Raw genomic sequence first — 56,339 nt, 5'->3', positions numbered from 1 at the left:
GCACCGGCGCTCGTAGCGGATGCGCCCGCCGTCGGCGTCGTGGACCTGGTGCAGGGACACGTCGTGGCTCTGCGTGGCGGAGTACACCTTGACCGGTACGTGGACCAGCCCGAAGCTGATCGCTCCCTTCCAGATGGCTCGCATCTGGCCAGTATCGGCCCTCAGCGCCGCCAGCGCGACCGCTTCTGCGGCGCCCCGGCGGGCGGGCGGAGGGAGACGAGGCCGGGCTCGTAGGGCTCCAGGTCGGGGACGCGCTCCTCGAGCTGGTCGAGCGCGCGCGGCAGGTCGTCGAACTGCACGCCGGCCAGCTGGTTGGGCGAGAAGCGCCACCACGCGAGGTCGAGCAGGCGCTCGCGCGTGGCCGGATCGACGCGGTCGCGGATCGGCCGCGCCGGGATGCCGCCGACGATCGAGTACGGCGCGACGTCCTCGGTGACGACCGCGCCGGCCGCCACGACGGCGCCGTCGCCGATCGTGACGCCGCGCAGGATGACGACCTTCGCGCCGATCCAGACGTCGTGGCCCACCACCGAGGGCTCACCGCGGAAGGAGGCGCGTCCACCGGCCTCGGGATCGATGACCTCGGACCGGTCGGCCGACGGGTGCCAGCCCCACGTCGCCTTCTTGTACTGGAACGAGTTGACGCCCAGCCACGTCAGCGGGTGTCCCGTGGCGCCGACCAGCACGCCCGGCGCGAACTCGCAGTAGCGGCCGATCGTGGCGGACTGGGACTCGCAGCCGTCGGCGAGGCTCGTGAACGCCCCGACCTGTGTGCGGCCGCCGCGCACCACGAAACTGCCCAGCATCCGGATCGGCGGCTCGGCCATCAGCTCGGACGACCCCACCAGCCGCAGTCCCTCGGTCCCGCGCGCGTGCTCCACGCACGCCAGCCTAGAGGCCGGTGGGACGTGCGCTGTGTCACGGTGTGGCCCACGTAACACCGCGGCAACCGGAACGAGGAACAATGGGGGTCATGGCGTTTCTGCTGCGCGTGGAGCTCCCGGACGTGCCGGGCTCCCTCGGCGCACTCGCGACCGCACTCGGTGAGGCCGGGGCCGACATCGAGGCCATCGAGATCGTCGAGCACCGCTCCGACGGCGTCGCCGTCGACGACGTCCTGCTCGAGCTGCCCCAGACGGTCATGCCCGATGCCCTCATCACGGCGTGCCACGCGCTCGAGGGCGTGTACGTCCACTGGATCAGCCGCTACACCGCCGGCGCGAACCTGAGCATGGACCTCGAGGCCGTCGAGGCGTTCACGGGCGAGCCGGCCCAGGCGATCGCGCGGCTGGTCGAGGTCATCCCCGCGACGTTCCGCACGGACTGGGCGCTGGCCGTCCGCCGGGGCGAGGACGGCGCGACCGTGCTGGCCGAGACCTCGGCCGCGCCCAAGCTGGTTCCCGACTGCGACGAGTGGCTCTCGGTCGAGGAGGCCGGCCTGCTGCCCGAGGTCGAGGCCTGGGACTCCACGGTCCTGGCCGGGTCCCCCGCCAAGACCCGCGGCGGCACGACGTTCTTCATCGCCGTCGGCCGCCACGGCGGACCCGAGTTCCTCCCGTCCGAGATCGCCCGCCTGGGCCACATGGTGTCGCTGGCCGCCTCGGTCCAGACCGACGGGCTCTGACCGGGTGGGTCCGCTGCACCGTGACGAGCTGGTGCTCGACACGGCACGCGTACGACGCCTCGTCGACGCGACGTTCCCGCAGTACGCCGGCCTCCCCCTGGCGCCGCTCGGCGACTCCGGCTCGACGAACGCGCTGTTCCGGCTGGGCGACGACCTGCTGGTCCGGCTGCCGCGCCAGCCCGGCGGAGGCGCGTCGGTGGCGAAGGAGGCCCGCTGGCTCCCGTTCGTCGACGCCCGGACCACCGCGGCGGTCCCCTCGATCGTCGGCGTCGGCGAGCCGGGTCCGGACGACCCGGAGCGGTGGGCCGTCACGCGCTGGCTGGACGGCGTCCGGCCGCGCGCCGGCCACGGCTCGGTGGCACTCGCGCGCGACCTCGCGCGCTTCCTGACCGAGCTGCGGGCGATGGAGGTCCCCGCTGGCGCGGCCGACGACGAGGAGCTGCGCTGGTACCGCGGCGGGCCGCTCGCCGCCCAGGACGCCGAGCTGCGCGAGTCCGTCACGCAGTGCCGGCGACTCGGCCTCCCGCTCGACCTCGACGAGGCGCTCCGCGTCTGGGACCTCGCCCTCGAGGCGTCCGCGACGACCCGCGCGACCGCCGGCTGGTACCACGGCGACCTGCTCGCCGAGAACCTCCTCGTCGACGAGGACGGGCACCTGTCGGCCGTCCTCGACTTCGGCACGCTCGGGATCGGCGACCCCGCCGTGGACCTCGTCGTGGCGTGGGAGGTGCTCGGCGCCGAGGGTCGCCGCGAGCTGCGCGCCCGCCTCGACGTGGACGACGCGACCTGGACGGTGTCCCGGGGCTGGGCGCTGCTCATCGCCCTCATCACGTTCCCGTACTACGGCGCGACGATGCCCCGCCGCTGCGCCGACCGCCTCACGATGGCGCGGGCGGCGCTCGGCCCGGACGCCTAGGGCTTGTCGGTGATGGGCGTATGCGCGTGGTGGAAGCGGCCCAGCGCCGCGACCTCCTGCTCGAGCGAGGGCACGGTCTTTCGCGTCAGCCGTCGGACGTAGGGCCACGTGGCGGGCGAGTTCACGAGCGCCTTGGTCCAGTTCGCCAGCAGCACGCCCTTCGGCACGTAGACGCGGCTCCTGCGCTTCGCCAGCCCGGCGAGGATCGCCGCGGCGCACGTCTCGACGTCCGTCGTGGTGTTGGCCGGGTACGGCAGCCGCTGCCGGATGGCCTTGAACGTCGGCAGGTCGGCCTCGGCGTTGCGGACGATGTCGGTGTCGATCCACGAGGGGTGGCACAGGCCGACGCTGATGCCCAGGTGCGCGACCTCCTGCTTGATCGCGATGCCGAGCGCCTCGGCGCCCGCCTTGCTCGCCGCGTACGCGCTGAGGCCGGCGATGTTCGAGAACGCGGCCAGCGACGACACGACCAGCAGGTGCCCGCGCGTGCGCTCGAGGTGCGGCACGGCGTGCTTGGCGGTGCGGAACACACCGTTGAGGTTGACGTCCACGACGCGCTCGAACGCGGAGTCCTCGATCTGGCGGACCGTGCCGTACGACGCGATGCCGGCGTTGGCGACGACGTGGTCGAGCCGGCCGAAGTGGGCCGCCGCGGCGTCGATCGCCGCCTTCAGCCCGTCGCTGTCGCGGACGTCGGCCTGCCACCAGGCCGCCGCCTCGCCGAGCTCGTCGCCCAGCGCCGCGAGCAGGTCGGGCTCGAGGCCGACGAGGGCGACGCGGCCACCGTGGGCGACGTAGGCGCGGGCGACGTGAGCGCCGATGCCGCGGGCGGCGCCGGTGACGAGGGCGACCTGGCCGCTGAACTGTCGGGACGGGAGAGAGGACATGGGCGCCAAGATACCGTCGGTATGTGACATGCGCCACGACCAATGTCAGATTCGTGCGTGGCCGACTCCCCCGCCTGTCCACGTTGCGTGGGTCACAGACCGGACCCCCTGAGCGTTGGCTATCCTCTGCGGGATGAGCACCCCTCAGACCGAACTCGGTTCCATGCGAATCGGCGTGGTGAAGGAGTCCGCCCCCGGCGAGACCCGTGTCGCCGCGACCCCGGCCACGGTGAAGCAGCTGATCGCGCTGGGCTACGACGTGACCGTCGAGCGCGGCGCCGGTGAGGCCTCGAGCTTCAGCGACGCGGCGTACGTCGAGGCGGGCGCCACGATCGGCGACAAGCCCGACACGTGGGCCAGCGACGTCATCTTCAAGGTGAACGCGCCCAACGACATCGAGATCGCGCTCATGCTGGACGGCGCGACGCTCATCAGCATGATCAGCCCGGCGCTCAACCCCGAGCTGGTCGAGAAGCTCGCGGCGCGTCCCATCACCGTGATGGCGATGGACGCGGTGCCGCGCATCTCGCGCGCCCAGTCGATGGACGTGCTGTCGTCGATGGCCAACATCGCCGGCTACCGCGCCGTCGTGGAGGCCGCCCACGAGTTCGGCCGGTTCTTCACCGGCCAGGTCACCGCAGCCGGCAAGGTGCCGCCGGCCAAGGTGCTCGTCGCGGGCGCCGGCGTGGCGGGCCTCGCGGCGATCGGTGCCGCCTCCAGCCTGGGCGCGATCGTCCGTGCCACCGACCCGCGTCCCGAGGTCGCCGACCAGGTCAAGTCGATCGGTGGCGAGTACCTCGAGGTGGTCGTGCCCGAGGAGGCCAAGGAGGTCTCCTCCGACGGCTACGCCAAGGCGACCAGCGAGGCCTACGACAAGCGCGCCGCCGAGATCTACTCCGAGCAGGCCGCCGACGTCGACATCATCATCACGACGGCGCTCATCCCGGGCCGCGCCGCGCCGCGCCTCATCACCGCCGCGGACGTGGCCTCGATGAAGCCCGGCAGCGTCATCGTCGACATGGCCGCCGCGCAGGGCGGCAACGTCGAGGGCTCGGTCCCGGGCCAGAAGGTCGTGACCGCGAACGGCGTGACGATCCTGGGCTACACCGACCTCGCCGGCCGCCTGCCCACGCAGGCCTCGCAGCTGTACGGCACCAACCTGGTGAACCTCATGAAGCTGCTGACGCCGGGCAAGGACGGCCAGGTCGTCCTGGACTTCGACGACGTCGTCCAGCGCGGTGTCACCGTCGTACGCGACGGCGAGAAGACGTGGCCGCCGCCGCCGGTGCAGGTCTCGGCCGCCCCGGCGCCCGCCGCCGCAGCGCCCAAGGAGCCGGCTCCGGCTCCCGAGCCGAAGAAGCCGGTCAACCCGGCCGTCAAGCTCGGCGCCCTGGCCGTCGGCGTGCTCGTGTTCCTGTGGGTCCTGGCCACCGCGCCGGGCGAGCTGCCGCAGCACTTCACCGTGCTCGCGCTCGCGATCGTGATCGGCTACTACGTGATCGGCCACGTGCACCACGCGCTGCACACGCCGCTCATGAGCGTGACCAATGCGATCAGCGGCATCATCGTGGTCGGCGCCATGCTCCAGATCGGCGCGGACGACACCGCGATCCGCGCGCTCGCGTTCGTGGCCGTCCTCGTCGCCAGCATCAACGTCTTCGGCGGCTTCGCCGTGACCCGACGCATGCTCAGCATGTTCTCGAAGTGAAGGGCTGACCTGTGACTGCCTACTCCCTGGCCAATGCCGCGTACCTCGTCGCGGCACTGCTGTTCATCCTCAGCCTCGCCGGCCTGAGCAAGCACGAGACCGCCCGCCGCGGCGTCGTCTTCGGCATCGCCGGCATGACGATCGCGCTCGCCGCGACCTACGTCCTGGTCATCGACTCCGAGCCGGGCATCGGCCTGGTGCTGCTCGTCGTCGCGATGGCGATCGGCGCCGCGATCGGCCTGTGGCGCGCCCGCATCGTCGAGATGACCGGCATGCCCGAGCTCATCGCCCTGCTGCACTCGTTCGTCGGCCTGGCCGCCGTGCTGGTCGGCTGGAACGGCTACCTCGCGCACGGCGACTTCCCGACCCAGTCGCTCGAGGACATCCACAACGCCGAGATCTTCATCGGCGTGTTCATCGGCGCCGTCACCCTGACCGGCTCGATCGTGGCGTACCTCAAGCTCTCGGCGAAGATGAAGTCCGCGCCGCTCATGCTGCCGGGCAAGAACTGGATCAACGTCGGCGCGCTCGTGCTGTTCGTCGCGCTGACGATCTGGTTCGTCATCGACCCCGCCCTGTGGCTGCTGGTCCTGGTCACGATCGTCGCGCTGGCGCTGGGCTGGCACCTGGTCGCCTCGATCGGCGGCGGCGACATGCCCGTCGTCGTGTCGATGCTCAACAGCTACTCGGGCTGGGCCGCGGCCGCCTCGGGCTTCCTGCTGGGCAACGACCTGCTCATCATCACCGGCGCGCTCGTCGGCTCCTCCGGTGCCTACCTGTCGTACATCATGTGCAAGGCGATGAACCGCTCGTTCATCTCCGTCATCGCCGGCGGCTTCGGCATCGAGGCCGGCCCGAGCGACGACACCGACTACGGCGACCACCGCGAGATCAACGCCGACGGCGTCGCGGAGCTGCTCAAGGACGCCAAGAGCGTCGTCATCACCCCCGGCTACGGCATGGCGGTGGCGCAGGCGCAGTACCCCGTCGCCGACCTGACCGCGCGCCTGCGCGAGAAGGGGGTCGAGGTCCGCTTCGGCATCCACCCCGTCGCCGGTCGCCTGCCCGGGCACATGAACGTGCTGCTGGCCGAGGCCAAGGTGCCGTACGACGTCGTCCTCGAGATGGACGAGATCAACGACGACTTCCCCGAGACCGACGTCGTCCTGGTCATCGGCGCCAACGACACGGTCAACCCGGCCGCCGCCGAGGACCCGGGCAGCCCGATCGCCGGCATGCCCGTCCTGCACGTGTGGGAGGCCAAGAACGTCATCGTGTTCAAGCGCTCCATGGCCGCCGGCTATGCGGGCGTCCAGAACCCGCTGTTCTTCCGCGAGAACACCCAGATGCTGTTCGGCGACGCGAAGGACCGCGTGGAGGACATCATCAAGGCCCTCTGAGGCCCTCGGAGCGAGATCACGGCGCTCCCCACCCGATCCGGCTCTGCGGCCGGTGCGGGTGGGGGGCGCTACTCGTTCCGGGCCTCGGCCTGCCGGTGCGAGCGCACCGCGACGGCCAGCGCGAGCGCCAAGACGGTGGACGAGGTCAGCAGGGCGACCCGCAGTGCCGCGTCGCCGTCGGCCGCCGACGCCGTGAGGCCGTAGACCGTCATGAGCGCCGCGGTGCCGAGTGCCGAGCCGATGCGCTGGCCCGTCTGCAGCGCCCCGCCCGCAGCCCCGCCGACGGCCGGCGGGACGTCCTCCAGCGTGAGCGTCTGGTTCGGCGAGACCACGCCACCGCCACCGAGCCCCGCGACGAACAGCAGGGGCGCGAACGTCCACCACAGCGCCGTCGTGCCCTGCCCCGGCACCACGAGGGCGATCGCCGCGAAGCCGAGGATGATGACCGCGAGCGCGGCGATCGTCACCTTGCGACCGGCGCGACTGACGAGGCGGCCCGCCGGCGTCGAGGTGATCGCCGCGCCGATCGCGAACGGCGTCAGCAGCATCCCGCTCTCCAGCGCACTGAGGTCGCGCACCTCCTGCAGCCACACCGACGAGGTCAGGAAGACCCCGGTGAACCCCGCGAAGTAGAGGGTGCCGATGACGATGCCGCTGCCGTAGGTGGGCAGCTCGGACAGCATCCCGACGTCGAGCAGCGGCGACCGGTCACGCTGCTTCACCGCTCGCTCCCAGCGGACGAACCACCAGGCCAGGGGCGGCACCGCGAGGACCAGCAGCAGTGGCAGCCGCTCACCGGACTCGGCCGCGATGAGCGGATAGAGCAGGCACAGCACGGTCAGGCCGAGGATGGCCGCGCCGGCGACGTCGACGTGCTCGCGGTCGGTGTCGCCGCGCGGCACGGGCACGAGCCGGCGGATCGCCACCAGCGCGACCAGGCCCACGGGCACGTTGATGAGGAAGATCAGCCGCCAGCCCAGGTCGCTGCCCGCCAGCGCGATGATCCCTCCGCCGAGGACCGGCCCGATGCCCGAGGCCACCGAGACGGTGAGGCCGAAGTAGCCGAAGGCGCGCCCGCGCTCCGGCCCGGTGAACAGCTCCTGGATCAGCCCGGCGTTCTGCGGGGTGAGCAGGCCCGCGGCCGCGCCCTGGGCCAGCCGGGCCGCGATCATCCACCCCGCGCTGGGCGCCAGGCCGACGGCGGCACTGGAGACGATGAACGCGATGAGGCCGATCGTCATGATCCGGCGCCGGCCGTACGCGTCACCGAGGTGCCCGCCGGCCACCAGCACGAGTCCGAAGGTCAGTGCGTAGCCCGAGACGACCCACTGCACGGTCCCGGCCGATGCGTCGAGGCCCTCGCGGATCGACGGGACGGCGACGTTGACGACCGTGACGTCGAGCAGCGTCATGAAGCCGACGACCAGCGTGACGGTCAGGATCCGCCAGCGCCGGGGATCGGGCTCGTCGACCGCGATGGGCTCGGGTGCACCGCTCGTCGTCTCGTCCGTCACCAGACCACTGTGCAGCCGCTCGCCGCGCCTGTCCTGTCGAGCGGCTCATGCCCTCCCGCCGGCGCGAGAACTCAGGCGCGAGCGATCTCGGCGTGCAGCGCGGACTTCACCTCGGCGGGCGCGAAGCTGGCGTCGACGGCCGCCGCGGCGAGGGACTTGAGGCCGGCCTCGTCGAGGCCCAGCAGCTCGGCGGCGATCTCGTACTCGCGGTTCAGCGTGGTGCCGAACATCGGCGGGTCGTCGGAGTTGATCGTCACGGTCACGCCGGCCTCGACGAGCGTCGGCAGCGGGTGCTCCTCCAGTGAGGGCACCGAGCGGGTCCTCACGTTCGAGGTGGGGCAGACCTCGAGCGCGATGCCGTCGGCCGCGAGCCGGGCCATGAGCTGGGGGTCCTGCGCCGCGGCGATGCCGTGGCCGATCCGCTCGGCGCCGAGGTGCTCGAGGCTGTCCCAGATCGTCTCGGGGCCGGTGGACTCCCCCGCGTGCGGGATGCTGTGCAGCCCGGCCGCGCGGGCCTGCGCGAAGTGCGGCGCGAACTGCGGCCGGGGCACGCCGATCTCGGGGCCGCCGAGGCCGAAGCCGACCAGCGCGTCGGGCTGCAGCCGCAGCGCCGTGTCGAGCGTGACGTCGGCGGCCGGGATGCCCGATTCACCGGGGATGTCGAAGATCCACTGCAGGCGCAGGCCGAAGTCGCGCTCGGCGGCGTGCCGGGCGTCCTCGATCGCCTCGACGTACGCCTCGGCGGCGATGCCCCGCGCGATCGACGTGTACGGCGTCATCGTCAGCTCGGCGTACCGAACGTTCTGGGCAGCGAGGTCGCGGCCGACCTCGTGCGTCAGCGTCCAGATGTCCTCGGGCGTGCGCAGCAGGTCGACGACGGACAGGTAGACCTCGATGAAGTGCGCGAAGTCCGTGAAGGTGAAGTACTCGGCGAGCGCCTCGGGATCCGCGGGCACGGGCGAGTCCGGGTGGCGGGCGGCGAGCCGCGCGACGGTGTCCGGCGCCGCCGAGCCGACGTGGTGGACGTGCAGCTCGGCCTTGGGCAGGCCCGCGATGAACGCGCTCATCCCACGACGCCGTAGAGCCGGTCGCCGGCGTCGCCCAGGCCCGGCACGATGTAGCCGTTCTCGTCGAGGCGCTCGTCGAGTCCGGCGCTGAACAGGTTGATCGGGGCGTCGATGTGCGCCGTGTCGCGCTCGAGTCGCTCGATGCCCTCGGGCGCCGACAGCAGGGTGATCGCGGTGATCTCGCGGGCGCCGCGCTTGACGAGGAAGTCGATCGCCATCGCGAGTGTGCCGCCCGTGGCCAGCATGGGGTCCAGGACGTAGCACTGGCGGCCGTCGAGCCGGTCGGGCAGGCGCTCGGCGTAGGTCTCGGCCTCGAAGGTCTCGTCGTTGCGGATCATGCCGAGGAAGCCGACCTCGGCGGTGGGCAGCAGGCGCTGCATGCCCTCGAGCATGCCCAGCCCGGCGCGCAGGATCGGGACGACGAGCGGCCCGGGACTGGTGAGGCGCACGCCCTGCGTGGTGGTCAGCGGCGTGGTCACCTCGACCTGCTCCACGCTGACCTCGCGGGTGGCCTCGTAGGCCAGCAGCGTCACCAGCTCCTCGGTCAGCCGGCGGAAGGTCGGCGAGTCGGTGCCCGCGTCGCGCAGGACCGAGAGCTTGTGGGAGATGAGCGGGTGATCGGCGACGTGAACACGCATGGGTCGAGGGTAGCGGCCGTGCGAGCGCGTCTGTCACCATCGCAGGGTGGCCGAGGACGATGTGGACTTCGTGGTCGCGGCGTACCGCGACGAGGGTGCCTGGACGGTGGTCGAGCTGCCTCCTCGCCTCGGTGAGGACTTCGAGGGATTCACGGCCGCCCTGGCCCGTTTCCCCTCCGACGTCGGCGTGCTGGGACTGGCCTCGGTCAACGACGACTTCTTCGTGATCGTGCGCCGCAGCGGCGAGCACGTGCGGGCCCTGCTGTCGGACTCGACGGCCGCGTGGGACTGGCCGATCGCGGCCGACGTGGCCGACCTCGTCGACGCCCCGGAGGCGGACGAGGACGCCGTCCCCGTGGGCGACCTCGACATCGTGAGCGACCTCGGCCTGGCGTCGGTCGAGCTGGGCCTGCTGTGCGACGACGACGACCTGTTCCCCGATGAGGCGCTCGCCGACCTGGCCGACCGGCTGGGGTTCGGCGACGAGTTCGAGGCGATCGTCGGGTGATCTGGGACCCGTTCATGCGGCGGGCCCTCGAGCTGGCGGCGGAGGCCGCCGCGGAGGGCGACGTGCCCGTCGGTGCCGTCGTGGTGCACGAGGGCGCGATCGTCGGCGAGGGCCGCAACACGCGCGAGCGCGACGCCGACCCGACCGGTCACGCCGAGATCGTCGCGCTGCGCAAGGCCGCCGCCGCCCTCGGTCGCTGGCGGCTCGACGGCTGCACCCTCGTCGTGACGCTGGAGCCGTGCACGATGTGCGCCGGGGCCGTCGTGTCCTCGCGCGTCGACCGGCTGGTGTTCGGCGCCTGGGACGAGAAGGCCGGCGCCGTCGGCTCGCTGTGGGACGTCGTGCGCGACCGCCGCCTCAACCATCGCCCCGAGGTCCTTGCCGACGTGCTGCCGGCCGAGTCCTCGCAGCTGCTGCGCTCGTTCTTCGGCCGCTGACGGTTTCCCCGGTTAAGTAGGTTCTCCCTCACTCAACGTGGGTTGCGATCCCCGTTAAGTGCGGGAAAACCACGCTCAGTGCGTCCGAGCTGCCAGAAAACCTAGTTAACCGGGGAATCCGTCACGGGAATACCTGGGGCATGCCCGCGTTCTACTAGTTGAATCTTCAACCAAACTCTGGAAGAGTGAACGTCATGAGCAGCATGCAGATCGGCATCTTCACCGTCGGCGACGTCACGACGGACCCCACGAACGGCACCACGCCGAGCGAGCACGAGCGCATCAAGGCCACGGTCGAGATCGCCAAGAAGGCCGAGGAGGTCGGCCTCGACGTCTTCGCGACGGGCGAGCACCACAACCCGCCGTTCGTGCCCTCGAGCCCCACGACGACGCTGGCCTACATCGGCGCGCAGACCGAGAAGATCATCCTGTCGACCTCGACGACGCTCATCACCACGAACGACCCGGTGAAGATCGCCGAGGACTACGCGACGCTGCAGCACCTCGTCGACGGCCGCATGGACCTCATGCTGGGCCGCGGCAACACGGCCCCGGTCTACCCGTGGTTCGGCAAGGACATCAGCAAGGCCGTCGAGCTGACGATCGAGAACTACCAGCTGCTGCGCAAGCTCTGGTCCGAGCCGGTCGTCAACTGGGAGGGCAAGTTCCGCACGCCGCTGCAGGGCTACACCTCGACGCCCGCGCCCCTCGACGGCGTCGCGCCGTTCGTGTGGCACGGCTCGATCCGCACGCCCGAGGTGGCCGAGCTGGCCGCGTTCTACGGCGACGGCTACTTCGCGAACAACATCTTCTGGCCGAAGGAGCACTACATCCGGCTGATCAACTTCTACCGCCAGCGCTACGCCCACTACGGGCACGGCACGGCGGAGCAGGCGATCGTCGGCCTGGGCGGTCAGTTCTTCATGCGCAAGAACAGCCAGGACGCGGTCAACGAGTTCCGGCCGTACTTCGACAACGCGCCGGTCTACGGCCACGGCCCGAGCCTGGAGGACTTCAGCTCCCAGACGCCGCTCACGGTCGGCAGCCCGCAGCAGGTGCTCGAGCGCACGCTCGAGTTCGCCGACTACTTCGGCGACTACCAGCGCCAGCTGTTCCTCGTCGACCACGCGGGCCTGCCGCTCAAGACGGTCCTCGAGCAGCTCGACCTGCTCGGCGAGATCCTGCCCACGATGCGCGCCGAGTTCGACGCGCGCCGCCCGGCGAACGTGCCGGACGCCCCCACCCACGCCGCCCGGGTCGCCGCCCGCGACGCGGCCCTCTCCGAGGAGGTCTCCGCATGACCCGGATCGTCGCCCTGTCCGCGGGCGTCGGCGAGCCGTCGACCACGCGCATGCTGGCCGATCGGCTCGCCGCGGCCTCCGGTGCCGCGCTCGGCGGCGCGAGCGTCGAGGTGGTCAACCTGCGCGACTTCGCGCACGAGATCACCGACGCCGCGCTGACCGGCTTCGCGGCGCCGCGACTGCAGCACGTGTACGACCAGGTGGGCGAGGCCGACGCGCTGGTCGTCGTCGTGCCGACGTTCAAGGCGTCGTACCCGGGCCTGTTCAAGTCGTTCATGGACGCGCTCGACAACGAGGCGCTCATCGGCAAGGTCGTGCTGCTCGGCGCGACGGGCGGCACGGCGCGGCACTCGCTCGTGATCGACTTCGCGCTGCGACCGCTGTTCGCGTACCTGCAGTCGGTCATCGTGCCGACCGGCGTGTTCGCCAGCCCCCACGACTGGGGCACGGCGGGTGACGGTGCGCTGCAGAGCCGCATCGAGCGGGCCGCCGCCGAGCTGGCCAGCCTGCTGGCCGGCGCCGGCTCGGGCCGATCGAAGGACGACGAGATCGACCTGTTCAGCCCGACCATGCTGTCGATCAGCCAGCCCGACTGAGTCGAGCGCTCCGCCGCCCTCCAGTGCCGACTTGTGGAACGGGATGCACGTTCACCCCGCTGGGAGGCGTGCAAACCGCTCCAGAAGTCGAGCGCAGGGGGCGGGCGGGCCGGCGTCAGGCCCAGGAGACGACCGCGCGCCCGAGGAGCAGCGCCATCGGGACGCAGGAGATCCCGAGCAGGACGAGGTTGAGCCGGCGGTGCTCCCACAGGATCGCGGCGAACTCGCGCAGGATCGCGCTCGGCCAGAAGTAGCGCGCGGTCGGCGCGCCCAGCCCGTAGCCCGCCATGCCGAGGTGTCGCAGCAGCAGCGCGGCCCGCAGCACGTGGTAGTCGTTCGTGACGACGGCGAAGCGGCCGTCCTCGAGGCCGTGCTCGGCGGCGGCCCGGGCACTGAACCGCAGGTTCTCCTCGGTCGAGGTGGACGCGTCCTCCAGCCAGAGCAGCTCGCGGTCCACCCCGGCCTCCGCCAGGTGGTTCGCCATGGCGACGGCCTCCGGCACGACCTCGTCAGGACCCTGGCCGCCCGAGCAGATCAGCCGGGTGTCCGCCCCGCGCGATCGCGACCGCTCGAGCGCCTCGCGGCCCCGGTCGAGGCGGGCGGCCAGCAGGGGCGTCGGGCGGTCACCGCGCAGGCCGGCCCCCAGCACGATGACCGCGTCGACCGGTCGTGCCCAGCGCCGCGCCGCCCAGTTGTAGAGGACGCCGTAGCCGACGAACGCCACAAAGACGTAGGCCAGGTACGCGAGCGGCACCCCGACCGCGACGAGCCAGAGGAAGATCTCGAACGCCACGTCGGTGTGCCGTTGGTCGACCCACCACAGGACGAGGATCAGGGCGCAGTACCCCAGCACGACGAGTCCGAAGAGGAGCGACAGCAGGTGCGCGGGCGTGCGCCGCTCACGCCGCAGCATGACGATCCCGTTCACGACGCTGGCCACGCCCAGGGCCACCAGGGCCGCGAGCGCCAGCGCGATGCACGCGAGCAGCGCCCACGCGAACCGCAGCGGATCGTCAGCGGCGTCGAGCCACACCGCGACCCGGCCGAGCAGCCCCACCACGGTCAGGCCGAGCGCCAGGGTGAGGATCAGCGCGATGCTCAGCCGGCGAGGATCCCGCCGGATGAGGACCCCCGCGGCGAGCGTCAGTAGCGCCACGAGTGCCCAAGCCACGCCCCGAACCCTAGGGCAACACCCGTCGCCGCCGCCCCGATTGGGACGTGCGGGGGTGCCTGCCGTAAACTCCTCGGCGGTGGCGTGTCCGAGCGGCCTAAGGAGCACGCCTCGAAAGCGTGTGTGGGTTCACGCCCACCGTGGGTTCAAATCCCACCGCCACCGCCAGTTAGATCCGGACCCCCGTCGAGCCTCGCTCGGCGGGGGTTCGCGCTTGCACCGGCGAGCGTCGGCGCACCGGCGATCGGGGCGCCGTGGGAGTACCGTCGTGCCATGGTCGACGGAGCCTGGTGGGAGCCCCCGATCGCCGCCTCGGAGGTCGAGCACCTCCTGGGCGCCCTCGACCGCCAGCGCGCCACCTTCCGCTGGAAGGTCGACGGCCTCGACACCGAGGCGCTGCACTCCACGTTCGAGTCGTCGGTCCTGACGCTGGCGGGGCTGCTGTCCCACCTGGCCTTCGTGGAGGACTTCACGTCCGCCACCAAGCTCGCGGGAGCCTCACCGGGAGACCTCTGGGCGGAACTCGACTGGGACGGCCCCGACGATCCCTCCTTCGGGGTCGCGGGGTCCGCGCAGGACCTCTATGCCCTGTACGACGACGCCGTCGCCCGCGCCCGTTCGCGCTACGCCGCGGCCCTGGCGGACGGAGGCCTGGACCAGCTCGCCGCGGTGAGCGACGACGACGGCGCCCGGGCGAGCCTTCGTCGGCTGCTGTTCGACCTCCTCGAGGAGTACGCCCGGCACACGGGCCACGCCGACCTGCTGCGCGAGGCCGTCGACGGGCGCGTGGGCGAGGACCCTCCCGCCGGCTGGACGCCCTCACCGCATCGCTGAGGCGGGCCCGGCGCCTCGCCGGGCGAACGGACGGCGAACGGACCCCGAACGCACCGAGTGCTCACGCATCGTGCTCCAAGCGCTCACCCGGCGTTCACCGGAAGGAATCTCGCGCCGAGAGTCTCGGGGCGTCCTGATGGCCTCCCCGTAGGAGCACACCTCACATGCGATCCCTTCGCACGACCTCCGGCCTCGCGCTCGCCGCGGTGGTCGGGCTCGGCACCCTCTCCGCCGCCCCCGCCCTAGCCACGCCCCGACTGGCCGATGCGGCGGTGAGCCAGCTCGCGACCGTCGCACCGCCGGCCGCCGCGACCGCACTGCGCCAGGCGGTGGACCTGCCCACCGCGGACGTCCTCGACGTCGACTTCCGTGACGGCAAGCCGACCGAGCACGCGCAGGGCCTCGAGCCCACCGTCCACGGCGAGCCGACCCCGGGAGCCGACCTCGGCACCGGCCGCTCGGTCCTGGGCTTCGACGGCACCGACGACGCCATCGGCTACCCGATCCGCGACCAGTTCGCGAAGCTCGAGCAGGGGATGTCGCTGGAGTGCTCGTTCCGGTTCGACGGACCTCGCACGTCCGCAAGCACGGAGGCGGCGCTGTGCTCCTCGAAGGAGTCCGGCGGCTTCGCCACGGTCATGTCCGGCAACGACGTCAACTTCATGATCCACGTCGGCGGCGGCTACAAGAGCGTCCGCGTGCCGATCACCACCGGCACCTGGCACCACACCGTCGCGACGTGGGACGGCACGCGGCTGAAGCTCTACCTGGACGGCGAGCTCGTCCGCGACGTCGCCGCCGCGGGCGCGTTCAAGCACTCGACCGCGGGCGCCGACTCGATGATGCTCGGGGCGGACGTCAGCAACGCGAACAAGCCCCAGTTCTTCGCCCCGGCGACGATGCGCACGACGCGCCTCTACAGCGACCCCCTCACGGCGGAGCAGGTGTCGGCGCTCGCCGAGGCCGACCGCCAGGGGCCGGCGGCCCCGAAGGCCGACGTCCTCGACCTCGACTTCTCGTCCGGCGCACCGGTCGACGGCGCGCAGGGCCTGACGCCACGTACGTTCGGATCGCCCGAGGTGCGCGACGACGCCCCCATGGGCACCAAGGTCGCCCAGTTCGACGGCGCGGGGTCGGCCTACCTCTACCCCTTCGAGGCGCAGTTCCCCAAGCTGGCGAACCAGATGACCGTCGAGTGCGTCTTCAAGTACGACGACGACTTCCAGGCCAGTGGCGTCGAGACGCGCGGCAACCTGTGCGGTGCCAAGGAGGCCGGCGGCTTCGGCGTCGTCATGTACGGCGACAAGCTCTCGTTCAACCCCCACATCGGCGGCGCGTACCGCAACACCGGCACGCAGATCGAGAGCGGCCGCTGGTACCACGCGGTCGGCACGTACGACGGCCAGATGGTCCGGCTCTACGTGAACGGCGTCCTCGCCGCCAGCACCCCAGCGACCGGCGCCCTCAGCTCGCCGAGCGCCGGCGCGCGCAACCTCGTGATCGGCGGCGACGCGAGCGGCCGCGACCGCCCGGCCTTCTTCTCGCCGTCGACGATCAGCCGCGTGCGGGTGTTCAGCGAGGCCGTGGACGCCGAGGGCGTGCTCGCGCTCGGTCGCGACGCCTTCGCGGGCCGCCCGGCGAACTACCGGGTCCAGGTCGGCTCCACGACGCCGGCCGAGGGAGAGCGCCTCACCCGGCGCACCCGCTTCGGCGTCGAGTTCACCAACCCCGAGGGCGTCGGCCGCGACGTCCGGTACGAGCTCGACGGCGACCCGATCGAGCCCGGAGACGAGATCGGCGCCGGCCTCAAGGCCGGAGAGCACGAGATCACGGTGAAGGGTCACGACGTGTTCGGCACGCCGATCGACCACACGACGACCTTCGCGACTGCCAACGTGCCCTCGGCCGGCGGCACCGAGACCGAGCAGGGCGGCGGGTCCGTGCGCCTCTCGGCCAACGCCACGAACCCGTCGGGCGACCGCGTGCGCACCACCTTCCGCGAGGCGGACGTCGTCGTCGCGAAGCAGGGCCGCCAGGGCGTCCTGACCGGCATCCCGAAGGAGCGCGACTTCACGGGCACCGAGGAGAAGGCGATCTCGGACGCGGCGGCCCCCGGCGACGAGACATTCCTCGACTCGCCGTCGACCGCCGAGCTGCCGTTCCAGCAGTTCGACGTCCCGGTCACCTCGAACTCCGACCAGCAGGTGATCTGGAGCGGCCGCGTCGACCCCGCGCGCGAGGTCGTCCTGCGCGTCTGGGACGGGAAGGCCTGGGAGGAGCTCGCCCGCTCGCGCGGCAACGCGGAGGGACAGGTCCAGCTGACCGGAGACCTGCGCAGCCGCCACCGTCACGACGGCACCGTCCCGGTCCTCGTGACAGGCGAGGACCCGTTCGCCGACGACCTGCCGAACGAGGTGAAGAACGCGTTCGAGAAGCCCGGCGACTACGACTTCTCGATCGCGCACGTCACCGACACGCAGTACCTCTCCGAGGGCGCGGTCGAGCAGGAGACCGAGCAGGAGCGCGAGGTCTGGCGCAGCGCCTACCGCGGCATCACCGAGTGGATCGCGGCGAACGCCGACGAGCGCAAGATCGCGTTCACCGCCCACACGGGCGACATCATCGAGAACTGGCACAACGTCGGCTCGGACGAGCCGAACGCGCGCGCCGAGTTCGAGGTCGCCTCGAAGGCGCAGAAGGTCCTCGACGACGCCGGCATGGTCAACACGGTCCTGCCCGGCAACCACGACAACCTCTACGGCACCGACACCGGACCGGACGCGCTCTACAACGACTACTTCGGTCCCGACCGCTACGCCGCGCTCGAGCAGAGCCAGGCGTGGCAGGACGCCAAGGCCGAGTTCACGCCGTGGAAGCCGGGCGACAACAGCAACAACTACGTGCTGTTCAGCGAGGGCGACCTGGACTTCGTCGTCGTGTCGCTCGGGTTCGGCGTCGACGCCGAGGAGACCGCCTGGGCCGACAGCGTGCTCAAGCAGTTCCCGGACCGCAACGCGATCCTGCTGACCCACGCCTACCTCACCCCGAGCGTCAACCCCGACGGTCGCGGCAGCGGCTTCTCGTACGACGGCCGCCAGGTGCTGGACGCCGTCATCAAGAAGAACCCGAACGTCGCCCTCGTCCTGTCCGGACACGAGCACGGCGTCAGCATCGAGCTGCGCCGCGACGTTGCCCGCAAGGGCCACCACGTCGTCGAGCTGCTCGCGGACTACCAGTTCTACAAGGTGAGCTCGGACGAGCTGGGCCTGACGGGCGTCGGCTACGACAGCAACACGCCGCTGCAGTTCGGCTCGTCGTTCTTCCGGCTGCTGCAGTTCGACGTCGACGCCGGCGAGGTCGCCGTCGACACGTACTCGCCACTGCTGGAGAACTTCGGCGCCACCGAGTACGACGACCGCTTCCGCTACAACGGCACCGAGGACGACACGCGCCTGCCGATCAACCTCACGACGCGCAAGACCAGCTTCAGCTCGGACGGCCTCGTCGTGGTCGACCCGACCGACCGCGTGATCGGCGAGCAGACGGTCCGCTCCGGCTGGCCCGCCACGGTGACGTGGGACGGGCTCGAGGAGGGCCGGACCTACGCGTGGCACGCCACGAGCGTCGACGCGGCCTCGGGTGAGGAGCTGCCCGGCGAGGTCAGCCAGATCTCGCTGTTCACGGCGGGCTCCAGCGGCACCGACACGACGGCGCCGACGCTGACCGTCCCGAAGAACGGCTCGGTCGAGCTGAACGCGGCGTTCGACCCGATGGCCGGCGTCTCGGCCGAGGACGCGGTGGACGGCGACGTCACCGAGAAGGTTCAGGTCCTCGGCGAGGTCGACACCGCGAAGCCGGGCACCTACGCGCTGACGTACTCGGTCGCCGACGCGAACGGCAACCAGTCGATGGTGACCCGGATCGTCGAGGTCAAGGGCGCGAAGGCCCCGGTCAACACGGTCCGCCCGAAGGTGAGCGGCTCGCTGCGGGTCGGCTCGATCCTGCGTGCCAGCATCGGCACCTGGTCGAACGTCGAGGCCGCCACGCTCGAGGCGCAGTGGCTGCGGGACGGCCAGCCGATCCGCGGCGCCACGGGCGGCGACTACCGCGTGACCGCGGCCGACATCGGCCGGTCCATCAGCGTGCGCGTGACCGCCACGACGGTGGGCCACCAGCCGGTGACCGCGACCTCGTCGGCCTCCCGCGTCGCGAAGGCCACGGCCACGGTCCGCGCCTCCCTGGCGAAGAAGCGGGTCACGACGAGGCAGCGCGCCGCCGTGCGGGTCCGCGTCGCCGCGCCGGCCAACGCCAACGGCCGGGTCCTCGTGAAGGTGAAGGGCCGCGTCGTCGCCGACGGCGTCGTGCGCAACGGCAAGGTCACGGTCCGGCTGCCGAAGCTGAAGGCGGGCAAGCACCGCCTCGTGATCAGCTACCTCGGCAACGACCGGGTGGGCGCTCGCAGCACCGCCACCACGCTGCGCGTCGTCAAGCGCTGAGGCCGACACGCAGGAGGCCCCGGGGACGCCGTCCCCGGGGCCTTCGCCGTCCCGCCGTCCGCCCCGCGCGCCGCCGTCCGCCCCGCGCGACTTTTGGAACGGGATGCACGCTTTCGTCCGCGCGGACGGTGCAACGCGTTCCAAAAGTCGCCCGCCTGGGCTCAGCGCCCGGGCTCAGCCGCCGATCTCGGCCAGCCGAGGCGCGGTCTTCTCGGCGAACTCGCTGACCCAGCCGACCGGATCCGGCCCGTGCGGCGAGACCGAGACGGACTGGATGCCCAACTCGGCGTAGGCCGCGACGTCCTCGAGGAACTTGTCGGGGTCCTTCACCGCGTCGCCGGGCGACTGCAGCGTGCGCAGGATGTCGGCCGGGTCGCGGCCGACGTCGGCGCAGTGCTGGTCGAGCACCTCGAGCTTGTGCCGGATGACGTCGATGCCGGCCGGGAAGAGGTTGCAGGCGTCGCCGTACTGGGCCACGAAGCGCAGGGTCTTCTTCTCGCCCATGCCGCCGAGCAGGATCGGCGGGTGCGGCTGCTGGATCGGCCGGGGCTGGCAGATCGTCTCGGCCAGCCGGTAGTGCCTGCCCTCGTACGGGCCGTCGTTGTCGCTCCACATCTGGTGGACGATCTGCAGCGTCTCCTCGAGGCGCTCGAACCGCTCCTTCATGTCCGGGTACGGCACGCCGAGGCCGTGGTGCTCGCGCTCGTACCAGGCGGCGCCGAGGCCGAGGATCGCGCGACCGCCCGACAGGACGTCGAGCGTCGTGGCGATCTTGGCCAGCAGGCCGGGATGGCGGTAGGTGACGCCCGTGACGAGCAGGCCCAGCTTGACCCGCTCGGTGATGCCGGCGAGGTAGCCCAGCGAGGTGTAGCCCTCGAGCATGGGGTCCTCGGACTTCCCGACGGTCTCCATCTGGAAGTAGTGGTCCATCAGCGTGACGGCGTCGGCGCCGGCCTGCTCGGCCCGGCGCGCCGTCTCGGCGAGGGTCGGGGCGAGCGACTGCGGCTCGCCCGGGATCGTGAAGTTGTAGACGTGGACACTGAAGCGCATTCCTCAGCGTAGGCACGTCTCCAGCACGGGCGCTATCGCTGCGCGGTCGGTGAGGTCGACGCGGACGGGCTCGAGGACGTCGAGCATCGCCTGGTCCTCGGCGGTGCGATCCCGCTTGGCCGCAAGGGCCGTGCGGATCCCCGCCATCATCGACCGCTCGACGAACGTGAGCCGGTCGCGGTCCATCGCGCCGCGCAGGTGCACCACCTCGAGCCGCTCGCGCAGCGGAGCGTCGAGCTTCGCCGCGACGAGCTCGTCGCGCTTGGTGGTCAGCGCCGGGTCGCTCAGGCCCACCGTCACGAGGACGAACCGGGTCGCCGTCCCCTGCCGCATCGCGTCGCGCAGCAGGTCGCTGCCGCGCAACTGCGGCCCGTAGATCGCCGCGCACAGGACGACGAGGTCCTCGGCCGCCAGCCGGTCGGCGCGGACCCCGTCCGCCGCCACGACGGGCGCCGCGAGTCCCTCGCCGATCCACTCGGCGTACCGGCGGGCGGATCCGTACTTCGAGGCGTGGACGACCAGGCTCATGCCTCGAGGCTAGGACCGCGCCGGGGTCATGTGGGGCGAGAATCCACGGAACGTGAGGCACGTCCCCCGGCGGCTCCCCGCCAGCGCCGGAGCCCGCGAGGGTGGCGAACGCGAGGCCTCCGGAGCGAGGTCGCGCTCAGGGTCGCTTCCGCTCCTTCGAGCCCAGGAAGCGGGCATCGCGATGCTAGTGAGGCTCGCACGGTGCGAGGCAAGAGCCGCGACGCGGGTAGGTTGACCGCGTGACCACGCCCCGCCTGCTGCTCGTGAACGGCCCCAACCTCAACCTGCTCGGCACGCGCGAGCCCGACATCTACGGCTCCGAGACCCTCGCCGACGTCGAGGCGCTCGTGACCGAGGTCGCGACGGCGCACGGCTACGAGGTGCGGGCGGTCCAGAGCAACCACGAGGGGGTGCTGATCGACGCGATCCACGAGGCGCGCCATGACTGCGCCGGCATCGTGATCAACCCCGGCGGCCTGACCCACACCTCGGTCGTGCTGCGCGACGCGCTGTCGGGCGTGGCGCTACCGGTGGCCGAGGTCCACATCAGCGACGTCATCGCGCGCGAGTCGTTCCGCCACCACTCGTACGTCGCGGACGTCGCCGTGGTGCACGTGATCGGGCAGGGCGTGCCCGGCTACCGCACCGCGACCGAGCAGCTCATCGCCCACCTGGGGCGCTGAGGCTCAGGGCAGCTCGATCGTCGGCACGCAGACCTTCACGGCGCGGTTGGCGCGCAGCTGCGTGCCGGCCTTCTTCAAGCCCTGGTAGTTCGAGCCGACGAGGACCGAGACGCCGTCCTCGACCGGGAAGTCGGCCTTGATGCGCTGGACCTTGCCCTTGAACTGGGCCGCCACGAGCCGCACGCGCGGGTCCTGCGGATCGTCCGTGAGCACGGCGACGTTCTTGGGCGTGAGCCTGCCGGGGTTGTTCTGGGCGACGCCGCCGAGGAAGCCGCGGCGCTCGAGGTTGATCTTGACCCGGTTGGCCAGGCCGGCGCGCTTGCTGCCGTTGTAGACGTGCACCATCACGAGGTTGCTGCTGAGCGCCTGGCCCTGCGCGATCGTGCGCACCTCACACGTCGCCTCCTCGGCGACGGGCTCGGGCTCGGCCATGACGAGGTTGGCGCCCAGGAGGGTGCCGGCGACGAAGACGCCGACGGCGCCGGCCACGACGAGACGCTCGGTGGACTTGCTCATGAGTGCTTCCCGATCGTGTGAACGCGCGCGTGCATCATGGTCCGCTGCTGCAGCGCGGCACGCAGGGCGCGGTGCAGGCCGTCCTCGAGGAAGAGCTCGCCGTTCCAGCCGACGACGTGGGCGAACAGGTCGCCGAAGTACGTCGAGTCGTCGTCGAGCAGCGTCGCCAGGTCGAGGGTGGTCTTGGTGGTGGTGAGATCGTCGAGCCGGACCTGGGTGGGCGCGATGGCAGCCCACTGACTCTGGGTCAGTCCATGGTCGGGGTACGGCCGCCCGTCCCCCACGCGGCGAAAGATCACCCGGACAGTCTAAGGGGCGCACCTCGCCCGCGAGGGACCTCGCGCCCGCGCGGGAGTCGCCCCAACGTCCGTCGTCGCGATTAGCCTGAGTCCATGACCCAGCCGGCAGCCGACCCGTCCGCGCACGTCGAGCAGATCCGCGCGGGCTACGCGTTCGACGAGCCCGCCCTCGAGATCGGCGCCCTGGTCGTCGACGGGGCGCCGCGCGCCGACGTCCCGGTCCGGATCCCGTTCCGCATGCTCAACCGGCACGGCCTCGTCGCGGGCGCCACCGGCACGGGCAAGACCAAGACCCTGCAGGTGCTCGCCGAGCAGATCGCCGCCGGCGGCGTGCCCGTGTTCGCGGCGGACATCAAGGGCGACCTGTCGGGGATCGCCTCGCCGGGGACCTCCAGCGAGGCGCTCGTCGAGCGGACGCAGGCGATCGGGCAGGACTGGCGGCCCGCGGCCTCGGCCACCGAGCTGTTCACGCTGGGCGGCCGCGGCACCGGTGTCCCGATCCGCGCCACGGTCGAGGCGTTCGGGCCCGTCCTGCTGGCCAAGGTCCTCGACCTCAACGCCACGCAGGAGTCCTCGCTCGCCCTCGTCTTCCACCACGCCCGCCAGGCCGGGCTGCGGCTGGTCACCCTCGAGGACCTGCGTGCCGTCGTGGCGTACCTCGACAGCGACGACGGCAAGCCCGAGCTCAAGGCGATCGGCGGCCTGTCGAGCGCCACGGTCGGGGTGATCCTGCGCGAGCTGGTGACCTTCGCCGACACCGGCGCCGACGCGTTCTTCGGCGAGCCCTCGTTCGACGTGAGCGACGTCCTGCGCACCACCGAGGACGGGCGCGGCGTCGTCTCGCTGCTCGAGGTCCCCGGCGTGCAGGACCAGCCGCGGCTGTTCTCGACGTTCCTCATGTACCTGCTGCGCGAGCTGTTCGCGACGCTGCCCGAGGTCGGCGACACCGACCGCCCGAAGCTCGTGTTCTTCTTCGACGAGGCGCACCTGCTGTTCAAGGACGCCTCCAAGGACTTCCTCGAGATCGTCGTGCAGACCGTGCGGCTCATCCGCTCCAAGGGCGTCGGGGTGTTCTTCGTGACCCAGACGCCCAAGGACGTCCCCGACGACGTGCTCGCCCAGCTGGGCTCGCGCGTGCAGCACCAGCTGCGCGCCCACACGCCCCAGGACGCGAAGGCGCTCAAGGCCACCGTCTCGACGTATCCGACCTCGGACTACGACCTCGCCGAGGTGCTGACGCAGCTCGCCACGGGCGAGGCGGTCGTGACCGTCATGAACGAGAAGGGCGCGCCGTCGCCCGTCGCGTGGACGCGGGTGCGGGCGCCGCAGGGGTCGATGGACCCCACGCCGGCCGACCGGCTCGCGGCGATCGTCGCCGCCTCGCCGCTGACGGCGAAGTACGCCGCCACGCCCACCGCCGACGGGGCCGCCTCGGTCCTGCGGCAGCGCACGCAGGCCGCAGCCGACGCGGCCGCCGCCGCGGAGGCCGCCGAGGCCGAGCGCAAGCGCGCCGCCGAGGAGTCCGAGCGCCTCGAGAAGGAGCTGGGCCGCGGCACCACGCGCTCGGCGCCCCGGCGACGCTCCACCCGGATGTCCCCCATGGAGAAGGCGATCGGCGAGGCCAGCCGCACCGCCGCCCGCGAGATCGTCAAGGCGATCTTCAGGAAGAGGAGGTGAGTCCCATGGGCTCGACACTGCGGGGAGTCGTCGGCGGCGTCGTCCTGACGACCGGTCTGGTCGCCCCGGTCCTCACGGCGCCCGCCCAGGCGGCCGAGTCGACCTACGTCAAGAAGCGCATCGTCGTCGGCACCACGTCCAAGGGCCGCGAGATCGTCGCGTACTACCGCGGCGACGCCCAGCCGCGGCGCGTCCTGCTCGTCCTCGGCCAGATGCACGGCGACGAGCCGGCGGGGCGCGACACCGCCTTCCAGGTCGCCCGCAAGATGCGACCGCGCGCCGGCACGGGCGTGTGGGTCATCCCCTCGATGAACCCCGACGGCCGGGCTCGCGGGACCCGCACCAACGCGCGCGGCGTCGACCTCAACCGCAACTGGCCCACGAGCGGCTGGATCAAGGGCACCAAGGGCTCGCGCACGTACGGCGGCCCCAAGAAGGGCAGCGAGCGCGAGACGCGCGCCATGATGCGCTTCCTCAAGCGGTACAAGCCCGACTACATCGCCTCGATCCACCAGCCGCTCAAGGGCATCGGCAAGTCCGACAAGGACGTCGCGTTCGAGAAGCGGCTCGCGAAGTACCTCGGCCTCAAGCGCAAGTACTTCGGCGTCGCGCAGGGCAAGGGGACCTCGCCCACGCTCACCGGCTGGTACAACCGCTACCTCGGGCGGCACGGCACGGCGATCACGATCGAGTACGGCGCCAGGCCCTCGAAGAAGTACCGGACGTCCACGGCCGCGCGCGGGATCATGCGGGCGGCGCGGGTCGACCGCTAGGGACGAAAGGACCCCTCGCGCACCCGACAGGGATCACTGACCCTTGCTGCATTCCTGCCCTGGGGGAGTTGGGTGATGTGCCGCCACGCGAGGGGCTGGTCCCAGCATACGGGTTCGGCTCCAGCCCCGTGACGGACCCCGGCCCGCGGACCTGCACAGGATCTTCACGATTCGTCCCCGCTTCCTGACGAGTCAGGCTCCTAGGTTGGGGGCATGGCTGCACGCATCCTGCTCGTCGAGGACGAGCCGACCATCGGGGCCGCCGTCGCGGACCGCCTGACCGCCCACGGGCACGAGGTCGTGCGGGCGTGGGACGGTCCCGGTGGCGTCGCGGCGTTCGAGGAGCACCGGCCCGACCTCGTCGTGCTCGACGTCATGCTGCCCGGCTTCGACGGCCACGAGGTCTGCCGGCGCATCCAGGCGGTCCGGCCCGTGCCGGTGCTCATGCTGACCGCGCGTGACGACGAGGCCGACGTGCTGGTCGGCCTCGCGGTCGGCGCCGACGACTACCTCACCAAGCCGTTCCGGATGCGCGAGCTCGTCGCCCGGGTCTCCGCGCTGCTGCGCCGCGTGGACCGCGCGGCCGAGCTGGCCGCCTCGACCACACCGTCCGTGCGCTCGTGGGACGGCCTGCGGATCGACACCGGCGCGCGGCGCGTGTGGGTCGACGACGCCGAGGTCCACCTGACGCCCACCGAGTTCGACCTCCTCGTGTGCCTGGCCGCCGCACCCGGCGACGTGCTGTCGCGCGAGCGGCTGCTCGCCGAGGTGTGGGGCTGGAACGACGCGTCCGGCACCCGCACCGTGGACTCCCACATCAAGGGACTGCGCGCCAAGATCGGCGGCGACCGCGTCCGCACGGTGCACGGCGTCGGCTACGCCCTCGAGGTCGGAGCCCCGCGATGAACGAGCGCCCGCTGGACGCCGTCGGATCGGTCAAGGTCAAGCTCGGGCTGCTCGTGGCCGTGAGCGTCGTCGTCGCGTCGGTCGTCGCGACCGTCGGCTCCGAGGGCGGCGTGCCGGTGTGGCTGAGCGTCCCGGTCACGATCGCGCTGGCCCTGGCTGTGACCCAGCTGCTCGCGACCGGCATGACCTCGCCCCTGCGGCAGATGACGGTCGCGGCGGCGCGGATGGCGCGCGGCGACCACCGCAGCCGGATCACGGACACTTCCCGGGATGAGATCGGCGAGCTGGCCCGCGCCTTCAACAAGATGGCCGCCGACCTCGAGCAGGTCGACCGCCAGCGCCGTGACCTCGTCGCGAACGTGAGCCACGAGCTGCGCACGCCCCTGACGGCGATGTGCGCGCTGCTGGAGAACCTCGCCGACGGCGTCAGTGAGCCCGATCCCGCCGCGCTCAGGGCGGCCCTCGCGCAGGCCGAGCGGCTGTCGGACCTCGTCGCGGACCTGCTGGACCTCTCGCGGGTCGACGCGGGCGCCGTGCCGCTGGAGCTCGAGTCCGTCGCCGTGCGCGACCTGCTCGAGTCGGCTGCGGCCGAGTTCCAGTACGGCGACCGTGACGTCACGGTCGCGGTGGACGCCGACGCCGACCTGACCGTCGAGGCGGACGCGGCCCGGCTGCACCAGCTGGTGGCGAACCTCGTCGACAACGCGACGCGCCACAGTCCCGCGGGCGGCACCGTCTCGCTGCGAGCCGAGCGCCAGGACGGCGCGTGGGTCCTGGAGGTCACCGACGAGGGTCCCGGCGTGGCCCCGTCCGACCGCGAGCAGGCGTTCGAGCGCTTCGGCACGCTCACCGAGACCGAGGGCGGCGGCGGCACGGGCCTGGGCCTGGCCATCGCGCGCTGGGTCACCGACCTGCACCACGGCTCGATCCACTTCGTCGACCCGGCCCCCGGCCGGAACGGCGCGCGCGTGCGGGTCACCCTGCCCGTCGCCCCGACCCGCACCCCCGTCCCGAAGGAGACCTCCGTGCCCGTCACCACCCCTCCCCCGCCCCCTCCCACCACGATGGCGCCCGTGCCGTCGATGACCGACTCGCTCTTCGGCCACTTCTGGCCCGACCCCGGCGTGGCCGGCCGTCCCCGGCTGCTCGCGTGGGCGATCGGCGTGGGCGTGCTGGCCGGCATCGCGCTGCCGTTCAACGACTTCGGCGTGGGCACCTTCCTCGTGCTGATGACCGCCGGGCTGCTGCTGCTGTTCGCGAGCCCGCGCCGGCGCGAGCCGTTCGTCGTCGGCTGCGCGGTGCTGTGCACGGCGCTCGCGGCGACGGCCCTGTTCCGCGAGGCCGACTGGATCGTCCTGCTGTGCCTGCTGGCCGGCGGCGCCGTCACCACGGCGGCGCTCGTGGACGCGCGACGGGTCCCGGCGTTCGTGCTCGCCACGGCGGCCTGGCCGCTCGCGGGACTGCGAGGCGTGCCGTGGCTCGGCCGCACGCTGCGGATGCTGACGGGCACGGGCGGCGGGATCGCCGTGGTGCGCACGGTCCTGTGGTCGCTGCTCGGCCTCGTGGTGTTCGCGTTCCTGTTCATGTCGGCCGACGCCCTGTTCGCCGAGTGGCTCGGGGCGCTGCTGCCCGACCTCGGCTCGACCGACTTCGTCGTGCGCATCTTCGTCGCGGTGGCGATCGGCGGCATCGCGCTGGCCGGTGCGTACCTCGCCCTGAACCCGCCTGCGGTCGACGCCGTGCAGTGGGAGAGCCGGCCCGTCGCGAAGCGCTTCGAGTGGCTCGTGCCGGTCCTCGTGGTGGACGCGGTCTTCGTGGCCTTCCTGGTGTCGCAGGCCGCCGCGATCTTCGGCGGGCGCGACTACTTCGAGCGCACGACGGGCCTGACGTACGCCGAGTACGTGCACCAGGGCTTCGGCCAGCTGACGGTCGCGACGGCCCTCACGCTGTTCGTGGTGTGGGTCGCCTCGCGCAAGGCGCCGCGCGAGACCGCGTCGGACCGGGCGTGGATCCGGGGCGCGCTGGGGGCGCTGTGCGTCATGACCCTCGTGGTGGTGGTCTCGGCCCTGCACCGGATGAGCCTGTACCAGGAGGCGTACGGCTTCACCCAGCTGCGACTGCTGGTCGACGTGTTCGAGGGCTGGCTGGGCCTGCTCGTGCTGGCGACGCTCGCGACGGGCTGGCGCCTGCGCGGCACGTGGCTGCCGCGCTTCGGCCTGGTCAGCGGCGCGGCCCTGCTGCTGGGGATCGCGGTGATCAACCCGGACGCGTGGATCGCCGACCACAACCTGGACCGCTACGAGTCCACCGGCAAGGTCGACTGGTACTTCCTGTCGCAGCTCTCGGACGACGCGGTGCCCACGCTCGACGCGCGCCTGGAGGGCGCCGACCGGGCCTGCGTGCTGAGCGCCGAGCGTCTCGACGAGGAGGGGCTCCTGGAGTGGAACCTGGGCCGGGCGCGGGCGGAGTCCGTGGGCCTGGAGACGACCACCCTGGGCCCCACGACCGAGCCCTGCGCGAGCCGGTCGCGGGACTGAGGGGCGCCGGCCCCGGCCCGATTGGCCCGGCGCGGTGGTCGCACCGTAGACTCCTCGGCGGAGGATTCGCATAGTGGCCTAGTGCGCTCGCTTGGAAAGCGGGTTGAGTGAAAGCTCTCAGGGGTTCGAATCCCCTATCCTCCGCCACCAAGGACGAAGCCAGCGGGCAGTCGCACCAACGCGACGCCGCTGGTTTCGTCTTTCTCAGCCAGGGCGGAGGCTTGCCCTTGCCAGGAAGGCTGAGGTCGAAGCCAGCCACGACCCAGCCTCCGCGCACCCCACCCGCAGCAACTTCCGGAACGCCTTCCACCCTTCCCCGCGGCAAGCCCGTGGAACCCGCTCCAGAAGTCGCCCAGGCCAGCCCCCCGGAACACCCCAGCCCCGAAAACCGTTGACCCGGACATGCGTGGTGAATACAAGGTCCTCGGAGGCAAGCTCGTCGCGGTCGACCTCGAGGTGGAGAACGGCAGGCTCGCGGACGTCAGCGTCTCGGGCGACTTCTTCCTCGAGCCGGAGGAGGCGCTGTTCGACGTGAACGCCGCCCTGACCGGCCTGTCGGTGGACGCGTCGGTCGAGCAGCTGACCTCGGCGATCGAGGCGGCGGTCGGTCGCGACACGGCGTTCATCGGGTTCTCGCCCGAGGCCGTCGGCATCGCGGTCCGTCGCGCGCTCGGCAAGGCGACCGGCTGGGACGACCACACGTTCGACGTGATCGGCCCGCGCGTCATGGACCCGGCGATGCACGTCGCCCTGGACGAGATCATCGGCCGCGAGGTCGCGGCCGGCACCCGCCCGCCGACGCTGCGGATCTGGGACTGGGACAGCCCGCTCGTGGTCATGGGCTCGTTCCAGAGCTACGTGAACGAGATCGATCCCGAGGGCGCCGCGAAGCACGGCATCAACGTCGTGCGCCGCGTCTCGGGCGGCGGCGCGATGTTCATGGAGCCGGGCAACTGCATCACGTACTCGCTGGTGGTGCCGCAGTCGCTGGTCGAGGGCCTCAGCTTCGAGCGCTCGTACTCGTTCCTGGACGACTGGATCATCGAGGCGCTCGGCGAGGTCGGCGTGAAGGCGCACTTCGTCCCGCTCAACGACATCGCCAGCGAGAAGGGCAAGATCGGCGGCGCGGCGCAGAAGCGGTTCGCGGCCGGCTCGGTGCTGCACCACGTGACGATGGCCTACGACATCGACGCGGACAAGATGACCGAGGTGCTGCGGATCGGCCGCGAGAAGATGAGCGACAAGGGCACCCGCTCGGCCAACAAGCGCGTCGACCCCATGCGCTCGCAGACCGGCATGACCCGCGACGCGATCATCGAGTCGTTCCTGCAGACGTTCCGCCGCCGCTACGCGACGCAGGAGGCGGACTACAGCGAGGCCGAGCTCACCGAGGCCAAGCGCCTCGTCGACGAGAAGTTCTCCACGCGGGAGTGGACGCACCGCGTGCCGTGAGCCTCAGGTGATCTCGATACGCCGGCTCGTTCCTCGCCGAGCTACTCGATCACCGGTGGTCGAGTGCGCCGCGAGGAACGAGCGGCGTGTATCGAGACCACTGCCGAGAAACGACGAGACCCGCCACCCCACAGGGGGTGGCGGGTCTGTCGTGTGAGCGGTGTCAGCCGATCGGGTCGAAGACGTCGTGGTCGCCGACCGTGGCCGCGAGGCGGGCCTTGTGGAACTCGCCGTCGCCGATGAGGTGCTCGATGGCGATGAGGCGGCTGGCGTAGTGGCCGACCGAGTACTCGGCGGTCATGCCGATGCCGCCGTGCAGCTGGATCGAGTCCAGGCCGATGTGGCGACCGGCCACGCTGACCTGCAGCGCAGAGTGCGATGCCGCGGTGGCCAGCTGCTCGGGCGTGGTGGCCTCGTCGGCCGCGACGATCGTGGCCCACGTGATGGTGCTGCGGGCCAGCTCGAGCGCGACGTACATGTCCGCGGCGCGGTGGTTGAGCGCCTGGAACGTGTTGAGCGTGACGCCGAACTGCTTGCGCGTCTTGAGGTAGCCGACCGTGGTGGTCAGGGCCGTCTCCATCGCACCGAGCGCCTCGTGGGCGTAGGCGATGCGAGCGCGGTCCAGCGCGACCCCGATGGCGCCGGTCTGGTCGCCGCCGGCGCCCAGCGGGACGGCCGGGGTGTCGGCGAACGTGACCGTGGCGGCGCGCGAGCCGTCGTTCGTCACGGTGGTCTCGACGGCGGTGGCGCCGTCGACCAGGAAGACGCCGGTGCCGCCCTCGGGCAGCGCCGCCGTCACGAGCAGCACGTCGGCACGCTCGGCCTGCACGACGGGCGCCTTGACGCCGTTGAGCTTGCCGTCGGCGTACGTGACGCCGGAGGCCTGCGCGGTCCAGCGACGACCGGGCTCGAGCCACGCCAGGATCGGCAGGACCTCGCCGCCGGCGATGGCGTCGACGTACTGCTTCTTCTGGTCGTCGCTGCCGAGCGCGTCGATCAGGCCGCCGGCCAGGACGATCGCCTCGACGAACGGGTCCGGCGCGATGACCTTGCCCAGCTCCTCGGCCGCCAGCGAGACCTCGACGGGCGTGGCCTCGAACGGCAGGCTCAGCACGCCCATCTCGGCGAGCTGCTCCCAGGCGGCGAAGCCGGGATCGGACTTGGTGACCTCACGACGCGTCTCGGACGAGTCGTAGACGTTGGTGATCAGGCCGCGGACGGCCTTGACGAGAGCCTTCTGCTCGGAGTCGATGGTGAAGTCCATGTCACAGTCCCAGGATCGTGCCGGCGATGATCTGGCGCTGGATCTCGTTGGATCCGCCGTAGATCGACACCTTGCGGTTGTTGAGGAAGACGCGGGTGTCGCGGCTCGTGATCGCCGCGGGACCCTCGAGGTCGACGAGCAGGTCCGAGACCGCCTGCGTCAGCTGCGAGCCCTTGATCTTCAGGACGCTGGACGCCGGGTGCGGCTTGTCGCCCGACGAGCCGGCGGCGACGCGCAGGGCCGTGAGCTCGAGCGCCGTCAGCTGGTTCTCGATGTCGGCGATGCGCGAGGCGTACTGCTCGAACACGCCGAGCTCCTTGGCCTTCTTCTTGGCCGAGGCCAGGTGCAGCTGGCTGTCGCCGACGCGGGCGATGCCGACGCGCTCGTTGCCGAGCAGGAACTTCGCGTACGTCCAGCCCTTGTTCTCCTCGCCGACGAGGTTCTCGACGGGGACGCGCACGTTGTCGAAGAAGACCTCGTTGACCTCGTGGCCGCCGTCGATGAGCTCGATCGGGCGGACCGTCAGGCCCTCGGACTTCATGTCGATCAGCAGGAAGCTGATGCCCATCTGCTTCTTCGGCGCGTTGGGATCGGTGCGCACGAGCGTGAAGATCCAGTCGCCGTACTGTCCGAGCGTGGTCCACGTCTTCTGGCCGTTGACGACGTAGTGGTCGCCGTCGCGCACGGCGGTGGTGCGCAGGCCGGCGAGGTCGGAGCCGGCGTCGGGCTCGGAGAAGCCCTGGCTCCACCAGATGTCGAGGTTGGCGGTGGCGGGCAGGAAGCGCTCCTTGAGCTCCTGCGACCCGAAGGTCGCGATGACCGGGCCGACCATCGAGGCGTTGAACGCCAGCGGCGGCATGACGCCGGCCAGCTGCATCTCCTCGTGCCAGATGTGGCGCTGGAGCTGGGTCCAGTCCTTGCCGCCCCACTCGACGGGCCAACCGGGCACGGCCAGGCCGCCGGCGTTGAGGGCCTGCTGGGAGCGCACGATCATGTCGCGCGTGAGGTCGCCGCGGTTGATCACGGCATCGCGGATGTCCTGGGGGACCTGGGTGGTGAAGAACTCCCGCATCTCTTCACGGAAGGCCTGGTCCTCGGCTGACAGCTGAAGTCTCATGGTGCCCTTTCGCACTAAGCGCTTGCTTAGCCCCGAGACTACTGTGCAACTCGCATTGACACCAGTGAGTCACTTCCGCCGGGACTTGGCCCGGAACGGGCCCACGAGACGCGGTCCGGAGAGCCGCCGCTCGAGGCGTCGGGTCTCCTTCCGCAGCGGCTGTGCGGCGTACTCGCCGAGGATCACGCCGGCCGCCAGCGCGACGGCCACGGCGGTCGCGGTGATGCCGGCGAAGATGCCCGAGAGGTTCTCCTCGGCGAGCTGGGCCAGCGACCGGTAGATCGTCAGGCCGGGCAGCAGCGGGACGATGCCCGGCACCACGAGGACGAGCGCGGGCACCCGCAGCCAGCGCGACGCCGGATAGCTGGCCACACCGATGAGGAAGGCCGCGATGCCGGCGGCCCACGGCCGGTCGAGGCCGTTCTGGAACATCGCCGAGGACAGCGCGCCGGCCCCGGCGCCGATGGCGGCGGTCGCCGGGACCGACGACCACGGCGCGTAGCACTGCACCGCGAAGCCGGCCGCCGCGATGCCGGCGCCGATCGTGACGTACGGCAGGTGCGACAGGTCGGGCCAGTTCGTGCCCGAGCCGAGGTCGACCCCCAGGGCGCTCCCGACGAGGATCCCGCCCGAGACGCCGGCGACGATGCCGCCCGTCGCGAGGATGACCTCGAGCAGCCGGGCCACGGCCGTGAGGTGGTAGCCGGTCAGCGCGTCCTGGATCGAGCCCATGAGGCCCAGCCCGGCCAGCAGCACGACGATGTTGGCCGCGATGACGAGCGACGGCGGCGACGGCACGGACGCGGCGGCCGCCAGCACGGCGATGAGCGAGGCGCACAGCCCGCCCATGACCTGGATGTAGAACTCGGGCAGCCGGCGCACGTCCATGGGCCGGCGCAGCAGCTCGATCGCGACCGCGGCGAGGAAGGCGATGGCCACGACGAGCGCGTCGCCGCCCAGCATCAGCGCGACACCCGCACCGACCGAGCCGGACGCCGCCGTGACGACCCAGCGCGGCCGGGCGTGACCACTGGACGAGATCTGGCCGAGCCGAACGCGGGCCTCGTCGAGGTCGATCTCGTCGGCGAGCAGGTCGGCCACGAGGCGGTCGATCGCGGTGACGTCCTCGAAGTCGGTCTCGCGCCGCACGACGTTGCGACGCAGGATCAGCGGCGGCTCGTCCAGCTGCTGGTCGTGGACCATCGTCAGCATGATGTGCGTGACGTCCACGTAGGTCCCCCGCAGGCCGAGGTGCCGCGCGATCGACGCCATCGTCGCCGAGACGTCCGCCGTGCCGGCGCCGTTGGACAGCAGCATCTCGCCGATCCGCAGGGCCAGGTCCATGATCCGGAGGGTCTGCGATGCCGAGTTGCTCATGCCTCCACCTTTCCCGAGAGCGCGCGACGGCGGGCGGGACCGAAGCCCCGCCCGCCGCCGAGCCCGCGTGTTCCGTCCGGGATCACGCCCTGTTCAGCACCTTCTTCACGAACGGCCGGCCCTGCTTCCAGCCCAGCTGGCCCACGTAGAGCCACTTGGGACCCTCGCCGCGCGTGAACTGCCTCGCGGGCTCCTGGCCGTTCCAGAACAGGACCCAGCCCGAGACGCCCGGGGCGGCCTGGGCGTTGCCCCAGCCACGCGTGTTCGTGCTCTTCGGGAACGACAGGCGCGTCGGCTTGATCGCGTTCCACGACCGCCACGGGTTCTTCGCCTGGCGGTACTGCGTCCAGTACCGGTCGTGCGTGCCGTACCAGCCCCAGGACGTGAACAGCGTGTACGTGCCCGCCCGGTAGATGAGCGAGGGGTTCTCCTCGATGTACTTGTGCCGCTTCGAGGTCAGCTGGATGCTGCGGCCGTTCGCGTGGACCGGGTTGGCCGCGATGCGGTTGGGCGTGGTCGGGTTGAGCGCCAGCATCCGGATCGTGGTGTGCCACATCGTCCTGGCCTGGCCCACCTTGCCGCGGTAGCTGTGCGAGGTCTTGTAGGTCAGCACGGTCTGGCCGTTGACGACGGACGGCGTCGCGTCGATCAGGCTCGTCCGGCCCTCGTTGCGGATGACGTCCTGCGCCCTGGTGCCGCTGCCCTTGAAGCACGCGATGGGGCGCGGGTCGGGCACGTACGGGCCGATCGCGCGGGACGCGGTGCCCGTGCCGATGCAGCGGGCGTGCTTCGTCCCGGGCACGAGCGCGGAGTAGAACACGACCCAGCGGCCGTCGCGGCCCTTGATGATCGACGGCGCCCAGACGCCGCGGCGCGGCTTGCCCTTGGCCGGCTTGGCCCACGCGGGCGTCTTGGTCAGCAGCGTCGTCGAGGTGCGCTTCCACGGCCCGTTCGGCTTGGAGGCGGTCGCGAACGCACCGCGCGCGTTCCACCCCGTGGTGTGGGTCATGACGTAGACCGAGCCGTCCTTCGCGACGCCCGGGTTGGCCCACTTCGTCAGGATCGGCGGCCGCGGGTCGGCGGCGTGTGCCGACGGCGCCACGAGCGCTCCGGTGACCAGGACGGTCAGGGCCGTGGCCCCGGCCGCCGCGAGCCGCGTGTGCAGGTGCTTCATGCGTTTCCCTCCCCCGTTGAGCGGGCCGGACCGGCCCACCGGGATTCTAGACGCGCCGGGCCGCCCGCGCGGATCGACGAACACCGTCGGCGAGGGCGCCTAGGGTGGGCGAGGCGGACGACGGAGGAGGAAGCGTGGAGAGCTGGAGCCGGGACATCCTGGGGGACCCGTACGAGCGGCTGACGATCGACCTCGGCGAGGACCCCGACGGCGAGGGACCCATCGACGCCACGCTCGTCCGGCGCCGGCACGAGGGCGAGCCGCGCGCCGTCATGATCTACGTGCACGGCTTCTCGGACTACTTCTTCCAGACCGAGCTGGCGGACTTCTACGCCGAGCGCGGCTACGCGTTCTACTCGCTCGACCTGCGCAAGTGCGGCCGCTCGCTGCACCCCGGCCAGACGCCGCACTACGTCTCGGACCTCGCGCTCTACGACGCCGAGCTCGACGAGGCCCTGCGGATCGTGCGCGCCGAGGTCCCCGACGTGCCGATCGTGCTGTCGGCGCACTCCACGGGCGGGCTGATCCTGCCGCTGTGGCTCGACCGGATGAACCTCACGCCCACCGGAACCCGCGGCCGGGGCATCGCCGGCCTCGTCCTCAACAGCCCGTGGTTCGACCTGCAGGGGGCCGCGTGGATGCGCAGCGTCGGCACCCAGGCGATCCGGGCGTTCTCGAAGGTCCGCCCCCGCGACCGCATGAGGCTGCCCGTCGTCGACTCCTACGGCGTGAGCCTGCACCGCGAGCACGGCGGCGAGTGGGAGTACGACGTCGCCTGGAAGCCGCTGGAGGGCTTCCCCGTGACGTTCGGCTGGATGACCGCGATCCGGCGCGGCCACGCCCAGCTGCACCGCGGCCTCGACATCGGCGTCCCGTCCCTCGTGCTGCGCTCGCACCGCACGTGGTTCAGCCGCCAGCACCACCCCAACACCGACACGGCGGACGCGGTGCTCGACGTGCGTCAGATCGGCCGCTGGGCGGGATGCCTCGGTGGCGACGTCACGTCGCTGCAGGTCCGCGACGCCCGCCACGACGTCTATCTCTCGAACGCCGAGCCGCGCGCCGAGGCCTACCGGCTGACCTCCGAGTGGCTCGAGCGCTGGATCCCGTGAGCCGCACGATCGGGTTCGACCTGGACATGACGCTCATCGACTCGCGTCCGGGCATCCGGGCCGTGTACGAGGAGCTGTCGCGCCAGACGGGCGTCTTCATCGACGCCGAGCTGGCGGTCTCGCGCCTGGGGCCGCCGCTCACGTGGGAGCTCGAGCACTGGTTCCCCGCCGAGGCCGTGCCCGAGATGTTCACGCGGTACCGCGCGATGTACCCCGAGATCGCCGTGCCGCGCGTGCTCGCGATGCCGGGCGCCGCCGAGGCCCTCGAGGCCGCCGGCCGGCTCGGGCGCGCGATCGTCATCACCGCCAAGGCCGGCCCCAACGCGGCCCTGCACCTGGACCACCTGGGCCTGCCGCACGACGCGGTCATCGGCGACGCCTGGCGCGAGCAGAAGGCCGAGGTCCTGGTGCGCGAGGGCGCCGACACGTACGTCGGCGACCACGTGCACGACATGGACGCGGCCCGCATCGCGGGCGTCGCGGGCATCGGCGTCCCGTCCGGGCCGTGCTCGGCCGACGAGCTGCGCGAGGCGGGTGCCGCGCACGTGGTCTCGTCGCTGCTGGAGGTCCCGGCGCTGCTCGCCGCGTGAGTCCGCAACGGGCGCTGACGGCTGTCAGGCCCGGCGTCTAGGGTGGTCCCCGTGGAAGCACCCCTGGCCCTGTACCGGCGCTACCGGCCCGAGACGTTCGCCGAGGTCATCGGCCAGGAGCACGTCACCGAGCCGCTGCGTCACGCGCTGGCGAACAACCGGGTCAACCACGCCTACCTGTTCAGCGGCCCGCGCGGCTGCGGCAAGACGACCAGTGCCCGGATCCTGGCCCGCGCCCTCAACTGCGAGAAGGCGCCCATCTCGGACCCGTGCGGCGAGTGCCAGAGCTGCCGCGACCTCGCGCGCGGCGGGCCGGGCAGCATCGACGTCATCGAGATCGACGCGGCCAGCCACGGCGGCGTCGACGACGCCCGCGACCTGCGCGAGCGCGCGTTCTTCGCGCCCGTCAACAGCCGCTACAAGGTCTACATCATCGACGAGGCCCACATGGTCTCGCCGCAGGGGTTCAACGCGCTGCTCAAGCTCGTCGAGGAGCCGCCGCCGCACCTGAAGTTCATCTTCGCCACCACCGAGCCGGACAAGGTCATCGGCACGATCCGATCGCGTACGCACCACTACCCGTTCCGGCTCGTCCCGCCGAAGCTGCTCGGCGACTACATGCTGCAGCTGTGCCAGAGCGAGGGCGTCGGCCTCGAGCCCACCGCCCTGCCGCTCGTCGTGCGCGCCGGTGGCGGGTCGGTGCGTGACTCGCTCAGCGTGCTCGACCAGCTGCTGGCCGGCTCCGGACCCGAGGGCGTCACGTACGACCTCGCCGTCCAGCTGCTCGGCTACACGCCCGACTCGCTCCTGGACGAGTCCGTCGAGGGCTTCGCCGCCAGCGACGCCGCCACCGTCTTCGGCGTCGTCGACAAGGTCATCGAGTCCGGCCAGGACCCGCGCCGGTTCGCCGAGGACCTGCTGCAGCGCTTCCGCGACCTCGTCATCCTCAAGGCCGTGCCGAACGCCGCCGAGTCCGGCCTCATCGACACGCCCGCCGACCGGCGCGCCGTGCTGCAGCGTCAGGTCGCCGGGTTCGAGCCGACCGAGCTGACCCGCGCGGCCGACCTCGTCAGCGAGGCGCTCACCGAGTTCCGCGGCGCCACCGCCCCGCGCCTCATGCTCGAGCTGATGTGCGCGCGCATCCTCGTGCCCGGCGCCGACAACTCCGTCGAGGGCTTCCACGCCCGGCTCGACCGGCTCGAGCGCCGACTCTCCGGAGCCGCGCCGACGGCCGAGGTCGCCGCCCCGGCCGCCGCGCCGGCGCCCACTCCCGCCCCGAAGCCGGTCGAGGCTCCTGCTCCCGCGCCGAAGCCGGCCGAGGCTCCTGCTCCGGAGGCGGCGCAGCCGTCGGCCCCCGCCCAGCCCGCACCGCCCGCGCCCGAGCCCGCCCGCCCGCAGCCCGCGCCCGCCCCGGCACCGGCTGCCGCACCGTCGCGACCCGAGCCGGCCCCCCGGCCCGAGGCACCGGCCCCCGCCGCCACCCCCGGCGCCCTCACCACGGCGGACGTGCGCCGCATGTGGCCCCAGGTCCTCGAGCGCGTCCAGCACCTGCGCCGGTTCACGTGGGTCATGCTCAGCCAGAACGCCCAGGTCGCGGCGCTCGACGGCTCCACGCTGACGCTGGCCCTGGTCAACACCGGCGCGCGCGACTCGTTCGTCAAGAGCGGCTCGGACCAGATCGTCCAGCAGGCGCTGTCGGACGTCATGGCGGTCCAGTGGCGCATCGAGGCGATCGTCGACCCGTCCGCCACGCCGACCGGCAGCACGCCGGCGCCGCCCCCGGCGGCTCCCGCGCCGGCGGCCCCGGCGGAGTCCCGCGTGCCCGAGTCGGTGCGCGAGGCCCTGCGCCAGGGCCCCGTCGCCGTCGAGCGGATCGACCCCGACGCGGGCGTCGACCCCGACGACCCGGTCGTCGACGACGGCTCGCAGGACGCCGAGGCCCTGCTGGCCGAGCACCTCGGAGCCGAGATCATTGACGAGACTCCCTACGGCAGCTGACCCGTCGGCGCCGGTGCGCCGGCGACTCGACCTGGAGGCGTCGCCCACCGAGGTCCTGCGCCGGCTGCGCGGGCGTGACCGCCTCGTCGCGCTGATCGGCGCCTGGCACCACGGCGAGGCGCTCGTCGCGTGCGAGCCGGTCCGCGTGCTCGAGCGCTGGGACGACGTCGACCTCCCGCACACCGCCGCGGACGGCTTCGGCGGCGGGTGGATCGGCGCGTGGGGCTACCGACTCGCGCACCACGTGGAGGACCTCCCCGCGGACCCCGTGCGCCCGGTCCCCCAGCCCGACCACCGCGTCGGCTACTACGACCTCGTCCTGCGCCGGGTGCGCGGCACCTGGTGGCTCGAGTCGCTCGGCGAGCCCGACCCGGCACGCGCCGCCGACCTGCTGGCCGCCGTCTCCGAGGAGGCCGAGCCGCGACCGTTCCGCACCGGGCGGTTCGACCTGACGCCCTCGCCGGACGGGCACCGCGAGGCCGTCCGGAGGGCACTCGACCACATCGCCGCGGGCGACATCTTCCAGGTCAACCTGTGCGCGCGGCTCGAGGCGTCGTTCGAGGGCGATCCGCTCGACGCGTTCTGCGCCGGCGTCGAGCAGCTGCGCCCCGCGTACGCCGCCTACGTCGACTCCCCCGAGGGCACGATCGCGAGCCTCTCGCCCGAGCTGTTCCTGCGGCGCACGGGCGCCGAGGTGCTGACCTCGCCGATCAAGGGCACCGCGCCGCTGACCGCCGACCCCGACGAGCTCGCCGCGTCGGCCAAGAACCGCGCCGAGAACGTGATGATCGTCGACCTGATGCGCAACGACCTCGGCCGCGTGGGGGTGCCGGGCTCGGTGCGCGTGCCGACGCTCAACCGGGTCGAGCGGCACGCCGTCTGGCACCTCGTCTCGGACGTCGTGGCCCACCTGCCGCAGGGCACGGGCGACGGCGACCTGCTGCGCGCCACGTTCCCGCCCGGCTCGGTGACCGGGGCGCCCAAGGTGCGCGCGATGGAGATCATCGCCGAGCTCGAGGCGACCGGCCGCGAGGCCTACACGGGGGCGATCGGCCACGTGAGCGCCAGCGCGGGTCTTGAGCTCAACGTCGCGATCCGCACGTTCGAGTTCGGTCAGGGTCGCGTGTGGCTCGGCGTCGGCGGCGGCATCGTCGCGGACTCCGATCCCGACGACGAGTACGCCGAGTGCCTCGTGAAGGCGCGACCGCTCGTGCAGGGGATCGGCGGCCGGCTCGACCTCGAGGCGCACGTGCCTGCACCGGTGGTCCCGGCGCACCGACCGGCGCCGTCGTCCGGCCGCGCGGTCGACGCGGCCCGCGGGGTGTTCGAGACCGTCCTGGTCGTCGACGGCCGGGCGACCGGCCTCGAGGCACACCTGGCGCGACTCGACGCGAGCGTCCGCTCCGTCTACGGGTCGACCGTCCGCGCCGGCCTGGAGGAGGCCGTCCACCGGCGGGTGGCGGGACTCGGGGGACGCCACCGATTGCGGATCGATGCCGCCCCGGTGGACGGTGACGTGCGCGTCTCGATGACCGTCGCCGAGCTCGGCCCCGACCCGGCCGCCTGGGACCTCGAGCCCCTGCTCGTGCCGGGTGGCCTCGGGGAGCACAAGTGGGCGGACCGCGAGCGGCTGCCCGCCTCGGGCGAGCCGCTCGTGCTGGACACCGACGGGTCCGTCCTCGAGACCGGGCGTGGCAGCGTGTTCGCGGTCCTCGACGACGGCCTGCGCACCCCCGCCCTCGACGGCCGCCTGCTGCCGGGGACCACGCGTGCCCGGGTGATCGAGGCGGCCATGGCCCTCGGCATCCCGGTGCTCCAGCACCGCCTCACGACCGCCGACCTCGCCGCCGCGACCGAGGTCTTCGCGACCAACGCGCTGCGCGGCGTCGTCCCCGTGACCTCGTGCGAGGGCGTCGGCGCCTGGTCCCCCGGGCCGGTCACCGCCCGCCTCGCCGCCGCCCTCCGGGGAGACGGATCCTTCGACCTCGCGCCCACGGCCGATCCTGTACCCGTCGGGCCCGGATACGGGCGTGAGCGCCCCAAGGTCGGTCCGTCCCACCCGGGCCGGCCGCGGGTGCTGTTCGTCGACAACTACGACTCGTTCGTGTTCAACCTCGTGCAGTACGTCCGCGAACTCGGGGCGGACGCGGAGGTCGTGCGCAACGACGAGGCCTCCGTCGACGAGCTCACGGCCGGCGGGTTCACGCACGTCGTCGTCTCGCCCGGCCCGGGCACGCCCGCCGAGGCCGGCATCAGCGCCGACGTCGTCCGCCGCCTCGGTCCCACCACGCCCGTCCTCGGCGTGTGCCTGGGTCACCAGGTGATCGGCGAGGTCTTCGGCGCGCGCGTCGTGCGGGCCGACACCGTCGTCCACGGGAAGTCCTCGCTCGTGCACCACGACGGTCGAGGCGTGTTCGCCGGGCTGCCGTCGCCGCTGGTCTGCGCCCGCTACCACTCGCTCGTGGTCGAGGACCTGCCCGCCGAGCTCGAGGTCACCGCGCGCACCGGCGCGGGCGTCGTCATGGGGCTGCGCCACCGGGACTTGCCGATCGAGGGGGTCCAGATGCACCCCGAGTCCGTCCTGACGTCGCGCGGCCACGACCTGCTCGCCACGTTCCTGCACCGCTCACCCAGCGTCTGAGACACTGGGCGCACGGCCCCTCAGGCCGCCGGACGAGTGGAGTCGTACCCGGAGCGCGACAAGACGGCCACGAAGGAGTGCGTCATGTCGTGGATCGTCCTGATCGTCTCGGGCCTGTTCGAGGCCGTGTGGGCCACCGCCCTGGGCCGCAGCGAGGGCTTCACCAAGCTCGTCCCGTCGCTCGTGTTCGCGGGCGCCGTCGTCATCAGCATGGGCGGCCTCGCGTGGGCCATGCGGGACCTGCCCACCGGCACGTCCTACGCCGTGTGGGTCGCGATCGGCGCGGCCGGCACCGTCACGTGGGCGATGCTCACCGGCACCGAGCCCGCCTCCGTGGCCAAGATCGCGCTGCTCGTGGGCCTGGTCGGGTGCGTCATCGGCCTGAAGGTGCTGGACCACTGACTAGGCTGGCGGCGTGTACGAAAGCGTGATCCAGGACCTCATCGACGAGCTCGGACGACTGCCGGGCATCGGCCCGAAGAGCGCCCAGCGGATCGCCTTCCACCTGCTCGACGCCGACCCCGACGACGTCAAGCGGTTCGCCCAGACCCTCGTCGACGCCAAGACGAAGGTGCTGTTCTGCTCGATCTGCGGCAACGTCACGGTCGACACCACGTGCCGCATCTGCTCGGACCCGCGCCGCGACGGCAGCGTCCTGTGCGTCGTCGAGGAGAGCAAGGACGTCATCGCGATCGAGCGCACGCGCGAGTTCCGCGGCCGCTACCACGTGCTGGGCGGCGCGATCAGCCCGATCGCGGGCATCGGCCCCGACCAGCTGCGCATCAAGGAGCTGCTCGGCCGCCTGCAGGACGGCACCGTCACCGAGGTCATCATCGCCACCGACCCGAACCTCGAGGGCGAGGCCACGGCGACCTACCTCATGCGCATGCTCGTGCCGATCGGCCTGACCGTCACGAAGCTCGCGAGCGGCCTGCCCGTCGGCGGCGACCTCGAGTACGCCGACGAGGTCACCCTCGGCCGCGCCTTCGAGGGCCGCACGTCCGTCCGCTGAGGTGTCGGTTTCCCCGGTTCAGTAGGTTTCCTGTCACTTCACGAGGGTCGCGATCCTCGTGAAGTGACAGGAAACCTCGTCCAGTGAGGAAAACCCACTTAACCGGGGAAACTTCACCCGGTCCACGCGCCGGACTCGGGACGGGCAGCGGCAGGCGCTCACGTAGACTGGCCGAGGCGCAGCGTGGCGTCATGCCGTTGCGTACGCAGAACTCCCAGAGCAAGGAAGTCCCATGGGCATCGTCGTGCAGAAGTACGGCGGCTCGTCGGTGGCCGATGCCGCCAGCATCAAGCGAGTCGCCAACCGCATCGTGGCGACCAAGAAGGCCGGCCACGACGTGGTCGTGGTCGTGTCCGCGATGGGCGACACGACCGACGAGCTGATCGATCTCGCGAACCAGGTGTCGCCGCTGCCCCCGGGCCGCGAGCTCGACATGCTGCTGACCGCCGGCGAGCGCATCTCGATGGCGCTGCTGGCGATGGCGATCGAGACGCTCGGCCAGGAGGCGCGCAGCTTCACCGGCTCGCAGGCCGGCGTCATCACCGACGACGTCCACGGCAAGGCCAAGATCATCGACGTCACGCCCGGCCGCCTGCAGTCGGCGATCGACGACGGCGCGATCGTGATCGTCGCCGGCTTCCAGGGCGTCTCGCAGACCACGAAGGACATCACGACGCTCGGCCGCGGCGGCTCGGACACCACGGCGGTCGCCCTCGCGGCGGCGCTCAACGCCGACGTGTGCGAGATCTACACCGACGTCGACGGCATCTTCACCGCCGACCCGCGCATCGTGCCCACGGCCAGCCGCATCCCCGCGATCTCCTACGAGGAGACGCTCGAGATGGCCGCCAACGGCGCCAAGATCCTGCACCTGCGGTGCGTCGAGTACGCCCGCCGCAACCAGATGCCCATCCACGTGCGGTCGTCGTTCAGCGACAAGACCGGCACGTGGGTCGTGGCCGCCGAAGACGTCAGCAAGTACACGGAAGAAGGCAAGGCGATGGAGCACGCCATCATCTCCGGGGTCGCCCACGACCGCAGCGAGGCCAAGATCACCGTCGTCGGTGTCCCCGACAAGGTCGGCTACGCCGCCGCGATCCTGCGCGCCCTGGGCGAGGCCCGGATCAACATCGACATGATCGTCCAGAACGTGTCGGCTGCCGCCACCGCGCTCACGGACATCTCGTTCACGCTGCCGCGCGACGACGGCCAGACGGCGATGACCGCCCTCGCCCGCCTCAAGGACGAGATCGGCTTCGAGCGCCTGCAGTACGACGACAGCGTCGGCAAGGTCTCGATCGTCGGCGCCGGCATGCGCTCGCAGCCGGGCATCACGGCGACGTTCTTCGAGGCGCTCGCGAACGCCGGCGTCAACATCGGCATGATCTCGACCTCCGAGATCCGCATCTCGGTGGTCGTCGGCGAGAACGAGGTCGACGCCGCGGTCAACGCCGCCCACGAGGCCTTCGGCCTGGGCGCCGAGGACACCGAGGCCGTCGTGTACGGAGGGACCGGACGATGAGCGTGAAGATCGGAGTCGTCGGCGCGACCGGACAGGTCGGCGCCGTCATGCGCCAGCTGCTCGAGGAGCGGAACTTCCCCGCCTCCCAGGTCCGCTTCTTCGCCTCGGCCCGCTCGGCCGGCAAGACGCTGCCGTTCCGGGGCGAGGAGATCGTCGTCGAGGACACCGCCGAGGCGGACGTCTCCGACCTGGACATCGCGCTGTTCAGCGCAGGCGCCACGATGAGCAAGGTCCAGGCCCCGCGCTTCGCCGAGGCCGGCGTCACCGTCATCGACAACTCGTCGGCGTGGCGCAAGGACCCGAGCATCCCGCTCGTCGTCAGCGAGGTGAACCCGCACGACATCCCGGCGGGCGACTCCCCGCGCGGCCGCGGCATCATCGCCAACCCGAACTGCACCACGATGGCCGCCATGCCGGTCCTCAAGCCGCTGCACGACGCCGCGGGCCTCGTCCGGCTCACCGTCAGCAGCTACCAGGCGGTCTCGGGCTCGGGCCTGGCCGGCGTCGAGGAGCTGCACTCGCAGGCCCTCGCCACCGTCGAGAAGGCCGACGCGCTGACCCATGACGGTCACGCGATCGAGTTCCCCGCGCCGAGCAAGTACGTCAAGCCGATCGCGTTCAACGTGGTGGCGCTCGCGGGCTCGATCGTCGACGACGGCTCGTTCGAGACCGACGAGGAGCAGAAGCTGCGCAACGAGTCGCGCAAGATCCTCGGCCTGCCCGACCTGCGCGTCGCGGGCACGTGCGTGCGCGTGCCCGTCTTCACGGGCCACTCGCTGTCGATCCACGCCGAGTTCGCGAACGACATCACCCCCGAGCAGGCCACCGAGATCCTCTCGTCGGCGCCTGGTGTGCAGCTGGCCGACGTGCCGAACCCGCTCGACGCGGCCGGCCAGGACCCCAGCTTCGTCGGCCGCATCCGCCAGGACCGGTCGATCGAGGGCGACAAGGGCCTCGTGCTGTTCGTGACGGGCGACAACCTGCGCAAGGGTGCCGCGCTCAACACGATCCAGATCGCCGAGCTGCTGGTCTGATCCTCAGACGGTCCGCGTGAGGTACACGCTCAGCGGGTCGTCGGTGTAGTCCGCGAACGGCCCGCACGGGGTGAACCCGTGCCGGGCGTAGAGCCGGCGCGCGGGGGCGAAGTGGTCCTCCGCGCCGGTCTCGAGGCTCACCCGGGCGACTCCGCGCGCGCGTGCCTCGTCCAGCAGGAACAGCAGCACGGTCGTCGCGACGCCCCGTCCGCGGGCGCCCGCGGTCGTGCGCATCGACTTGACCTCGCCGAGGCCGTCGTCGTGCAGCTTGAGGGCGCCGCAGCCCAGCAGCGTGCCGTCCGCGTCGCGCGCCGTGACGAAGACGATGTCCGGCGCCGTCAGCCGACCCAGGTCGAGCGCATGGACGCTCTCGGGCGGCGAGGTCGCGTGCATCTCGTCGAGGTGCTCGGTCAGCAGGGCCGCGACGTCCGCGGCGGTGGGCGGCTCGACGGCGACCGCGATCGTCGCCTCAGCCACGGCCGAACGCCTCGAAGTCGTCGAGCACCTCGGGGTTCTGCAGCGCGCCCTTCGCGGCGGCCTCGTCGACCGGCGTGCCCCGCAGGATCTTCTTGACCGGCACCTCGAGCTTCTTGCCCGAGAGCGTGCGCGGCATGCCGCGGACCTGGTGGACCTCGTCGGGCACGTGGCGCGGCGAGAGCTTGGTCCGCAGCTCGGTGGCGATGCGCTTCGTCAGGGCGTCGTCGAGCCGCGCGCCCTCGACGAGCGCCACGAACAGCAGCAGCCGGCCGGCGCCGCCCTCGTCGTCCTCGAGGTGCACCACGAGGCTGTCGGCCACCTCGGGCAGCGACTCGACGACCGAGTAGAACTCCGAGGTGCCCAGTCGCACGCCGCCGCGGTTGAGCGTCGCGTCGCTGCGGCCGGTGATGGTGCACGAGCCGTACGACGTGATGCTGATCCAGTCGCCGTGGCGCCACACGCCCGGGTAGTCCTCGAAGTAGGCCGCGCGGTACCGCGAGCCGTCCTCGTCGCCCCAGAAGCCGACCGGCATCGAGGGCATGGGCTGCTTGATGACGAGCTCGCCCAGCTGGTCGCGCACGGGGTTGCCTTCGGGATCGAAGGCGTCGACGTCCGAGCCCAGCGCGCGGCACGAGATCTCGCCGGCGTACACCGGGACGGTGGGAGCGCTGGCGACGAAGGCCGCGCACGTGTCCGTGCCGCCCGAGACGGACGACAGCTGCACCGACGGGTCGAACTCCTCGTAGACCCAGCGGAAGCCCGCCTCGGGCAGTGGGGCGCCCGTGGAGCCGATCGCGCGCAGCGAGGACAGGTCGGCCTCCTGCGAGGGGTGCAGGCCCTCCTTGCGGCACTGGAGCAGGAAGGGCGCGCTCGTGCCGAAGTAGGTCAGCCCGAGCTCGCCGGCCATGCGCCACAGCGCGCCGAGGTCCGGGTGCGCGGGATTGCCGTCGACCATGACGATCGTGGCCCCCACGCCGATGCCGGAGACGAGGTAGTTCCACATCATCCAGCCGGTCGTGGAGAACCAGAAGAACCGGTCGGTGGGACCGAGGTCGCTCTGCAGGCTGAGCGCCTTGAGGTGCTCGATCGTGATGCCACCGTGGCCGTGCACGATCGGCTTGGGCAGACCCGTCGTGCCCGAGGAGAACAGCACGTAGAGGGGGGTGTCGAACGCCACCCGGGCGAACTCGAGCGGCGCCTCGCGCGCCGCGAAGTCGTGCCACGTGAGGGCGCCTTCCGGCGCGGGCGCCGCGGGGTCCAGGTACGGCAGCCACACGACGGTGCGGACGCTGGGCAGCGCGGCGGTGATCGTGGCGACCTGCTCGCGGCGGTCGATCGGCTTGTCGCCGTACCCGTACCCGTCGACCGCCAGCAGCACGACCGGCTCGATCTGGGTCCAGCGGTCGATGACGCTCTGGGTGCCGAACTCGGGGGCGCAGGAGGAGAAGATCGCGCCGAGGCTGGCGGCCGCCAGCATCATGACGAGCGTCTCGGGGATGTTGGGCGAGTAGGCCGCGACCCGGTCTCCGTGTCCGACGCCGAGGTCGACGAGCCCCTGCCGAGCCCGCGCCACCCGGTCGCGCAGCTGCGCGGCGGTCAGGCGGACCTCGTCGCGGCTCTGCGAGCGCGAGACCACCACGACGTCGTCGTCGGCGCGGCCGGGCATCCGCAGCATGGCCTCGGCGTAGTTCAGCCGGACGTCGGGGAACCAGCGCGCGCCGGGCATCGACGCGTCGGCCAGCACGGTGGACGGGTCGCCGTCGTACGGCAGGTCCAGGTACTCCAGCCAGGCGCCCCAGAAGCCGGCCACGTCGTCGACGGACCACTGCCACAGGGCGTCGTAGTCGGGGAGCTCGATCTGGCGCGTGCGGGTGACCCAGGCGGCGAACCGCTCGATCGCCGAGGTGCCCGTGAGGGGCGGGTTCCAGATGACGTCGGCCGGCATGGCGGCAGTCTAGGTGCGCAAGTGTCACATCCCCGCCAGGGCGCGCTCAGGGGACCGGGGCGCCCTCGACCATCAGCGCCGGCAGCGCGCCGTCGCGGCCCTCGGGGACGACCGGGCTCACCGGCTCGCAGGCCAGGGAGGGCAGGACGCAGCTGACGACCTGGCGGGCATGCACGACTCCCTCCTCCTGCTCGTCGACGTCCTCGGCGACGCCGAAGAACGTGCGCTCGTCACTCCAGCCCGCGAGGGTGAAGTGCCTCCACGGCGAGCCGATCGCGCGCCGGCGACCCGTCTCGGCGTCGTAGACGACGGCGTCGGACGGCCACGCGGTCGAGTCGAAGATCGTGCTGCGGTCCGGCGAGAGCCGGCCCACGGCGGCCAGCGTCGAGTCCGTCAGCTCCCGCGTCCGGCCCTCCCCGCGGATCCCGACGTGGAAGCCGTCCGGGAACAGGGTCTCGGCGCGGTCGGGGTAGACCTCGACCCCGTCCGCCCCGGTTCGCGCGCGGCGCGACGATCCGTCGTCGAGGTCGATCGTGGCGCCGTCGTAGAACAGGTGCTCGTCGCTGACCCCGTGCAGCAGCGGCATGACCTCCCCGTAGAGGTCGGCCAGGTCGTCCCCGCGATCGGGCTTCTCGTCGGGGGTCCGGTACAACTGCTCGCCCGTGCGCGTGTCGAAGGCGGCCACCTGCATGACGTGCGTGCCGTACTGGTCGGTGGGTCCACGCGACTGGTCCACCGTGGCGAGCACCGTGTGGTCCGCCGACACGGCGAGGTTGCCCCAGCCGACGTCCTCGACCCGCTGCGTCTCGCCCTCGGCGCTGGTGAACATCAGCGTCCCGCCGCGCATCCAGTAGGCGCCCGTCGCGCCGAGCACGAACTGGTCGACCCCGCCGCCGAGCCGGACGGTGGCGGCGCCCACGTGGAGCGTCCCGTCATGGAGCCACGCCGGCGCGCTCGCGTCCCACGTGGTCGGTCCGACGGGCAGGGAGAAGGCGGGATCCTTCGTGTCGGGCGAGGGCGATCCGGCACAGGCGGCCACCACGGCTCCGGTCAGCACCGCGGCCAGCACGCCTCTGGGGGTCACCGCGCCATCGTGACATGGCGGAGGGGAAGAGCAGAGCCCCCGGGTCCAGTGGACCCGGGGGCTCCGGTTGGTCGGGGTGACAGGATTTGAACCTGCGGCCTCGTCGTCCCGAACGACGCGCGCTACCAAGCTGCGCCACACCCCGTGCAACCTCGGAAATCTTACCCGGTCAAGGTGAGGACTGTCGCCTCGGGTCGGCAACAGAACCGAAAAGGCGTGTACGGAGACGTCCCGCAGCCCGCGGAGACGTGGAGATACGAGGCCTCGCTGCCCGGCGTCCGGTGGGTGTGGAGGCCGTTCGCGCGGGCCGTGTCGAGGTCGCAGTTCGTCACCAGCGCGCCGATCCCGGGCAGCTGCAGCTGGCCCCCGTGCGTGTGGCCGGCGAGCAGCAGCTCGTTGCCCGCGCGGTTGAACGAGTCCAGCACGCGCAGGTACGGCGCGTGCGCGACGCCGACGCGCAGGTCGGCCGTGGCGTCCGCGGGCGCGTGGTCGAGCCGGTCGTAGCGCAGGTGCGGGTCGTCGACGCCCGTGAACGCGATGCGCGTGCCGTTGACCGTCAGCTCCCCGCGGGCGTTGTTGAGGTCGAGCCACCCTCCGCGCGACAGCTCGGACCGCAGCCGCTCATAGGGCAGGTCCTTCTCGCGCTCCCAGTCACCGCCCTTGTCGACGCCCGTGCCGCCGGTCAGGTACGCCGTCGGGCTCTTGAGGTGGGGCGCGAAGTAGTCATTCGAGCCGAACACGAACACGCCGGGCACGTCGAGCAGCGCGCCGAGCTCCTGGACGAGGGGACCGACGGAGTCGGGGTGCGCCAGGTTGTCGCCCGTGTCGACCACGAGGTCCGGCTCCAGGCCGGCGAGCGACCGGAGCCACTCCCGCTTGGCCGCCTGACCGGGCACGAGGTGGATGTCGGACAGGTGCAGCACGCGGATCGGGGCGTGCCCCGCGGGCAGCACGGGGGCGGTGACCTCGCGCACCACGAACCTGCGGGTCGCCTCGACGTACGAGTAGGCGAGCGTGCCGAGCCCGAGAGCGGTCGTCGCGGTCAGCAGTCGGGCCAGGCGCATGCCGGCCAGCCTAGTCACGGCCGGGAAGGTGGTCTCGATACGCGGCTCGTCCCTCGCCCGCTACTCGACCACCGGTGGTCCCTCGCCCGCTACTCGACCACTGGTGGTCCCTCGCCCGCCACTCGACCACGGGGGTCTCCGGTGATCGAGTGGCTCGCGAGCTTGCGAGCGGCGTATCGAGATCACGTCGACGACGTCAGATCCAGCCGTGCTCGTAGGCGTGCGCCGCGGCCTCGTGACGCGACGAGGTGTCCGTCTTCGCCATCGCGCTCGACAGGTAGTTCCGCACCGTCCCCTCGGCGAGGTGCAGCGTGGCCGCGATCTCGGCGACGGAGGCGTGACGGCGAGTGAGCCGCAGCGCGTCGAGCTCGCGGTCGGTCAGCGGACAGGCCTCGGCGTCCAGCGCCGCGGCGGCGACCTCGGAGTCGACGTAGCGCTTGCCGGCCGCCACCTCGCGGATGACCTGGGCGAGCGCCGACACGGGACTGGACTTCGGGACGAACCCGGCGATTCCCGCGGCCATCGCCCGGCGCAGGACCCCCGGGCGCGCGTGCCGGGTCATGAGGATCGAGCGCGCGGGCGCGGGGACCTGCGTCGCGACCTCGATGCCGTCCGTGGGCGGCATCTCGAGGTCGAGCAGGACCACGTCGGGCGTCCCGGCGCGCACGACGTCGAGCCCCTCGGCACCGTTGCCCGCTTCGCCCACCACCTCGAGGTCCTCCTCGAGCGCGAGCAGGGCCACGATGGCCGAGCGGATCATCTCCTCGTCGTCGATCACGACCACCCGGATCACAGCTCCACCTCCACCGCGAAGCGCTCCTCGTCCCGGCGGACCACCAGTCGCCCGCCGCCCGCGGCGACGCGCTCGGTCAGGGCGGCCAGCCCGGTGCCCGTCCCCGCGTCGGCGCTGTCGGCGCCGTCGTTCACGATGCTGAGCCGCTCGGGCGTCGCGTCGATGCGCACGGTGGTGGCGGTGCTGTGCCGCAGGATGTTCGTGGTCGCCTCGCGCAGCGCCAGGGCGAACAGCGGCTCGTCGAGGCCGTCGGGACACGTCACGGTGACCTCGGCGCCCGCGGCCTCCAGCACGGCGGCGGCGTTCGCGATCTCTTCGCGCAGGCTCGTGCGGCGGTATCCGCGCACGATCTCCTTCGTCTCGGCGATGGCCGTGCGCGCCACCTGCTGCACCTGCGCCATCGCGGCGCGGGCCGCCTCGGGGTCGCGGTCGAGCTGGCGCTCGGCCAGCTCGGCCTGCAGGGCGATGACCTGCAGGTGGTGGCCCTGGACGTCGTGCAGGTCCGCCGCCAGCCGCAGCCGCTCGCGCACGGCCGCGAGGTCGGCCTCGGCCTCACCGCTCGAGCGCACCTGCAGCATGAGCTGCCACAACCAGACCTGGAAGACCGAGACCGCCGGCAGGAACAGGGCGATGAAGCCCAGCGCGTAGGCACCGCCCCAGTCAAGCCCGCGCAGCTGGTCCCAGCCCGCCACGGCGTACAGCGCCACGAGCACCGGCAGCGCGACGAGCAGCAGGGTGTTGCGGCGGCGCGGAGCGACGTCGATGGCCAGGAACGACACGACGAGCCACGGCACCAGCACGATGCCCGGCGGGAAGACCGGCGACAGCCACGCGAGGGGGTACACCAGCAGGGCGGGAGCCAGCAGGACCGCGCGCCGCGACCACGACAGGCGCTCCTGCCCGAGCCCGGCCTTCGCCTCCGCGATGAGCGGCCGGCACGAGAACCACGCGACCACCGCGATCACGACCAGCAGGAGCAGGTTGCGCACCACGGCGGTGCCGGCGGCGAGGTCGGCCAGGCTGCGCGCCACCGGACCGATCAGCCCGAACCCGACGTAGATCCACAGGCTCGACGCCGTGTAGCGCCACGTCGCGACGAAGCCGTCGGGGTTGGTCCTCACGCCCCCGACCGTAACCGAGACCGCGCATGACAGATGTCATCGGAACTCGTGAGACGGCGCGCTGGTGGGCCACGGCCCGGCCCCGCGAGGGTGGAGGCATGGAGACCAACGACACCGCCGTGGTCGAGGCCCGGGGACTCACGTGCTCGTACGGCGACTTCACCGCCGTCCGCGACGTCGACCTGACCGTGCACCGCGGTGAGCTCTTCGCCCTGCTCGGCACCAACGGCGCGGGCAAGACCACGACCATGGAGACCCTCGAGGGGCATCGCGGCGCCGACGGAGGGCAGGTGCGCATCCTGGGACTGGACCCCGTCGCCGACCGCGCCTCGCTGCGACCCCGGCTCGGCATCATGCTGCAGGAGTCGGGCTTCGCCGGCGACCTCACGGTGCGCGAGACCGTCGACCTGTGGGCCAGCCTGACCACCGACCCGGCTCCGAGCGTCGAGGCGCTGGAGCGCCTGGCCCTCGCGGACCGCGCCGACACGCGGGTGGTCCAGCTCTCGGGCGGCCAGCGACGGCGGCTCGACCTGATCCTCGCGACGCTGAACCGGCCCGATGTCCTGTTCCTGGACGAGCCGACCGCCGGCCTCGACCCGGAGTCGCGCGAGTCCACCTGGCGGTTCGTCGCGGACCTCAAGGCGAACGGCACGACCGTCGTGCTGACGACGCACTACCTCGAGGAGGCCGAGGCCCTCGCCGATCGCGTCGCGATCATGCACGAGGGCCGCATCGCCACGGAGGGCACGCTGTCCGAGGTCATCGGCACCGCACCCGCCGCGATCGAGTTCAGCATCGCCGGCCGCCCGGGCGCCGACCTGGAGCGCGAGCTGCGGACCGTCGTCGATCCCGTCGGCCTGCAGATCGAGGCCGACCGGGTCCGCCTCGACGTCGACGACCTGCAGACGTCCCTGTCGCGGCTCCTGCACTGGGCCGACCAGCACGGCCACCGCCTCGAACGGCTCAACGCATCCGAGGCGAGCCTCTCCGAGATCTTCGCCCGCGTCAGCCACGCCCGACTGGAGGACGCCTCATGAGCACCACGACCGCCTCGCCGACCTCGATCGCCCGCATCCGGGCCATCGCCGGCTCCGAGTTCCGCCTGATCACCCGTTCCAAGGCCGTGCTGTTCAGCGCCACGGCGCTGCCGTTGATGTTCGCGGTGTTCCTGTTCGTGCAGCGCGACGCCGCCGTCGAGGCCTCCGGCGACTCCGCCGCGTCCGTCGGCATGGTCTCGATGGTCGTCATGTTCTTCGTGATGTTCACCGTGTACATCACGGCCACGACGACCCTCGTGACGCGGCGCCAGGACCTGTTCCTCAAGCGGCTGCGCTCGGGCGAGTCCCCTGACCTGGTGATCCTGGCCGGGCTGCTGCTGCCGCCCGTCGTGCTGTGCCTGGTGCAGACCGCCGTCGTCATGGTCGTGATGGTCGCCCTCGGCAACGGCGTGCCGGAGGCGTGGTGGTGGCTCGTGCTGGCCTTGGTCGGACTGCTGGCCGCGTCCGTCACCGCGGCCACTGCGACCGCCGCGCTGACGCCGAATGCCAGCGCCGCCCAGATCTCGAGCATGCCGTTCGTGGGGCTCGCCCTCGGCACGCTGATCGCCTCGCCCATGACCGAGAGCCGCTGGCTCGACCTCACACCGGGCGGAGCCGTCGTGACGCTCGTGCGAGCCGCCTACGACATCGACGTGTACGGCAGCGTGGGCGTCGCGATCGCGGGCCTGGCGCTGTGGACCTACCTCGGGTACGACCTCACGAAGCGCCTCTTCAGGTGGGAGCCGCGGCACTGACGGAACCGGCGCGGAGGCGGTGGGAGAATGGACGCATGTCAGCTCTCAAGGACCGCCTCCGCGACGACCTCAACTCCGCCCTCAAGGCACGCGACGCCCTGCGCACCTCGGTCATCCGCATGGCGCTGGCCGCGATCACGAACGCCGAGGTCGCCGGGAAGGAAGCCCGCGAGCTGACCGACGAGGACGTCGTCGGCGTGCTGTCCAGCGAGGCCAAGAAGCGCCGCGAGTCCGCCACCGCGTTCGACGAGGGCGGCCGCCCCGAGCTGGCGCAGAAGGAGCGCGACGAGGCCGCGATCCTCGCCGACTACCTGCCCGAGGCGCTCAGCGAGGAGGAGATCGCCGCGATCATCGACGAGGCGATCGAGCAGACCGGCGCCGCCGGCGAGGGCATGAAGGCCATGGGCAAGGTCATGGGCATCGTGACGGCGAGGACCAAGGGCCGCGCCGACGGCGGCGCCGTCGCCGCCGAGGTGCGCCGCCGCCTGAGCTCCTGACGCGCGACGAGAACGACACCGGCCCGTGACCTCGGAGGTCACGGGCCGGCTCGCGTCGGTGGGCGGTGTCAGTCGTCGCGACCGCCGCCGCGGCGACGATCGCCGTTGCCGCGGTCGGCGCTGCGCGACTTGACCGGCGGCGCGGCTGCGGGCAGCGAGGCCGAGTCGAACTTGGCCGGGGTCAGGTTCTCGGCGATCGGGCCCATCGCGGCCTTCCACTGCGGACCGGCCAGCGACGAGCCGCCGGCCTGCGCGAAGGACACCGGGACGCCGCGCAGCGTCTTGCCGACCAGGCCGCTGGGCTGGCCCTTGCTGTTGATGCCGGCGATCATCGAGGCCGCCGAGATCTCGGGCGTGTAGCCGACGTACCAGACGGCCTTGGCGTCGTTGGTCGTACCTGTCTTGGCCGCCGACGGGATCGGCAGGCCCGTGCCGTTGCTGTGGCCGAAGCCGCCGGGCTGCTGCAGGCCCACGAGGATCGCGTTGACCGTCGCGGCCGTCTCCTTCGACATGACCCGCTTGCACTCGGGCTTGTACTTCTTGATCGTGCGGCCCGTGCGGTCGATGATCTCGGCGACCGGCATCGGCTCGCAGTACTCGCCACCCGAGGCGGGCGCGGCGTAGGCAGCGGCCATGTGCAGCGGGCTCACGTCGATCGGGCCGAGGGTGAACGAGGGGATGTAGCTGCCGGGCTCGCCCTTCTTCACGTCGGGCTCGGTGACGGGGATGCCCATCTTCTTGGCCATCGTGACGGTCTCGCACAGGCCGGCGTCGCGCTCGAGCTGGGCGAAGTAGGTGTTGATGGACTTGCGCAGGGCCGTGACCATCGTGAACGAGCCCGCGCCGGTCGAGTTCTTCAGGTTCTCCCACGGACCCGAGCCGTTGCCGTCGCAGTCCTTGAACGCGCCGGTGGGGAACGACATCGTCTGCGGGGAGTTGTAGCCCTTGCTGGCGGGGATGCCGTTCTCGAGCGCGGCCGCCGTGGTGAACATCTTGAACGTCGAGCCGGCCTGGAAGCCGTTCGAGTCGCCGTAGCGGCGCGGGACCGAGAAGTTGATGTACGTCTGGCCCTTCTTCTTGCCCATCGAGCGCGACTGGCCCAGGGCGCGGACCTTGCCGGTGCCCGGCTCGACGAGCGCCAGCGAGCCGATCGCCTTGTCCGTCGCGCCGACGTACTTGGTGACCGCGTCGTTGACCGACTCCTGCATGGACATGTCGATGTTGGACTTGATCGTCAGGCCGCCGCGCTCGAGCATGGCCTGGCGCTGCTTGACGGTGTCGCCCAGCGCCGGCTCCTGCAGCAGGTAGCGGCGGATGTAGTCGCACGAGAACGACGCGTCGGAGTCGACGCAGCCGTTCGGGAACGAGGTGATCTTGAGCCCGATCGGGGTGCTGCTGAGCTTGTCGGCCTCGGCGCGGCTGATCTTGCCCAGGCGCGCCATGACGCCGAGGACGGTGTTGCGGCGCTGCAGCGCGCGCTCGGGGTAGACGCGGGGGTTGTACTGCTCGGGGTTCTGCACGAGGCCGGCGAGCGTGGCGGCCTGCGCCGTCGAGAGCTTGTCGGGGCTGACCGAGAAGTAGTGGTACGCGGCGGCGTTGACGCCGTACGCGCCGTCGCCGAAGTACGCGATGTTCAGGTAGTGCTCGAGGATCTCGTCCTTCTCGTACTTCTTCTCGTAGTTGATCGCCAGCTTCAGCTCGCGGATCTTGCGGGCCGTCGAGACCTCGGTGGCCGCCGCGCGCTGCTCCTTCGTGGTGGCCTGCTGGACGAGGGTCAGCTTGACGAGCTGCTGCGTGATGGACGAGCCGCCCTGCGTGTTGCCGTCGGAGGCGTTGTTCATGAGCGCGCGCAGGGTGCCCTTGAGGTCGAGCGCGCCGTGCTCGTAGAAGCGGTAGTCCTCGATCGAGATGATCGCCTCCTGCATGACGGGGGCGATGCTCTTGAGCGGGACGTCCTGGCGGTTCTCCTGGTAGAAGTACGCGATCCGCGAGCCGTTCGACGCCAGCAGGCGCGTGGTCTGCGGGTTCGGCAGGTCCTGCAGCGCGAGCGGCAGGTCGACGATGTCCTTCGTGACCTTGTTCGAGGTCGAGGCCATGAAGGCGGTGCCCGGCACGAAGATGGCCGCGACGATGACGCCGGCGAGGACCGAGAGCCACGCGATCGAGCCGATCGCCCCCAGCTTCGACGACGGCTTCGGTTCGCTCTCGGCGACCTTCTTGATCGAGTCACCCATGTCCTGCCACGCCATGGCCTCGAGGATACGGGAGATCGGCAACGTGCCCGTGCAGCCCGCGCGCGGGCAGGACACCGGACACCCACGTGACCCACGTGACACTTTGGAACTATGCACGAACTACCCGGACGAATCTGTCCGGTTCCCGGCCGTCTCCCTAGGCTTTAACCGCAGCAGAAAACACTTCTTCTGCCGGTCACGGGGACCGGCAGGCTCTCGGGAAAGGTCTCTGCCCATGTGGAACGAGAACTGGTCACAGGACGCCGCTTGCTTGGGCAAGTCCGACGACCTCTTCGTCAAGGGAGCCGAGCAGAACCGCGCCAAGCTGGTCTGCAACGGCTGCACCGTCCGCGCCGAATGCCTCTCGGAGGCCCTCGACAACCGCATCGAGTGGGGCGTTTGGGGTGGCATGACCGAGCGCGAGCGCCGTGCCCTGCTGCGCCGCAAGCCCCACGTCCGCAAGTGGCGCGAGGTGCTCATCCAGGCCAGCTGAGCTCAGCCGGCCCCGGGACCTCCGAGGAATCCGCCGATCGATCTCAGACCGTCGAGGTCGTGCACGTCCGTGTCGAGCGCAGGGACGGGCACGACCTCGACGTTCCTGTGTGCGGCGGTGAACCGCTCGCGCAGCCGGTTCTCGCGCTCGGCCAGGCGCATCCGCTCGGCGTGCACGTCGAGCAGCTCGGCCGTGCGCCGCTGCGCCGCGTTGCCGCCCGCGAGCCGCGGCGAGGCCGACTCGGCGTCGGCCGCGCTGACGCCGGCGGCGTTCTCGTCGTGGGTCCGGTTGACCACGAGGCCCGCCAGCGGCATGTCGTCGGCCGCGAGCCGCTCGACGAAGTAGGCGGCCTCGCGCATCGCGGCCGGCTCGGGCGCGGCGATCACCAGGAACGCGGTGCCGCGCGCCTGCAGCAGCGAGAACGTCGCCTCGGCCCGCTGCCGGAAGCCGCCGAAGAGCGTGTCGAACGCGGCGATGAAC

General features: G+C 71.9%; 51 protein-coding genes, 3 tRNA genes, 1 other RNA gene and 1 riboswitch (2 of these 56 running past the window's edge). Of the genes, 30 read left to right on the top strand and 25 right to left on the bottom strand.

The genetic code is table 11. From position 1 onward, the window contains the following. Both ku and AB3M81_RS12115 read right to left on the bottom strand, forming a co-directional pair. Positions 1-144: the 5' end (the start) of a non-homologous end joining protein Ku gene (gene ku / locus AB3M81_RS12120; RefSeq protein WP_412904160.1), read on the bottom strand. The gene continues 690 nt to the left of window position 1, outside the view; the window shows 144 of its 834 coding nt (coding positions 1-144); it begins with the start codon at positions 142-144; its stop codon lies off the left edge, out of view. Between the two features lie 17 nt (positions 145-161). Then, a complete protein-coding gene (locus AB3M81_RS12115) occupies positions 162-881 on the bottom strand; it encodes a DapH/DapD/GlmU-related protein (protein WP_412904159.1) in 720 nt (239 codons plus the stop codon). Positions 882-982: 101 nt separating this feature from the next. On the opposite strand from AB3M81_RS12115, the gene AB3M81_RS12110 reads away from it, so the two are divergent. Both AB3M81_RS12110 and AB3M81_RS12105 read left to right on the top strand, forming a co-directional pair. After that, a complete protein-coding gene (locus AB3M81_RS12110; RefSeq protein WP_412904185.1) occupies positions 983-1,624 on the top strand; it encodes an ACT domain-containing protein in 642 nt (213 codons plus the stop codon). A gap of 4 nt (positions 1,625-1,628) precedes the next feature. Then, the gene (locus AB3M81_RS12105; protein WP_412904158.1) at positions 1,629-2,540 is read left to right on the top strand and encodes an aminoglycoside phosphotransferase family protein; all 912 of its coding nucleotides are present in this window, start codon (positions 1,629-1,631) and stop codon (positions 2,538-2,540) included. Here AB3M81_RS12105 and AB3M81_RS12100 read toward each other — a convergent pair. Continuing rightward, positions 2,537-3,427: an SDR family oxidoreductase gene (locus AB3M81_RS12100; RefSeq protein WP_412904157.1), complete on the bottom strand. Its 891-nt coding sequence runs from the start codon at positions 3,425-3,427 to the stop codon at positions 2,537-2,539. The two genes, AB3M81_RS12105 and AB3M81_RS12100, sit on opposite strands and share 4 nt — an antisense overlap. A gap of 163 nt (positions 3,428-3,590) precedes the next feature. Between AB3M81_RS12100 and AB3M81_RS12095 the strand changes: the two genes are divergently transcribed. Together AB3M81_RS12095 and pntB are read left to right on the top strand one after the other, a co-directional pair. Beyond that, positions 3,591-5,135: a Re/Si-specific NAD(P)(+) transhydrogenase subunit alpha gene (locus AB3M81_RS12095; protein ID WP_412904184.1), complete on the top strand. Its 1,545-nt coding sequence runs from the start codon at positions 3,591-3,593 to the stop codon at positions 5,133-5,135. Between the two features lie 11 nt (positions 5,136-5,146). After that, complete coding sequence (gene pntB / locus AB3M81_RS12090; protein WP_412904156.1) at positions 5,147-6,535, top strand: Re/Si-specific NAD(P)(+) transhydrogenase subunit beta; 1,389 nt, start codon at positions 5,147-5,149, stop codon at positions 6,533-6,535. 68 nt (positions 6,536-6,603) lie between these two features. On the opposite strand, the gene AB3M81_RS12085 is transcribed toward pntB, so the two are convergent. The 3 genes from AB3M81_RS12085 to upp all read right to left on the bottom strand — a co-directional run bounded on the left by AB3M81_RS12085 (position 6,604) and on the right by upp (position 9,754). After that, positions 6,604-8,049, bottom strand: coding sequence for an MFS transporter (locus AB3M81_RS12085; protein ID WP_412904155.1), 1,446 nt, complete (start codon positions 8,047-8,049; stop codon positions 6,604-6,606). Positions 8,050-8,120: 71 nt separating this feature from the next. Beyond that, entirely contained in the window at positions 8,121-9,116 is a 996-nt protein-coding gene (locus tag AB3M81_RS12080) for an adenosine deaminase (protein WP_412904154.1), read from the bottom strand. Next, positions 9,113-9,754 carry a uracil phosphoribosyltransferase gene (upp, locus tag AB3M81_RS12075; RefSeq protein WP_412904153.1) on the bottom strand — a complete coding sequence of 214 codons (642 nt, stop codon included), beginning with the start codon at positions 9,752-9,754 and terminating at the stop codon, positions 9,113-9,115. Before upp ends, AB3M81_RS12080 begins: the two co-directional genes overlap by 4 nt. 46 nt (positions 9,755-9,800) lie before the next feature. Between upp and AB3M81_RS12070 the strand changes: the two genes are divergently transcribed. The 4 genes from AB3M81_RS12070 to AB3M81_RS12055 all read left to right on the top strand — a co-directional run bounded on the left by AB3M81_RS12070 (position 9,801) and on the right by AB3M81_RS12055 (position 12,596). Next, positions 9,801-10,262, top strand: coding sequence for a tRNA adenosine deaminase-associated protein (locus AB3M81_RS12070; RefSeq protein ID WP_412904152.1), 462 nt, complete (start codon positions 9,801-9,803; stop codon positions 10,260-10,262). 14 nt (positions 10,263-10,276) lie between these two features. Continuing rightward, the gene (gene tadA / locus AB3M81_RS12065) at positions 10,277-10,699 is read left to right on the top strand and encodes a tRNA adenosine(34) deaminase TadA (protein ID WP_412904183.1); all 423 of its coding nucleotides are present in this window, start codon (positions 10,277-10,279) and stop codon (positions 10,697-10,699) included. A gap of 203 nt (positions 10,700-10,902) precedes the next feature. Continuing rightward, a complete protein-coding gene (locus tag AB3M81_RS12060) occupies positions 10,903-12,000 on the top strand; it encodes an LLM class flavin-dependent oxidoreductase (RefSeq protein WP_412904182.1) in 1,098 nt (365 codons plus the stop codon). Next, positions 11,997-12,596 (top strand): CE1759 family FMN reductase, encoded by a 600-nt coding sequence (locus AB3M81_RS12055; RefSeq protein WP_412904151.1) that lies wholly within the window; start codon positions 11,997-11,999, stop codon positions 12,594-12,596. The genes AB3M81_RS12060 and AB3M81_RS12055 overlap by 4 nt, the downstream gene beginning before the upstream one ends. A 115-nt stretch (positions 12,597-12,711) precedes the next feature. Here the strand turns inward: AB3M81_RS12055 and AB3M81_RS12050 are convergent, their stop codons facing one another. Then, on the bottom strand, positions 12,712-13,767 hold the full coding sequence (locus AB3M81_RS12050; protein ID WP_412904150.1) for a YdcF family protein: 1,056 nt from the start codon (positions 13,765-13,767) through the stop codon (positions 12,712-12,714). Between the two features lie 78 nt (positions 13,768-13,845). Between AB3M81_RS12050 and AB3M81_RS12045 the strand changes: the two genes are divergently transcribed. The 3 genes from AB3M81_RS12045 to AB3M81_RS12035 all read left to right on the top strand — a co-directional run bounded on the left by AB3M81_RS12045 (position 13,846) and on the right by AB3M81_RS12035 (position 19,097). Beyond that, positions 13,846-13,935 (top strand) — tRNA-Ser (locus AB3M81_RS12045). Between the two features lie 105 nt (positions 13,936-14,040). Continuing rightward, positions 14,041-14,601 (top strand): mycothiol transferase, encoded by a 561-nt coding sequence (locus AB3M81_RS12040; RefSeq protein ID WP_412904149.1) that lies wholly within the window; start codon positions 14,041-14,043, stop codon positions 14,599-14,601. Between the two features lie 164 nt (positions 14,602-14,765). Continuing rightward, positions 14,766-19,097 carry a LamG-like jellyroll fold domain-containing protein gene (locus AB3M81_RS12035; protein WP_412904148.1) on the top strand — a complete coding sequence of 1,444 codons (4,332 nt, stop codon included), beginning with the start codon at positions 14,766-14,768 and terminating at the stop codon, positions 19,095-19,097. A 174-nt stretch (positions 19,098-19,271) separates the two neighbouring features. Here the strand turns inward: AB3M81_RS12035 and AB3M81_RS12030 are convergent, their stop codons facing one another. Together AB3M81_RS12030 and AB3M81_RS12025 are read right to left on the bottom strand one after the other, a co-directional pair. After that, the gene (locus AB3M81_RS12030; protein ID WP_412904147.1) at positions 19,272-20,147 is read right to left on the bottom strand and encodes an LLM class F420-dependent oxidoreductase; all 876 of its coding nucleotides are present in this window, start codon (positions 20,145-20,147) and stop codon (positions 19,272-19,274) included. 3 nt (positions 20,148-20,150) lie between these two features. Next, entirely contained in the window at positions 20,151-20,675 is a 525-nt protein-coding gene (locus tag AB3M81_RS12025; protein ID WP_412904146.1) for a flavodoxin domain-containing protein, read from the bottom strand. Positions 20,676-20,914: 239 nt separating this feature from the next. Here AB3M81_RS12025 and aroQ point away from each other — a divergent pair, with 239 nt between their 5' ends. After that, positions 20,915-21,358 carry a type II 3-dehydroquinate dehydratase gene (aroQ, locus tag AB3M81_RS12020; protein ID WP_412904145.1) on the top strand — a complete coding sequence of 148 codons (444 nt, stop codon included), beginning with the start codon at positions 20,915-20,917 and terminating at the stop codon, positions 21,356-21,358. Positions 21,359-21,361: 3 nt separating this feature from the next. Here aroQ and AB3M81_RS12015 read toward each other — a convergent pair whose 3' ends face one another. Continuing rightward, positions 21,362-21,874: a LytR C-terminal domain-containing protein gene (locus AB3M81_RS12015; protein WP_412904144.1), complete on the bottom strand. Its 513-nt coding sequence runs from the start codon at positions 21,872-21,874 to the stop codon at positions 21,362-21,364. Further along, positions 21,871-22,173, bottom strand: coding sequence for a type II toxin-antitoxin system VapB family antitoxin (locus AB3M81_RS12010; RefSeq protein ID WP_412904143.1), 303 nt, complete (start codon positions 22,171-22,173; stop codon positions 21,871-21,873). Before AB3M81_RS12010 ends, AB3M81_RS12015 begins: the two co-directional genes overlap by 4 nt. A 93-nt stretch (positions 22,174-22,266) precedes the next feature. Here AB3M81_RS12010 and AB3M81_RS12005 point away from each other — a divergent pair, with 93 nt between their 5' ends. Together AB3M81_RS12005 and AB3M81_RS12000 are read left to right on the top strand one after the other, a co-directional pair. Beyond that, positions 22,267-23,850, top strand: coding sequence for a helicase HerA-like domain-containing protein (locus AB3M81_RS12005; protein WP_412904142.1), 1,584 nt, complete (start codon positions 22,267-22,269; stop codon positions 23,848-23,850). Between the two features lie 5 nt (positions 23,851-23,855). After that, on the top strand, positions 23,856-24,623 hold the full coding sequence (locus AB3M81_RS12000; RefSeq protein WP_412904141.1) for a M14 family zinc carboxypeptidase: 768 nt from the start codon (positions 23,856-23,858) through the stop codon (positions 24,621-24,623). Positions 24,624-24,626: 3 nt separating this feature from the next. Here AB3M81_RS12000 and ffs read toward each other — a convergent pair. Continuing rightward, positions 24,627-24,723, bottom strand: an RNA gene (gene ffs / locus AB3M81_RS11995) — signal recognition particle sRNA small type. A 113-nt stretch (positions 24,724-24,836) separates the two neighbouring features. Between ffs and AB3M81_RS11990 the strand changes: the two genes are divergently transcribed. The 4 genes from AB3M81_RS11990 to lplAB all read left to right on the top strand — a co-directional run bounded on the left by AB3M81_RS11990 (position 24,837) and on the right by lplAB (position 29,518). Next, positions 24,837-25,529 (top strand): response regulator transcription factor, encoded by a 693-nt coding sequence (locus tag AB3M81_RS11990; RefSeq protein ID WP_412904140.1) that lies wholly within the window; start codon positions 24,837-24,839, stop codon positions 25,527-25,529. Continuing rightward, entirely contained in the window at positions 25,526-28,066 is a 2,541-nt protein-coding gene (locus AB3M81_RS11985; protein ID WP_412904139.1) for a DUF4153 domain-containing protein, read from the top strand. The genes AB3M81_RS11990 and AB3M81_RS11985 overlap by 4 nt, the downstream gene beginning before the upstream one ends. 59 nt (positions 28,067-28,125) lie before the next feature. After that, positions 28,126-28,213: transfer RNA gene (locus tag AB3M81_RS11980), tRNA-Ser, on the top strand. 255 nt (positions 28,214-28,468) lie between these two features. Then, positions 28,469-29,518: a lipoate-protein ligase LplAB gene (gene lplAB / locus AB3M81_RS11975; protein WP_412904138.1), complete on the top strand. Its 1,050-nt coding sequence runs from the start codon at positions 28,469-28,471 to the stop codon at positions 29,516-29,518. Positions 29,519-29,681: 163 nt separating this feature from the next. Here the strand turns inward: lplAB and AB3M81_RS11970 are convergent, their stop codons facing one another. From AB3M81_RS11970 to AB3M81_RS11955, 4 genes are all read right to left on the bottom strand, one after another. Further along, a complete protein-coding gene (locus AB3M81_RS11970) occupies positions 29,682-30,782 on the bottom strand; it encodes an acyl-CoA dehydrogenase family protein (protein ID WP_412904137.1) in 1,101 nt (366 codons plus the stop codon). A 1-nt stretch (position 30,783) separates the two neighbouring features. Beyond that, positions 30,784-31,899 carry an acyl-CoA dehydrogenase family protein gene (locus tag AB3M81_RS11965; RefSeq protein ID WP_412904136.1) on the bottom strand — a complete coding sequence of 372 codons (1,116 nt, stop codon included), beginning with the start codon at positions 31,897-31,899 and terminating at the stop codon, positions 30,784-30,786. Between the two features lie 69 nt (positions 31,900-31,968). Next, entirely contained in the window at positions 31,969-33,276 is a 1,308-nt protein-coding gene (locus AB3M81_RS11960) for a threonine/serine exporter family protein (RefSeq protein ID WP_412904135.1), read from the bottom strand. Positions 33,277-33,358: 82 nt separating this feature from the next. Continuing rightward, complete coding sequence (locus AB3M81_RS11955; RefSeq protein WP_412904134.1) at positions 33,359-34,450, bottom strand: glycoside hydrolase family protein; 1,092 nt, start codon at positions 34,448-34,450, stop codon at positions 33,359-33,361. A gap of 134 nt (positions 34,451-34,584) precedes the next feature. On the opposite strand from AB3M81_RS11955, the gene AB3M81_RS11950 reads away from it, so the two are divergent. From AB3M81_RS11950 to AB3M81_RS11910, 8 genes are all read left to right on the top strand, one after another. Then, a complete protein-coding gene (locus AB3M81_RS11950) occupies positions 34,585-35,562 on the top strand; it encodes an alpha/beta hydrolase (RefSeq protein ID WP_412904133.1) in 978 nt (325 codons plus the stop codon). Further along, positions 35,559-36,152 (top strand): HAD family hydrolase, encoded by a 594-nt coding sequence (locus tag AB3M81_RS11945; RefSeq protein ID WP_412904132.1) that lies wholly within the window; start codon positions 35,559-35,561, stop codon positions 36,150-36,152. Before AB3M81_RS11950 ends, AB3M81_RS11945 begins: the two co-directional genes overlap by 4 nt. Positions 36,153-36,203: 51 nt before the next feature. Continuing rightward, on the top strand, positions 36,204-38,150 hold the full coding sequence (locus tag AB3M81_RS11940; RefSeq protein WP_412904131.1) for a DNA polymerase III subunit gamma and tau: 1,947 nt from the start codon (positions 36,204-36,206) through the stop codon (positions 38,148-38,150). Positions 38,151-38,163: 13 nt separating this feature from the next. After that, a complete protein-coding gene (locus tag AB3M81_RS11935) occupies positions 38,164-40,791 on the top strand; it encodes an aminodeoxychorismate synthase component I (protein ID WP_489671974.1) in 2,628 nt (875 codons plus the stop codon). 8 nt (positions 40,792-40,799) lie between these two features. Beyond that, a riboswitch (guanidine-III (ykkC-III) riboswitch) is annotated at positions 40,800-40,865 on the top strand. Positions 40,866-40,875: 10 nt separating this feature from the next. Then, entirely contained in the window at positions 40,876-41,193 is a 318-nt protein-coding gene (locus AB3M81_RS11925; protein ID WP_412904130.1) for a DMT family transporter, read from the top strand. A 13-nt stretch (positions 41,194-41,206) separates the two neighbouring features. Then, positions 41,207-41,803, top strand: coding sequence for a recombination mediator RecR (gene recR, locus AB3M81_RS11920; RefSeq protein ID WP_412904129.1), 597 nt, complete (start codon positions 41,207-41,209; stop codon positions 41,801-41,803). Positions 41,804-42,035: 232 nt separating this feature from the next. Continuing rightward, positions 42,036-43,325, top strand: coding sequence for an aspartate kinase (locus tag AB3M81_RS11915; protein ID WP_412904128.1), 1,290 nt, complete (start codon positions 42,036-42,038; stop codon positions 43,323-43,325). Next, on the top strand, positions 43,322-44,359 hold the full coding sequence (locus AB3M81_RS11910) for an aspartate-semialdehyde dehydrogenase (protein ID WP_412904127.1): 1,038 nt from the start codon (positions 43,322-43,324) through the stop codon (positions 44,357-44,359). Before AB3M81_RS11915 ends, AB3M81_RS11910 begins: the two co-directional genes overlap by 4 nt. Positions 44,360-44,362: 3 nt before the next feature. On the opposite strand, the gene AB3M81_RS11905 is transcribed toward AB3M81_RS11910, so the two are convergent. The 7 genes from AB3M81_RS11905 to AB3M81_RS11875 all read right to left on the bottom strand — a co-directional run bounded on the left by AB3M81_RS11905 (position 44,363) and on the right by AB3M81_RS11875 (position 50,843). Then, the gene (locus tag AB3M81_RS11905; RefSeq protein WP_412904126.1) at positions 44,363-44,836 is read right to left on the bottom strand and encodes a GNAT family N-acetyltransferase; all 474 of its coding nucleotides are present in this window, start codon (positions 44,834-44,836) and stop codon (positions 44,363-44,365) included. Further along, the gene (locus AB3M81_RS11900) at positions 44,829-46,781 is read right to left on the bottom strand and encodes an acetoacetate--CoA ligase (RefSeq protein WP_412904125.1); all 1,953 of its coding nucleotides are present in this window, start codon (positions 46,779-46,781) and stop codon (positions 44,829-44,831) included. The genes AB3M81_RS11905 and AB3M81_RS11900 overlap by 8 nt, the downstream gene beginning before the upstream one ends. Positions 46,782-46,827: 46 nt before the next feature. Beyond that, a complete protein-coding gene (locus tag AB3M81_RS11895; protein ID WP_412904124.1) occupies positions 46,828-47,865 on the bottom strand; it encodes a hypothetical protein in 1,038 nt (345 codons plus the stop codon). 68 nt (positions 47,866-47,933) lie between these two features. Then, positions 47,934-48,010, bottom strand: a tRNA-Pro gene (locus AB3M81_RS11890). A 16-nt stretch (positions 48,011-48,026) separates the two neighbouring features. After that, on the bottom strand, positions 48,027-48,929 hold the full coding sequence (locus AB3M81_RS11885) for a metallophosphoesterase (RefSeq protein WP_412904123.1): 903 nt from the start codon (positions 48,927-48,929) through the stop codon (positions 48,027-48,029). A 196-nt stretch (positions 48,930-49,125) separates the two neighbouring features. After that, on the bottom strand, positions 49,126-49,722 hold the full coding sequence (locus AB3M81_RS11880) for a response regulator transcription factor (RefSeq protein ID WP_412904122.1): 597 nt from the start codon (positions 49,720-49,722) through the stop codon (positions 49,126-49,128). Continuing rightward, positions 49,719-50,843, bottom strand: coding sequence for a sensor histidine kinase (locus AB3M81_RS11875; protein ID WP_412904121.1), 1,125 nt, complete (start codon positions 50,841-50,843; stop codon positions 49,719-49,721). Before AB3M81_RS11875 ends, AB3M81_RS11880 begins: the two co-directional genes overlap by 4 nt. 98 nt (positions 50,844-50,941) lie before the next feature. On the opposite strand from AB3M81_RS11875, the gene AB3M81_RS11870 reads away from it, so the two are divergent. The 3 genes from AB3M81_RS11870 to AB3M81_RS11860 are packed head-to-tail and all read left to right on the top strand — an operon-like array spanning position 50,942 to position 53,132. Beyond that, positions 50,942-51,880 (top strand): ABC transporter ATP-binding protein, encoded by a 939-nt coding sequence (locus tag AB3M81_RS11870; protein WP_412904120.1) that lies wholly within the window; start codon positions 50,942-50,944, stop codon positions 51,878-51,880. Further along, a complete protein-coding gene (locus AB3M81_RS11865; protein WP_412904119.1) occupies positions 51,877-52,635 on the top strand; it encodes an ABC transporter permease in 759 nt (252 codons plus the stop codon). Before AB3M81_RS11870 ends, AB3M81_RS11865 begins: the two co-directional genes overlap by 4 nt. A gap of 35 nt (positions 52,636-52,670) precedes the next feature. Next, complete coding sequence (locus AB3M81_RS11860) at positions 52,671-53,132, top strand: GatB/YqeY domain-containing protein (protein WP_412904118.1); 462 nt, start codon at positions 52,671-52,673, stop codon at positions 53,130-53,132. 68 nt (positions 53,133-53,200) lie between these two features. Here the strand turns inward: AB3M81_RS11860 and AB3M81_RS11855 are convergent, their stop codons facing one another. Beyond that, positions 53,201-55,381 (bottom strand): transglycosylase domain-containing protein, encoded by a 2,181-nt coding sequence (locus AB3M81_RS11855; RefSeq protein WP_412904117.1) that lies wholly within the window; start codon positions 55,379-55,381, stop codon positions 53,201-53,203. 220 nt (positions 55,382-55,601) lie between these two features. Here AB3M81_RS11855 and AB3M81_RS11850 point away from each other — a divergent pair, with 220 nt between their 5' ends. Further along, positions 55,602-55,859, top strand: coding sequence for a WhiB family transcriptional regulator (locus AB3M81_RS11850; RefSeq protein WP_412904116.1), 258 nt, complete (start codon positions 55,602-55,604; stop codon positions 55,857-55,859). A 2-nt stretch (positions 55,860-55,861) separates the two neighbouring features. Here AB3M81_RS11850 and bagB read toward each other — a convergent pair whose 3' ends face one another. Further along, positions 55,862-56,339: the final stretch of an ArsA family ATPase gene (gene bagB / locus AB3M81_RS11845; RefSeq protein WP_412904180.1), read on the bottom strand. Its footprint extends 665 nt past the window's final position; 478 of the gene's 1,143 nt are visible here — the last part of the coding sequence; its start codon lies off the right edge, out of view; the stop codon is at positions 55,862-55,864.

It is taken from the genome of Aeromicrobium jepli, from assembly GCF_047246605.1.
In the GTDB taxonomy this organism is placed as follows: domain Bacteria; phylum Actinomycetota; class Actinomycetes; order Propionibacteriales; family Nocardioidaceae; genus Aeromicrobium.
Note: the sequence above shows the minus strand (reverse complement) of the source record. Positions and strands in the feature narration are given on the sequence as shown.

Excerpts from the sequence above, each read along its gene's own strand:
- AB3M81_RS11860 (WP_412904118.1), top strand. The coding sequence starts at position 52,671 with ATGTCAGCTCTCAAGGACCGCCTCCGCGACGACCTCAACTCCGCCCTC.
- AB3M81_RS12055 (WP_412904151.1), top strand. The coding sequence starts at position 11,997 with ATGACCCGGATCGTCGCCCTGTCCGCGGGCGTCGGCGAGCCGTCGACC.
- AB3M81_RS11985 (WP_412904139.1), top strand. The coding sequence starts at position 25,526 with ATGAACGAGCGCCCGCTGGACGCCGTCGGATCGGTCAAGGTCAAGCTC.
- AB3M81_RS11965 (WP_412904136.1), bottom strand. The coding sequence starts at position 31,899 with ATGAGACTTCAGCTGTCAGCCGAGGACCAGGCCTTCCGTGAAGAGATG.
- AB3M81_RS11915 (WP_412904128.1), top strand. The coding sequence starts at position 42,036 with ATGGGCATCGTCGTGCAGAAGTACGGCGGCTCGTCGGTGGCCGATGCC.
- AB3M81_RS11910 (WP_412904127.1), top strand. The coding sequence starts at position 43,322 with ATGAGCGTGAAGATCGGAGTCGTCGGCGCGACCGGACAGGTCGGCGCC.
- AB3M81_RS11850 (WP_412904116.1), top strand. The coding sequence starts at position 55,602 with ATGTGGAACGAGAACTGGTCACAGGACGCCGCTTGCTTGGGCAAGTCC.
- AB3M81_RS12035 (WP_412904148.1), top strand. The coding sequence starts at position 14,766 with ATGCGATCCCTTCGCACGACCTCCGGCCTCGCGCTCGCCGCGGTGGTC.
- AB3M81_RS11855 (WP_412904117.1), bottom strand. The coding sequence starts at position 55,381 with ATGGCGTGGCAGGACATGGGTGACTCGATCAAGAAGGTCGCCGAGAGC.
- AB3M81_RS12030 (WP_412904147.1), bottom strand. The coding sequence starts at position 20,147 with ATGCGCTTCAGTGTCCACGTCTACAACTTCACGATCCCGGGCGAGCCG.
- AB3M81_RS11955 (WP_412904134.1), bottom strand. The coding sequence starts at position 34,450 with ATGAAGCACCTGCACACGCGGCTCGCGGCGGCCGGGGCCACGGCCCTG.
- AB3M81_RS11900 (WP_412904125.1), bottom strand. The coding sequence starts at position 46,781 with ATGCCGGCCGACGTCATCTGGAACCCGCCCCTCACGGGCACCTCGGCG.
- AB3M81_RS12000 (WP_412904141.1), top strand. The coding sequence starts at position 23,856 with ATGGGCTCGACACTGCGGGGAGTCGTCGGCGGCGTCGTCCTGACGACC.
- AB3M81_RS12095 (WP_412904184.1), top strand. The coding sequence starts at position 3,591 with ATGCGAATCGGCGTGGTGAAGGAGTCCGCCCCCGGCGAGACCCGTGTC.
- AB3M81_RS11990 (WP_412904140.1), top strand. The coding sequence starts at position 24,837 with ATGGCTGCACGCATCCTGCTCGTCGAGGACGAGCCGACCATCGGGGCC.
- AB3M81_RS11960 (WP_412904135.1), bottom strand. The coding sequence starts at position 33,276 with ATGAGCAACTCGGCATCGCAGACCCTCCGGATCATGGACCTGGCCCTG.
- upp (WP_412904153.1), bottom strand. The coding sequence starts at position 9,754 with ATGCGTGTTCACGTCGCCGATCACCCGCTCATCTCCCACAAGCTCTCG.
- tadA (WP_412904183.1), top strand. The coding sequence starts at position 10,277 with ATGCGGCGGGCCCTCGAGCTGGCGGCGGAGGCCGCCGCGGAGGGCGAC.
- AB3M81_RS12005 (WP_412904142.1), top strand. The coding sequence starts at position 22,267 with ATGACCCAGCCGGCAGCCGACCCGTCCGCGCACGTCGAGCAGATCCGC.
- AB3M81_RS12025 (WP_412904146.1), bottom strand. The coding sequence starts at position 20,675 with ATGAGCCTGGTCGTCCACGCCTCGAAGTACGGATCCGCCCGCCGGTAC.
- AB3M81_RS11970 (WP_412904137.1), bottom strand. The coding sequence starts at position 30,782 with ATGGACTTCACCATCGACTCCGAGCAGAAGGCTCTCGTCAAGGCCGTC.
- AB3M81_RS12040 (WP_412904149.1), top strand. The coding sequence starts at position 14,041 with ATGGTCGACGGAGCCTGGTGGGAGCCCCCGATCGCCGCCTCGGAGGTC.
- AB3M81_RS12100 (WP_412904157.1), bottom strand. The coding sequence starts at position 3,427 with ATGTCCTCTCTCCCGTCCCGACAGTTCAGCGGCCAGGTCGCCCTCGTC.
- AB3M81_RS11865 (WP_412904119.1), top strand. The coding sequence starts at position 51,877 with ATGAGCACCACGACCGCCTCGCCGACCTCGATCGCCCGCATCCGGGCC.
- AB3M81_RS12015 (WP_412904144.1), bottom strand. The coding sequence starts at position 21,874 with ATGAGCAAGTCCACCGAGCGTCTCGTCGTGGCCGGCGCCGTCGGCGTC.
- AB3M81_RS12080 (WP_412904154.1), bottom strand. The coding sequence starts at position 9,116 with ATGAGCGCGTTCATCGCGGGCCTGCCCAAGGCCGAGCTGCACGTCCAC.
- AB3M81_RS12060 (WP_412904182.1), top strand. The coding sequence starts at position 10,903 with ATGCAGATCGGCATCTTCACCGTCGGCGACGTCACGACGGACCCCACG.
- AB3M81_RS11925 (WP_412904130.1), top strand. The coding sequence starts at position 40,876 with ATGTCGTGGATCGTCCTGATCGTCTCGGGCCTGTTCGAGGCCGTGTGG.
- AB3M81_RS11885 (WP_412904123.1), bottom strand. The coding sequence starts at position 48,929 with ATGCGCCTGGCCCGACTGCTGACCGCGACGACCGCTCTCGGGCTCGGC.
- lplAB (WP_412904138.1), top strand. The coding sequence starts at position 28,469 with ATGCGTGGTGAATACAAGGTCCTCGGAGGCAAGCTCGTCGCGGTCGAC.
- AB3M81_RS11870 (WP_412904120.1), top strand. The coding sequence starts at position 50,942 with ATGGAGACCAACGACACCGCCGTGGTCGAGGCCCGGGGACTCACGTGC.